The 47756-nt window shown below is 29.4% G+C and carries 113 protein-coding genes and 1 pseudogene (1 of these 114 running past the window's edge); all 114 read left to right on the top strand.

Features of this window, described 5'->3' with window-relative positions; all coding sequences use genetic code 11:
- Window positions 1-562, top strand: the 3' portion of a protein-coding gene (locus ACRDDY_RS03820; protein ID WP_438563644.1) for a hypothetical protein. 536 nt of this gene lie to the left of the window's left edge; only the last 562 of its 1098 coding nucleotides appear in the window; its start codon lies off the left edge, out of view; the stop codon is at window positions 560-562.
- A gap of 100 nt (window positions 563-662) precedes the next feature.
- Complete coding sequence (locus ACRDDY_RS03815; RefSeq protein ID WP_438563643.1) at window positions 663-1352, top strand: hypothetical protein; 690 nt, start codon at window positions 663-665, stop codon at window positions 1350-1352.
- Window positions 1352-1624: a hypothetical protein gene (locus ACRDDY_RS03810; RefSeq protein ID WP_438563642.1), complete on the top strand. Its 273-nt coding sequence runs from the start codon at window positions 1352-1354 to the stop codon at window positions 1622-1624. The genes ACRDDY_RS03815 and ACRDDY_RS03810 overlap by 1 nt, the downstream gene beginning before the upstream one ends.
- 63 nt (window positions 1625-1687) lie before the next feature.
- Window positions 1688-2050, top strand: a complete 363-nt coding sequence (locus ACRDDY_RS03805; protein ID WP_438563641.1) for a hypothetical protein — start codon at window positions 1688-1690, stop codon at window positions 2048-2050.
- Entirely contained in the window at window positions 2050-2916 is an 867-nt protein-coding gene (locus ACRDDY_RS03800) for a hypothetical protein (protein WP_438563640.1), read from the top strand. Before ACRDDY_RS03805 ends, ACRDDY_RS03800 begins: the two co-directional genes overlap by 1 nt.
- A 12-nt stretch (window positions 2917-2928) precedes the next feature.
- On the top strand, window positions 2929-3333 hold the full coding sequence (locus ACRDDY_RS03795) for a hypothetical protein (RefSeq protein ID WP_438563639.1): 405 nt from the start codon (window positions 2929-2931) through the stop codon (window positions 3331-3333).
- A gap of 331 nt (window positions 3334-3664) precedes the next feature.
- Window positions 3665-4213, top strand: coding sequence for a hypothetical protein (locus ACRDDY_RS03790; protein ID WP_438563638.1), 549 nt, complete (start codon window positions 3665-3667; stop codon window positions 4211-4213).
- Window positions 4191-4427 carry a hypothetical protein gene (locus ACRDDY_RS03785; protein ID WP_438563637.1) on the top strand — a complete coding sequence of 79 codons (237 nt, stop codon included), beginning with the start codon at window positions 4191-4193 and terminating at the stop codon, window positions 4425-4427. The genes ACRDDY_RS03790 and ACRDDY_RS03785 overlap by 23 nt, the downstream gene beginning before the upstream one ends.
- Window positions 4414-4761, top strand: coding sequence for a hypothetical protein (locus ACRDDY_RS03780; protein ID WP_438563636.1), 348 nt, complete (start codon window positions 4414-4416; stop codon window positions 4759-4761). The genes ACRDDY_RS03785 and ACRDDY_RS03780 overlap by 14 nt, the downstream gene beginning before the upstream one ends.
- Before the next feature lie 113 nt (window positions 4762-4874).
- A complete protein-coding gene (locus ACRDDY_RS03775; RefSeq protein ID WP_438563635.1) occupies window positions 4875-5270 on the top strand; it encodes a hypothetical protein in 396 nt (131 codons plus the stop codon).
- 9 nt (window positions 5271-5279) lie between these two features.
- On the top strand, window positions 5280-5837 hold the full coding sequence (locus ACRDDY_RS03770; protein WP_438563634.1) for a hypothetical protein: 558 nt from the start codon (window positions 5280-5282) through the stop codon (window positions 5835-5837).
- A complete protein-coding gene (locus tag ACRDDY_RS03765; protein WP_438563633.1) occupies window positions 5838-6686 on the top strand; it encodes a hypothetical protein in 849 nt (282 codons plus the stop codon).
- Between the two features lie 26 nt (window positions 6687-6712).
- Window positions 6713-7240: a dUTP diphosphatase gene (locus ACRDDY_RS03760; RefSeq protein WP_438563632.1), complete on the top strand. Its 528-nt coding sequence runs from the start codon at window positions 6713-6715 to the stop codon at window positions 7238-7240.
- On the top strand, window positions 7221-7442 hold the full coding sequence (locus ACRDDY_RS03755; protein WP_438563740.1) for a hypothetical protein: 222 nt from the start codon (window positions 7221-7223) through the stop codon (window positions 7440-7442). Before ACRDDY_RS03760 ends, ACRDDY_RS03755 begins: the two co-directional genes overlap by 20 nt.
- An 89-nt stretch (window positions 7443-7531) precedes the next feature.
- On the top strand, window positions 7532-7855 hold the full coding sequence (locus ACRDDY_RS03750) for a hypothetical protein (RefSeq protein ID WP_438563631.1): 324 nt from the start codon (window positions 7532-7534) through the stop codon (window positions 7853-7855).
- Window positions 7855-9204 (top strand): CCA tRNA nucleotidyltransferase, encoded by a 1350-nt coding sequence (locus ACRDDY_RS03745; protein ID WP_438563630.1) that lies wholly within the window; start codon window positions 7855-7857, stop codon window positions 9202-9204. Before ACRDDY_RS03750 ends, ACRDDY_RS03745 begins: the two co-directional genes overlap by 1 nt.
- A gap of 13 nt (window positions 9205-9217) precedes the next feature.
- Window positions 9218-9685 (top strand): hypothetical protein, encoded by a 468-nt coding sequence (locus tag ACRDDY_RS03740; RefSeq protein ID WP_438563629.1) that lies wholly within the window; start codon window positions 9218-9220, stop codon window positions 9683-9685.
- Window positions 9657-10130 (top strand): hypothetical protein, encoded by a 474-nt coding sequence (locus ACRDDY_RS03735; protein ID WP_438563628.1) that lies wholly within the window; start codon window positions 9657-9659, stop codon window positions 10128-10130. The genes ACRDDY_RS03740 and ACRDDY_RS03735 overlap by 29 nt, the downstream gene beginning before the upstream one ends.
- 40 nt (window positions 10131-10170) lie before the next feature.
- Complete coding sequence (locus tag ACRDDY_RS03730) at window positions 10171-10350, top strand: hypothetical protein (protein ID WP_438563627.1); 180 nt, start codon at window positions 10171-10173, stop codon at window positions 10348-10350.
- A 63-nt stretch (window positions 10351-10413) separates the two neighbouring features.
- Window positions 10414-10665 carry a hypothetical protein gene (locus ACRDDY_RS03725; protein WP_438563626.1) on the top strand — a complete coding sequence of 84 codons (252 nt, stop codon included), beginning with the start codon at window positions 10414-10416 and terminating at the stop codon, window positions 10663-10665.
- 208 nt (window positions 10666-10873) lie between these two features.
- The gene (locus tag ACRDDY_RS03720; protein WP_438563625.1) at window positions 10874-11110 is read left to right on the top strand and encodes a hypothetical protein; all 237 of its coding nucleotides are present in this window, start codon (window positions 10874-10876) and stop codon (window positions 11108-11110) included.
- A gap of 61 nt (window positions 11111-11171) precedes the next feature.
- Window positions 11172-11567, top strand: a complete 396-nt coding sequence (locus ACRDDY_RS03715) for a hypothetical protein (RefSeq protein WP_438563624.1) — start codon at window positions 11172-11174, stop codon at window positions 11565-11567.
- A gap of 9 nt (window positions 11568-11576) precedes the next feature.
- Window positions 11577-11831, top strand: coding sequence for a hypothetical protein (locus ACRDDY_RS03710; RefSeq protein WP_438563623.1), 255 nt, complete (start codon window positions 11577-11579; stop codon window positions 11829-11831).
- Window positions 11832-11930: 99 nt separating this feature from the next.
- Window positions 11931-12188, top strand: coding sequence for a hypothetical protein (locus ACRDDY_RS03705; protein ID WP_438563622.1), 258 nt, complete (start codon window positions 11931-11933; stop codon window positions 12186-12188).
- Window positions 12189-12198: 10 nt separating this feature from the next.
- Entirely contained in the window at window positions 12199-12543 is a 345-nt protein-coding gene (locus ACRDDY_RS03700; protein WP_438563621.1) for a hypothetical protein, read from the top strand.
- A 9-nt stretch (window positions 12544-12552) separates the two neighbouring features.
- Window positions 12553-12780 (top strand): hypothetical protein, encoded by a 228-nt coding sequence (locus tag ACRDDY_RS03695; protein ID WP_438563620.1) that lies wholly within the window; start codon window positions 12553-12555, stop codon window positions 12778-12780.
- A gap of 29 nt (window positions 12781-12809) precedes the next feature.
- Window positions 12810-13313 (top strand): NUDIX domain-containing protein, encoded by a 504-nt coding sequence (locus tag ACRDDY_RS03690; RefSeq protein ID WP_438563619.1) that lies wholly within the window; start codon window positions 12810-12812, stop codon window positions 13311-13313.
- An 11-nt stretch (window positions 13314-13324) separates the two neighbouring features.
- Window positions 13325-13594, top strand: a complete 270-nt coding sequence (locus ACRDDY_RS03685) for a hypothetical protein (RefSeq protein ID WP_438563618.1) — start codon at window positions 13325-13327, stop codon at window positions 13592-13594.
- A gap of 21 nt (window positions 13595-13615) precedes the next feature.
- On the top strand, window positions 13616-14350 hold the full coding sequence (locus tag ACRDDY_RS03680; protein WP_438563617.1) for a DUF262 domain-containing protein: 735 nt from the start codon (window positions 13616-13618) through the stop codon (window positions 14348-14350).
- Between the two features lie 20 nt (window positions 14351-14370).
- Window positions 14371-14877 (top strand): hypothetical protein, encoded by a 507-nt coding sequence (locus tag ACRDDY_RS03675; RefSeq protein WP_438563616.1) that lies wholly within the window; start codon window positions 14371-14373, stop codon window positions 14875-14877.
- A gap of 12 nt (window positions 14878-14889) precedes the next feature.
- Window positions 14890-15141, top strand: a complete 252-nt coding sequence (locus ACRDDY_RS03670) for a hypothetical protein (RefSeq protein WP_438563615.1) — start codon at window positions 14890-14892, stop codon at window positions 15139-15141.
- Window positions 15142-15143: 2 nt separating this feature from the next.
- The gene (locus ACRDDY_RS03665; RefSeq protein ID WP_438563614.1) at window positions 15144-15470 is read left to right on the top strand and encodes a hypothetical protein; all 327 of its coding nucleotides are present in this window, start codon (window positions 15144-15146) and stop codon (window positions 15468-15470) included.
- A gap of 174 nt (window positions 15471-15644) precedes the next feature.
- Window positions 15645-16175: a hypothetical protein gene (locus ACRDDY_RS03660; protein ID WP_438563613.1), complete on the top strand. Its 531-nt coding sequence runs from the start codon at window positions 15645-15647 to the stop codon at window positions 16173-16175.
- A complete protein-coding gene (locus ACRDDY_RS03655) occupies window positions 16168-16587 on the top strand; it encodes a hypothetical protein (RefSeq protein ID WP_438563612.1) in 420 nt (139 codons plus the stop codon). The genes ACRDDY_RS03660 and ACRDDY_RS03655 overlap by 8 nt, the downstream gene beginning before the upstream one ends.
- A gap of 101 nt (window positions 16588-16688) precedes the next feature.
- Window positions 16689-16859, top strand: coding sequence for a hypothetical protein (locus tag ACRDDY_RS03650; RefSeq protein ID WP_438563611.1), 171 nt, complete (start codon window positions 16689-16691; stop codon window positions 16857-16859).
- A gap of 28 nt (window positions 16860-16887) precedes the next feature.
- Window positions 16888-17124 (top strand): hypothetical protein, encoded by a 237-nt coding sequence (locus tag ACRDDY_RS03645; RefSeq protein WP_438563610.1) that lies wholly within the window; start codon window positions 16888-16890, stop codon window positions 17122-17124.
- A 12-nt stretch (window positions 17125-17136) separates the two neighbouring features.
- Complete coding sequence (locus tag ACRDDY_RS03640) at window positions 17137-17475, top strand: hypothetical protein (protein ID WP_438563609.1); 339 nt, start codon at window positions 17137-17139, stop codon at window positions 17473-17475.
- Between the two features lie 10 nt (window positions 17476-17485).
- A complete protein-coding gene (locus ACRDDY_RS03635) occupies window positions 17486-17653 on the top strand; it encodes a hypothetical protein (protein WP_438563608.1) in 168 nt (55 codons plus the stop codon).
- A 15-nt stretch (window positions 17654-17668) separates the two neighbouring features.
- Window positions 17669-17914: a hypothetical protein gene (locus tag ACRDDY_RS03630; protein ID WP_438563607.1), complete on the top strand. Its 246-nt coding sequence runs from the start codon at window positions 17669-17671 to the stop codon at window positions 17912-17914.
- 29 nt (window positions 17915-17943) lie between these two features.
- Window positions 17944-18096 (top strand): hypothetical protein, encoded by a 153-nt coding sequence (locus ACRDDY_RS03625; protein ID WP_438563606.1) that lies wholly within the window; start codon window positions 17944-17946, stop codon window positions 18094-18096.
- Window positions 18097-18105: 9 nt separating this feature from the next.
- Window positions 18106-18339 carry a hypothetical protein gene (locus tag ACRDDY_RS03620; protein WP_438563605.1) on the top strand — a complete coding sequence of 78 codons (234 nt, stop codon included), beginning with the start codon at window positions 18106-18108 and terminating at the stop codon, window positions 18337-18339.
- Window positions 18340-18371: 32 nt separating this feature from the next.
- Window positions 18372-18551, top strand: a complete 180-nt coding sequence (locus ACRDDY_RS03615; RefSeq protein WP_438563604.1) for a hypothetical protein — start codon at window positions 18372-18374, stop codon at window positions 18549-18551.
- Window positions 18552-18580: 29 nt separating this feature from the next.
- Window positions 18581-18991: a hypothetical protein gene (locus ACRDDY_RS03610; RefSeq protein ID WP_438563603.1), complete on the top strand. Its 411-nt coding sequence runs from the start codon at window positions 18581-18583 to the stop codon at window positions 18989-18991.
- Complete coding sequence (locus ACRDDY_RS03605) at window positions 18966-19295, top strand: hypothetical protein (protein WP_438563602.1); 330 nt, start codon at window positions 18966-18968, stop codon at window positions 19293-19295. The genes ACRDDY_RS03610 and ACRDDY_RS03605 overlap by 26 nt, the downstream gene beginning before the upstream one ends.
- Before the next feature lie 13 nt (window positions 19296-19308).
- Window positions 19309-19464, top strand: a complete 156-nt coding sequence (locus ACRDDY_RS03600; protein WP_438563601.1) for a hypothetical protein — start codon at window positions 19309-19311, stop codon at window positions 19462-19464.
- 1 nt (window position 19465) lies between these two features.
- Window positions 19466-19873, top strand: coding sequence for a hypothetical protein (locus ACRDDY_RS03595; RefSeq protein WP_438563600.1), 408 nt, complete (start codon window positions 19466-19468; stop codon window positions 19871-19873).
- 27 nt (window positions 19874-19900) lie between these two features.
- Window positions 19901-20110 carry a hypothetical protein gene (locus ACRDDY_RS03590; protein WP_438563599.1) on the top strand — a complete coding sequence of 70 codons (210 nt, stop codon included), beginning with the start codon at window positions 19901-19903 and terminating at the stop codon, window positions 20108-20110.
- A gap of 26 nt (window positions 20111-20136) precedes the next feature.
- Window positions 20137-20382, top strand: a complete 246-nt coding sequence (locus ACRDDY_RS03585; RefSeq protein ID WP_438563598.1) for a hypothetical protein — start codon at window positions 20137-20139, stop codon at window positions 20380-20382.
- A gap of 43 nt (window positions 20383-20425) precedes the next feature.
- Window positions 20426-20695 carry a DNA adenine methylase gene (locus tag ACRDDY_RS03580; protein WP_438563597.1) on the top strand — a complete coding sequence of 90 codons (270 nt, stop codon included), beginning with the start codon at window positions 20426-20428 and terminating at the stop codon, window positions 20693-20695.
- Window positions 20696-20711: 16 nt separating this feature from the next.
- A pseudogene (locus ACRDDY_RS03575) lies at window positions 20712-21281 on the top strand (DNA adenine methylase); the annotation flags it as partial.
- A 130-nt stretch (window positions 21282-21411) separates the two neighbouring features.
- A complete protein-coding gene (locus ACRDDY_RS03570) occupies window positions 21412-21636 on the top strand; it encodes a hypothetical protein (RefSeq protein WP_438563596.1) in 225 nt (74 codons plus the stop codon).
- An 18-nt stretch (window positions 21637-21654) separates the two neighbouring features.
- Window positions 21655-22197, top strand: a complete 543-nt coding sequence (locus ACRDDY_RS03565) for a hypothetical protein (RefSeq protein WP_438563595.1) — start codon at window positions 21655-21657, stop codon at window positions 22195-22197.
- A 41-nt stretch (window positions 22198-22238) separates the two neighbouring features.
- A complete protein-coding gene (locus tag ACRDDY_RS03560; protein ID WP_438563594.1) occupies window positions 22239-22553 on the top strand; it encodes a hypothetical protein in 315 nt (104 codons plus the stop codon).
- Between the two features lie 11 nt (window positions 22554-22564).
- Window positions 22565-22840 carry a hypothetical protein gene (locus ACRDDY_RS03555; RefSeq protein WP_438563593.1) on the top strand — a complete coding sequence of 92 codons (276 nt, stop codon included), beginning with the start codon at window positions 22565-22567 and terminating at the stop codon, window positions 22838-22840.
- Between the two features lie 117 nt (window positions 22841-22957).
- Window positions 22958-23377 (top strand): hypothetical protein, encoded by a 420-nt coding sequence (locus ACRDDY_RS03550; RefSeq protein ID WP_438563592.1) that lies wholly within the window; start codon window positions 22958-22960, stop codon window positions 23375-23377.
- A gap of 25 nt (window positions 23378-23402) precedes the next feature.
- Complete coding sequence (locus tag ACRDDY_RS03545) at window positions 23403-23615, top strand: hypothetical protein (RefSeq protein WP_438563591.1); 213 nt, start codon at window positions 23403-23405, stop codon at window positions 23613-23615.
- 12 nt (window positions 23616-23627) lie between these two features.
- A complete protein-coding gene (locus tag ACRDDY_RS03540) occupies window positions 23628-24056 on the top strand; it encodes a hypothetical protein (RefSeq protein WP_438563590.1) in 429 nt (142 codons plus the stop codon).
- Window positions 24056-24418 (top strand): hypothetical protein, encoded by a 363-nt coding sequence (locus ACRDDY_RS03535; protein ID WP_438563589.1) that lies wholly within the window; start codon window positions 24056-24058, stop codon window positions 24416-24418. Before ACRDDY_RS03540 ends, ACRDDY_RS03535 begins: the two co-directional genes overlap by 1 nt.
- 411 nt (window positions 24419-24829) lie before the next feature.
- Window positions 24830-24994 carry a DUF5659 domain-containing protein gene (locus ACRDDY_RS03530; RefSeq protein WP_438563588.1) on the top strand — a complete coding sequence of 55 codons (165 nt, stop codon included), beginning with the start codon at window positions 24830-24832 and terminating at the stop codon, window positions 24992-24994.
- 45 nt (window positions 24995-25039) lie between these two features.
- Complete coding sequence (locus tag ACRDDY_RS03525; RefSeq protein ID WP_438563587.1) at window positions 25040-25648, top strand: hypothetical protein; 609 nt, start codon at window positions 25040-25042, stop codon at window positions 25646-25648.
- Window positions 25649-25707: 59 nt separating this feature from the next.
- Entirely contained in the window at window positions 25708-26118 is a 411-nt protein-coding gene (locus ACRDDY_RS03520; protein ID WP_438563586.1) for a hypothetical protein, read from the top strand.
- A complete protein-coding gene (locus ACRDDY_RS03515) occupies window positions 26119-26388 on the top strand; it encodes a hypothetical protein (protein ID WP_438563585.1) in 270 nt (89 codons plus the stop codon).
- Between the two features lie 30 nt (window positions 26389-26418).
- Complete coding sequence (locus ACRDDY_RS03510; protein ID WP_438563584.1) at window positions 26419-26607, top strand: hypothetical protein; 189 nt, start codon at window positions 26419-26421, stop codon at window positions 26605-26607.
- Between the two features lie 9 nt (window positions 26608-26616).
- On the top strand, window positions 26617-27177 hold the full coding sequence (locus ACRDDY_RS03505; RefSeq protein WP_438563583.1) for a hypothetical protein: 561 nt from the start codon (window positions 26617-26619) through the stop codon (window positions 27175-27177).
- Between the two features lie 9 nt (window positions 27178-27186).
- Window positions 27187-27366: a hypothetical protein gene (locus tag ACRDDY_RS03500; protein ID WP_438563582.1), complete on the top strand. Its 180-nt coding sequence runs from the start codon at window positions 27187-27189 to the stop codon at window positions 27364-27366.
- Window positions 27367-27370: 4 nt separating this feature from the next.
- Window positions 27371-27607, top strand: coding sequence for a hypothetical protein (locus ACRDDY_RS03495; protein WP_438563581.1), 237 nt, complete (start codon window positions 27371-27373; stop codon window positions 27605-27607).
- Between the two features lie 2 nt (window positions 27608-27609).
- Window positions 27610-27828 carry a hypothetical protein gene (locus ACRDDY_RS03490; protein WP_438563580.1) on the top strand — a complete coding sequence of 73 codons (219 nt, stop codon included), beginning with the start codon at window positions 27610-27612 and terminating at the stop codon, window positions 27826-27828.
- Entirely contained in the window at window positions 27825-28520 is a 696-nt protein-coding gene (locus ACRDDY_RS03485) for an MBL fold metallo-hydrolase (protein WP_438563579.1), read from the top strand. The genes ACRDDY_RS03490 and ACRDDY_RS03485 overlap by 4 nt, the downstream gene beginning before the upstream one ends.
- 114 nt (window positions 28521-28634) lie before the next feature.
- Window positions 28635-29237, top strand: a complete 603-nt coding sequence (locus ACRDDY_RS03480) for a hypothetical protein (protein ID WP_438563578.1) — start codon at window positions 28635-28637, stop codon at window positions 29235-29237.
- Between the two features lie 118 nt (window positions 29238-29355).
- On the top strand, window positions 29356-29490 hold the full coding sequence (locus ACRDDY_RS03475) for a hypothetical protein (protein ID WP_438563577.1): 135 nt from the start codon (window positions 29356-29358) through the stop codon (window positions 29488-29490).
- Complete coding sequence (locus ACRDDY_RS03470) at window positions 29483-29695, top strand: hypothetical protein (RefSeq protein ID WP_438563576.1); 213 nt, start codon at window positions 29483-29485, stop codon at window positions 29693-29695. The genes ACRDDY_RS03475 and ACRDDY_RS03470 overlap by 8 nt, the downstream gene beginning before the upstream one ends.
- Complete coding sequence (locus ACRDDY_RS03465) at window positions 29688-30290, top strand: hypothetical protein (RefSeq protein WP_438563575.1); 603 nt, start codon at window positions 29688-29690, stop codon at window positions 30288-30290. Before ACRDDY_RS03470 ends, ACRDDY_RS03465 begins: the two co-directional genes overlap by 8 nt.
- 10 nt (window positions 30291-30300) lie before the next feature.
- Window positions 30301-30543, top strand: coding sequence for a hypothetical protein (locus ACRDDY_RS03460; protein WP_438563574.1), 243 nt, complete (start codon window positions 30301-30303; stop codon window positions 30541-30543).
- A gap of 143 nt (window positions 30544-30686) precedes the next feature.
- A complete protein-coding gene (locus ACRDDY_RS03455; RefSeq protein ID WP_438563573.1) occupies window positions 30687-30944 on the top strand; it encodes a hypothetical protein in 258 nt (85 codons plus the stop codon).
- A gap of 11 nt (window positions 30945-30955) precedes the next feature.
- The gene (locus ACRDDY_RS03450) at window positions 30956-31378 is read left to right on the top strand and encodes a hypothetical protein (protein ID WP_438563572.1); all 423 of its coding nucleotides are present in this window, start codon (window positions 30956-30958) and stop codon (window positions 31376-31378) included.
- Window positions 31379-31386: 8 nt separating this feature from the next.
- The gene (locus tag ACRDDY_RS03445) at window positions 31387-31629 is read left to right on the top strand and encodes a hypothetical protein (protein WP_438563571.1); all 243 of its coding nucleotides are present in this window, start codon (window positions 31387-31389) and stop codon (window positions 31627-31629) included.
- A gap of 154 nt (window positions 31630-31783) precedes the next feature.
- On the top strand, window positions 31784-31927 hold the full coding sequence (locus ACRDDY_RS03440) for a hypothetical protein (protein WP_438563570.1): 144 nt from the start codon (window positions 31784-31786) through the stop codon (window positions 31925-31927).
- A 41-nt stretch (window positions 31928-31968) separates the two neighbouring features.
- Complete coding sequence (locus ACRDDY_RS03435) at window positions 31969-32550, top strand: hypothetical protein (protein ID WP_438563569.1); 582 nt, start codon at window positions 31969-31971, stop codon at window positions 32548-32550.
- Window positions 32551-32623: 73 nt separating this feature from the next.
- Window positions 32624-32797 carry a hypothetical protein gene (locus ACRDDY_RS03430; protein ID WP_438563568.1) on the top strand — a complete coding sequence of 58 codons (174 nt, stop codon included), beginning with the start codon at window positions 32624-32626 and terminating at the stop codon, window positions 32795-32797.
- Window positions 32784-33011, top strand: coding sequence for a hypothetical protein (locus ACRDDY_RS03425; protein WP_438563567.1), 228 nt, complete (start codon window positions 32784-32786; stop codon window positions 33009-33011). Before ACRDDY_RS03430 ends, ACRDDY_RS03425 begins: the two co-directional genes overlap by 14 nt.
- Before the next feature lie 43 nt (window positions 33012-33054).
- Window positions 33055-33231, top strand: a complete 177-nt coding sequence (locus ACRDDY_RS03420) for a hypothetical protein (RefSeq protein ID WP_438563566.1) — start codon at window positions 33055-33057, stop codon at window positions 33229-33231.
- Window positions 33232-33274: 43 nt separating this feature from the next.
- Window positions 33275-33526 (top strand): hypothetical protein, encoded by a 252-nt coding sequence (locus tag ACRDDY_RS03415; RefSeq protein ID WP_438563565.1) that lies wholly within the window; start codon window positions 33275-33277, stop codon window positions 33524-33526.
- Window positions 33523-33693 carry a hypothetical protein gene (locus ACRDDY_RS03410; protein WP_438563564.1) on the top strand — a complete coding sequence of 57 codons (171 nt, stop codon included), beginning with the start codon at window positions 33523-33525 and terminating at the stop codon, window positions 33691-33693. Before ACRDDY_RS03415 ends, ACRDDY_RS03410 begins: the two co-directional genes overlap by 4 nt.
- A 3-nt stretch (window positions 33694-33696) precedes the next feature.
- Complete coding sequence (locus tag ACRDDY_RS03405; RefSeq protein WP_438563563.1) at window positions 33697-34059, top strand: hypothetical protein; 363 nt, start codon at window positions 33697-33699, stop codon at window positions 34057-34059.
- A gap of 15 nt (window positions 34060-34074) precedes the next feature.
- A complete protein-coding gene (locus ACRDDY_RS03400) occupies window positions 34075-34305 on the top strand; it encodes a hypothetical protein (RefSeq protein WP_438563562.1) in 231 nt (76 codons plus the stop codon).
- An 11-nt stretch (window positions 34306-34316) separates the two neighbouring features.
- Window positions 34317-34772, top strand: coding sequence for a hypothetical protein (locus ACRDDY_RS03395; RefSeq protein ID WP_438563561.1), 456 nt, complete (start codon window positions 34317-34319; stop codon window positions 34770-34772).
- Between the two features lie 2 nt (window positions 34773-34774).
- The gene (locus tag ACRDDY_RS03390; RefSeq protein WP_438563560.1) at window positions 34775-35029 is read left to right on the top strand and encodes a hypothetical protein; all 255 of its coding nucleotides are present in this window, start codon (window positions 34775-34777) and stop codon (window positions 35027-35029) included.
- Window positions 35030-35066: 37 nt separating this feature from the next.
- Window positions 35067-35603: a hypothetical protein gene (locus ACRDDY_RS03385; protein WP_438563559.1), complete on the top strand. Its 537-nt coding sequence runs from the start codon at window positions 35067-35069 to the stop codon at window positions 35601-35603.
- A gap of 103 nt (window positions 35604-35706) precedes the next feature.
- On the top strand, window positions 35707-36063 hold the full coding sequence (locus ACRDDY_RS03380) for a hypothetical protein (RefSeq protein ID WP_438563558.1): 357 nt from the start codon (window positions 35707-35709) through the stop codon (window positions 36061-36063).
- A gap of 13 nt (window positions 36064-36076) precedes the next feature.
- Window positions 36077-36373: a hypothetical protein gene (locus tag ACRDDY_RS03375; protein WP_438563557.1), complete on the top strand. Its 297-nt coding sequence runs from the start codon at window positions 36077-36079 to the stop codon at window positions 36371-36373.
- A 10-nt stretch (window positions 36374-36383) separates the two neighbouring features.
- Complete coding sequence (locus ACRDDY_RS03370) at window positions 36384-36812, top strand: hypothetical protein (protein ID WP_438563556.1); 429 nt, start codon at window positions 36384-36386, stop codon at window positions 36810-36812.
- A gap of 17 nt (window positions 36813-36829) precedes the next feature.
- On the top strand, window positions 36830-37039 hold the full coding sequence (locus ACRDDY_RS03365; protein WP_438563555.1) for a hypothetical protein: 210 nt from the start codon (window positions 36830-36832) through the stop codon (window positions 37037-37039).
- 12 nt (window positions 37040-37051) lie between these two features.
- A complete protein-coding gene (locus tag ACRDDY_RS03360; protein WP_438563554.1) occupies window positions 37052-37186 on the top strand; it encodes a hypothetical protein in 135 nt (44 codons plus the stop codon).
- On the top strand, window positions 37186-37410 hold the full coding sequence (locus tag ACRDDY_RS03355; protein WP_438563553.1) for a hypothetical protein: 225 nt from the start codon (window positions 37186-37188) through the stop codon (window positions 37408-37410). The genes ACRDDY_RS03360 and ACRDDY_RS03355 overlap by 1 nt, the downstream gene beginning before the upstream one ends.
- Complete coding sequence (locus tag ACRDDY_RS03350; RefSeq protein WP_438563552.1) at window positions 37379-37636, top strand: hypothetical protein; 258 nt, start codon at window positions 37379-37381, stop codon at window positions 37634-37636. The genes ACRDDY_RS03355 and ACRDDY_RS03350 overlap by 32 nt, the downstream gene beginning before the upstream one ends.
- A 19-nt stretch (window positions 37637-37655) precedes the next feature.
- Entirely contained in the window at window positions 37656-38879 is a 1224-nt protein-coding gene (locus ACRDDY_RS03345; protein WP_438563551.1) for an RNA-guided endonuclease InsQ/TnpB family protein, read from the top strand.
- A 115-nt stretch (window positions 38880-38994) separates the two neighbouring features.
- Window positions 38995-39543, top strand: coding sequence for a hypothetical protein (locus ACRDDY_RS03340; RefSeq protein ID WP_438563550.1), 549 nt, complete (start codon window positions 38995-38997; stop codon window positions 39541-39543).
- A 102-nt stretch (window positions 39544-39645) separates the two neighbouring features.
- A complete protein-coding gene (locus tag ACRDDY_RS03335) occupies window positions 39646-40185 on the top strand; it encodes a hypothetical protein (protein WP_438563549.1) in 540 nt (179 codons plus the stop codon).
- A 44-nt stretch (window positions 40186-40229) separates the two neighbouring features.
- Window positions 40230-40406 carry a hypothetical protein gene (locus ACRDDY_RS03330; RefSeq protein WP_438563548.1) on the top strand — a complete coding sequence of 59 codons (177 nt, stop codon included), beginning with the start codon at window positions 40230-40232 and terminating at the stop codon, window positions 40404-40406.
- A 35-nt stretch (window positions 40407-40441) separates the two neighbouring features.
- Window positions 40442-40843 carry a hypothetical protein gene (locus ACRDDY_RS03325; protein WP_438563547.1) on the top strand — a complete coding sequence of 134 codons (402 nt, stop codon included), beginning with the start codon at window positions 40442-40444 and terminating at the stop codon, window positions 40841-40843.
- 129 nt (window positions 40844-40972) lie between these two features.
- Complete coding sequence (locus tag ACRDDY_RS03320; RefSeq protein WP_438563546.1) at window positions 40973-41479, top strand: hypothetical protein; 507 nt, start codon at window positions 40973-40975, stop codon at window positions 41477-41479.
- On the top strand, window positions 41476-41856 hold the full coding sequence (locus ACRDDY_RS03315) for a hypothetical protein (RefSeq protein ID WP_438563545.1): 381 nt from the start codon (window positions 41476-41478) through the stop codon (window positions 41854-41856). Before ACRDDY_RS03320 ends, ACRDDY_RS03315 begins: the two co-directional genes overlap by 4 nt.
- A gap of 9 nt (window positions 41857-41865) precedes the next feature.
- The gene (locus tag ACRDDY_RS03310) at window positions 41866-42039 is read left to right on the top strand and encodes a hypothetical protein (protein WP_438563544.1); all 174 of its coding nucleotides are present in this window, start codon (window positions 41866-41868) and stop codon (window positions 42037-42039) included.
- A gap of 118 nt (window positions 42040-42157) precedes the next feature.
- Entirely contained in the window at window positions 42158-42523 is a 366-nt protein-coding gene (locus tag ACRDDY_RS03305; protein ID WP_438563543.1) for a hypothetical protein, read from the top strand.
- Between the two features lie 10 nt (window positions 42524-42533).
- A complete protein-coding gene (locus tag ACRDDY_RS03300; RefSeq protein ID WP_438563542.1) occupies window positions 42534-42698 on the top strand; it encodes a hypothetical protein in 165 nt (54 codons plus the stop codon).
- Window positions 42699-42701: 3 nt separating this feature from the next.
- Window positions 42702-42947 (top strand): hypothetical protein, encoded by a 246-nt coding sequence (locus ACRDDY_RS03295; RefSeq protein WP_438563541.1) that lies wholly within the window; start codon window positions 42702-42704, stop codon window positions 42945-42947.
- 69 nt (window positions 42948-43016) lie between these two features.
- Entirely contained in the window at window positions 43017-43259 is a 243-nt protein-coding gene (locus ACRDDY_RS03290; RefSeq protein WP_438563540.1) for a hypothetical protein, read from the top strand.
- A 14-nt stretch (window positions 43260-43273) separates the two neighbouring features.
- A complete protein-coding gene (locus tag ACRDDY_RS03285; RefSeq protein ID WP_438563539.1) occupies window positions 43274-43588 on the top strand; it encodes a hypothetical protein in 315 nt (104 codons plus the stop codon).
- An 18-nt stretch (window positions 43589-43606) separates the two neighbouring features.
- A complete protein-coding gene (locus ACRDDY_RS03280; protein WP_438563538.1) occupies window positions 43607-44881 on the top strand; it encodes a hypothetical protein in 1275 nt (424 codons plus the stop codon).
- Window positions 44871-45641, top strand: a complete 771-nt coding sequence (locus tag ACRDDY_RS03275) for a sigma-70 family RNA polymerase sigma factor (protein WP_438563537.1) — start codon at window positions 44871-44873, stop codon at window positions 45639-45641. The genes ACRDDY_RS03280 and ACRDDY_RS03275 overlap by 11 nt, the downstream gene beginning before the upstream one ends.
- Window positions 45642-45767: 126 nt before the next feature.
- On the top strand, window positions 45768-46256 hold the full coding sequence (locus ACRDDY_RS03270; RefSeq protein ID WP_438563536.1) for a hypothetical protein: 489 nt from the start codon (window positions 45768-45770) through the stop codon (window positions 46254-46256).
- A gap of 109 nt (window positions 46257-46365) precedes the next feature.
- Window positions 46366-46539 (top strand): hypothetical protein, encoded by a 174-nt coding sequence (locus ACRDDY_RS03265; RefSeq protein ID WP_438563535.1) that lies wholly within the window; start codon window positions 46366-46368, stop codon window positions 46537-46539.
- Window positions 46540-46572: 33 nt separating this feature from the next.
- Window positions 46573-46908 (top strand): hypothetical protein, encoded by a 336-nt coding sequence (locus ACRDDY_RS03260; RefSeq protein WP_438563534.1) that lies wholly within the window; start codon window positions 46573-46575, stop codon window positions 46906-46908.
- Window positions 46909-47005: 97 nt separating this feature from the next.
- On the top strand, window positions 47006-47756 hold a 751-nt coding region (locus ACRDDY_RS03255; RefSeq protein ID WP_438563533.1), incomplete at its 3' end, for a hypothetical protein.

Below are 47756 nucleotides of genomic sequence, written 5' to 3'. Positions count from 1 at the left end.
ATATAAAATAGCGTTTCAAGATTTAGATTCACAGAAGATAATTGGAAATGGATGGACTAATAAAAGTGAATCTGCTACTGTTGGAACTACCATGGAACTTGGAAATAGAAGTGGATATTTAGGCGTAGATGGAAATCAAATAAGTTTATTCGGAATAGAAGACTTCTATGGAAATATATGGAGTTTTGCTGACGGATTCTTTGTTAAGGATGATGGGTATTATATCACAAACAAGCCTAATAAAATGGGAATTTTATCAGAGCATACTCACTACCCTGCGACACCTTTAATGGGAGCTAATTCGAATGAGCTTGTGGAAGGTTATTTTAAAACGATTGAAAAAGGTGCAAGTGTTTACAATATACCTAATTTGCTTGGAAGCTCGGGAACTAAAAATTATACAGATTATTTTTGGTCACACAGACGTAGTCAGACAAACATTTGCCGTTTCGGTGCGCTTTGGCATCATGCTTCTCGTGCGGGTGCTTTCTGCTTGAATCTGGATTTTGTCGCTTCGAATTCTGGCTCGTCTATCGGTGCTAGAGTGTGTTTTTTGCCTTAATATTTTTTTTAATAAAAAACATTGACTAATCACACTATTTGTAATATAATTTAATTAACAAATAGTGTGATATAAATAAAATAAATGGAGGAAATGTGTTATGTATGAGGTCGGAGAGGTCTTCAGTATATCTGAAGGTTCAAGTATAGTTGTATTAGAGAAATTAGGGAGACATAGGGTTGTGAAATTTATAAACACTGGAAATATAAAAAGGGTAAATAGCTCTTCGATAAAAAACAAATGTATCAAAGATGAACTAGCTAAGTCTATACTTAACATGGGTTTTATAGGAGTAGGTAATTACACCCACAAAAAAGACAAATTTGCATATTTGAAATGGTATGGTATGTTAAAGCGGTGTTATTCATCTAGATATCATGAGAAAAATCCATCTTATATAAACACAACAGTGTGTGAGGAGTGGTTAAATTTTCAGAATTTTGCAGTGTGGTATTACGCCAATGTAATTGAAGGTTATGATTTAGATAAAGATATTCTACAATATAAGGTTAAGAACAAGGTATATTCTCCTTCAACTTGTGTATTTATACACCCAAAAGTAAATAATTTTATAGCCAACTTAGTGTTGAATGTATCCCCAAAATTAAATAAAAATGGGTATAGACTATGGGCTTTTGGAGGTTATTATGGTGTGTATAAAGATATTGAGACACTATTAAGGATTAGACGTACTATAATAGTTGATAAAATAAACTGTTTTACAAAAAACACTCCGATGTCAGAAATCGAATTAAAATATTTTGAAAATATAATAAAAGAGGTGATTTAATGGATTTTTATATAGATGAGAAAAATAGAAGAGTTGTAATTGGAAATGTTAAATCTAGGTCAGCAATTGTGATAAATGAGTTTGACAAACTAGAAAAGAACTTTTTAGCTACGACTAAAGATAAATACGAATGTGAGTTAGTTTTATTAGAAGTAGAAGTGAGAGATGAAAATGATGAAATAACAGGAGCTGAGACAAAAGCTTTTGCAAGAAGAGTAGGTTGTGAACAATGGTTAATGGAGTTTGACACAGAAAATTATCGTAAAAAATAATAGATATCACCCTCTAGAGATAGAGGGTTTTGTGCTATTTTAAAATAAAAATAGAGGTGAATAATGAAAGAATATAAAATAAATGAAGATTGGGTTGAGATAACAAACGCTCCTTCAAAACTAACTCTTTGTCCAATTATAAAACCAACAGCTAAGGCTATGATTTTTATAGGAACAGACGACTTAATACAAAAAGTTTTAATTGGAATAAAGGTTGTAAGGGATGAAACAACAGATACAACTAATATTGCATACGAAGAGCTAACTAAGAACGCAGAGAATCAAAGTTTTATGAATAGGATTTATGTATCACCTTTTAATAAGGAATCTTTCGAATTAAAGAGTGGAGAAAGATTGTTTGTTAGATGCACAAGCGAAAGTGGTTCTTTAATAATTTCAAATACTATAATACAGGGGTGTAAATAATGGCTATAACTACGGAAAATATAAATAAGATATGGAAGGAAATACCAATGCCAACTGGAGATAATATTACAATATTTTCAGTGTGTAAGAATGGAGAATATGCAGAAGTATTCTTTGGAGATACAATTTTAGACTCAGATAGAGGTATGCCTATTACGGCGTTTGAGAATATAAAGTTTAAAAAGCCGACTACAAAAGTTTTTGCTAGAAATGTATACGGGGATTCAGTTTTAATAGTAACAGATTCAGTATTAGGGTCAACTACAGAAGGTGGAGGTGCTGGAGCTGATGTAGTAGCTATAAAAGAAGAGGTTGATTTAATGAGACCTATGTTTACGGATTTATGGTTAATTCAAAACTTTATAAGCGGATTAGAAAAAAGAGAGGGTAATCTTTATAAAAATGAAAAAGGAACATGGTATTGCGACCTAGGAAATTCAGACACAGAAATAGACCCTGCCTCTCCAAACTGGATAGATTTCAGTATAATGAATGGGTATGACTTACTACAAAAGAGAGCACAGTACATCTTTAAAATGGATAAAATAGTTCCAACTGATGCGTTTTTCACAGTAGACAATTTCTTGCCAATTGACGGATTTCATGAGATTCTAGGCTCTCATGTGCTAGATAATATGGTTTTTCACATAATGTATACTGGAGAAAATATGGACATTGGTGCTGGGAGTCCTATGTACATTCAATTCATAGACAAATCTGGCTCTAAAATAGGTACAAATCCGTTGTTATTAAAGCATGTTGAAGGGAATATGGGTGGATATGTTAACTTTGAAGGTAGAATGTTAACAGGAACTATAATTACTATTGTAAAACCTGCTGGAAAAGAGTATTTTGTAAAAATATAAGGAAGTGAAATTATGAAAGTTAAATTAGGAAACAGAAGTAAGAAAAATTTATCAAGTGGGGTGGACTATAGATTAGTTCATATAATATGTGAAACTATAAGAAGATATGAGTTTAATCATGACTGGGGAGTGTTTGAGGCAAAACGTACTATAGAAAAGCAAAAGGAATATGTGGCAAAAGGCACATCTAAAACTATGAACTCAAAACACCTACCAGATTCAAATGGAATAGTGAGAGCTGTAGATATTGTACCATATGTAAATGGACAGTATGATTGGTCAGAGAAATATTTTGGCGATATAATCTCTAAAATAAAAACTGTGGCAAACGAATTATATCCAAACGATATAGAATTTGGATTTGATTGGGGTTGGGACAAACCACATATTGAAATCAAAAAAGGTAGAGAGATTTAATTTAAAGAGAGTTTCGGCTCTCTTTTTTAATTTATTTAAAATAATTGTTGACACACTTTTGAATATGTGGTATACTTATTTTGTAAACGACAAGTAGTTCTTTTTCACTATATAATTAAAGAATCTTACGATAACACAAATATCACAGTCGGATACAAACGAGCCTTGACAAAGATAAGAGTACGATTATTTAGACCTACATATAATAACAATATGTAGAGGAATTAAAATACATAAATAATAAGAAATTATCTTTTAAAAGCTCAACTTAATTTTCAGAAAAGACTCTTTGTTCGCTCCTTAGAGTCTTTTCATAATAAAGAGGTGGTTTATGAAACAAATATTGTTCTGTTTAATTGTGTTAAGCAATTTAGTATGTGCGAGTCAAGATATAGACAACAGCCTAGATAAATTGTTTGACATAGTCCCACAGCAACATGAAATACAATATAAAGGGAAGATTTATGAGATTGACATGAAAGCATTATTAGAGCATACAGCGAGTATAGAATCTAATTACGGTTTAGATAATTACAAAAAGAATAAACATGCCATAAGTCAATTTCAATACGAAAAACAAACTGTTGTTTGGGCTATGAAAGTTTCAAAAGAATTAGTTGAATACTTCGAAGACCAACTTGGGTGTAAAATAGATTATAAAAGTGGCAAACATAGTGCGTATGTAACGTATATTATATACATGTCAAAAATAAGATATCATAGTAATTGGCTCACCAAAGTTAAGGTCGAAGGAGATTTAGATTGGAAGATTTATAAAATATTTTGGAACTCTACAAAAGGAGCTTCAACTTATAAAAAATGGAAGCAAAGAAAAGTGGAAATGGAGGTAAGGAGAATTGAAAAACTTAGTAATAAATAAGAGATTTGATGATGGAAAAATGTACTCGTTAAAAAAGTTTTCTGTTGATGGAGAAGGTGTGAAGTGCACATGGAACGAAGATAAAAATGAATCGTTGGTTTTCACAGAAGATAGAGTTGCAAAAGTAATATTAGAATTAATTAATGTTGAAAATGCTAACATATTTGTTAGAGAAAATATAAATACACAAGGAGAAAGTAATGAGAAAATCTAAAAATTTAAGAAAGTCGCAAATGAAAGAGAAGAAATTAGAGGAGTTGTATATAAGAGAGCATAGTCAGCATATGATAACAGCAATCTTGTCACAACTAAATAAGTCGAAATTAATTGATGACAAAGCAACTTTGTTAGCAAGTAAAGAAGATTTAGTTGAGTACCTATCTAAGCTGTACGAAGATGTTAGTAAAAATGTGCAAAGTGGAAATGGAAAACAAGAGTTTGTGTCAGCGATGTTGCAAGTAGCAAACCATTATGGTGTGATTGATATGGTAGCAGAGCTGTGCAGAGAAGAAATAGAACAAGAGAATGAAGTTGAAATAGTAGAGTAAATTTGAGAGAAGATTAATTTCTTCTCTTTTTTATTTATTTTTACAAATAATGCTTGACATAGTTTAAAATGTGTGATATACTTTTAATGTAAAACAGACAAAGGAGGCGTGGAATGTTAGATATAAAAATGGAAATTGGTGAGTCTATCGAAATAAAAGGACTTTTGATAACGAGAATCAGCAGATTAAAATATAATATAGATGGAGAAGAATTTTCTGAAAATATATCTAAGAAAGAAATGCTTTCTTTTGTTAATAGTTATGAAAAAAAGATTGTTGTAATGGAGAAAAGTATAACCATTGCAGATATGAGAGAAAAGACTTATAAGCAAGTTGCAAAGATTTTACATCCAGATTCAGAATTTGGAGATGAAAAGTCGTTTAAAGTGCTACAAGAAATAAAAGAGTTTTTCTGGGACTATAAAGGAAACCCTAGAGAAAAGGTTAAACAGCACTATTGGAGTATAGAAAAAGATACTGCAAATGGAGTAGACCCGTTTGATTTTTAAGGAGGAGAAATGAAGGAGTCGTTAAACACAATATCTAAAATAATAGAAGCAGAAGTTTTGTTAGCTGAAAACAAAGTTAGAGAATATTTTCAAAGAAAAATTGAAATTTTAGAAAATGAGAATCTGACAATAAAAAACAAATTAAAAGATGCTAATAATATAAGAAGAATAGATGAACAATTTTTAAATTTGAGTGATTTTTGCAGAGTTCAAAAAGAATTTTTGTACCTAGACAAATCTGGTATGAAGCAATTTTTGTTTCAAAGAGGAGTTTTGAAAAAGGTTAATAATAAATATGTACCACACGAGGATAAAAAGTTTGTAAAAGAACACGAAGGAGAGCTGTATGTATCGTATAATTATCTGAGAAGTGTATTGGCTATGCGTTCTTTGGTTATGATTGGAAACGAGGAAGATATATTTAAGTTTGTTAGAAAATATACGGATAATAAAAACGTTATAGACGAACAGTTGTCGAACATGGTGGTCATAGATTACAAACAAACATCTCATGAGTTTAGGAATTGCAAAGGCAATTTTTATCTAGATAACATAGGAGGAGAATAAATGCCAGTATTAGATATGAAACCATATCACGCTAAAAGAAAGCAGAAAATAGCTGATAGAATAAAGAAAATTCAGATTGAAAAAGGTATAAAAGAAGTTGTATTAAGGATAATAACTGACGACCAATTCCCAGAGTGTCAAAGTTATTTAAAGTCAAAAGTTACACATGGAACTGATTGTGGAATTAAAGTTGAGGTTATAAAAGTTGCCACAATTGAACAATTAAAATTTTGGATTACAGACTCAATAGCTAATAATATTCCTATGATATTTCAATTGCCTTCAAGAAAAGAGTTTGAAGAATATTATATGAAAATCATGAAGCATCACAAAGAGTTAGACATGGATGGATTTTTCAATTTATCAGAAGTGTGTGATGGAGATTATACTTTTGCACCATGTACTCCAAAAGGAATATTGAATTATATTAAATCCGAAGATGGCTTAAATTTAGACTTGAGGGGTAAAAACATAGTTGTAGTTGGCTCAAGAGGTAAGTTGGTTGGAAAACCATTTATAATTATGGCTACAAATGAAGGTGCAACTGTAACAGGTTTAAATTCTGTAAGCGATAAAACTATGAAGTTTTCAGCGTTAAAACAAGCTGACATAGTAATATTAGCAAGTGGAGTTAAAGGAACTGTGTGTGAATATGATTTATCAAACAATAAGATAGTATATGTTTTGAATGTGGGAATTGTATTTGATGAAAATGGAAAGTTAGATACAGAATTAGAAGTTAATGGTACGACAAATGTGTTCTACTCTAATAAAATTGGAGCAATCGGAATTTCCACAGTAGTAAATTTATTAGACAATGTATGTAATTATTACGAATTAATAAGATAAAAAAAATATATAGGAGATGATTATTAGTGAAATTAAAAGTTAAATTAACAAATGGTGGAGTATTCAAAACAAATAAGGAATTTGATTCGTGTTATGACGTGTGTGCAGTAGGATATTCAAGGGTGGTTTATAATTATGATGAGCACAAACATGAAGTTGAAGCAGGTGCAAGTTTAGAAGAAGGAGAAAAATTTATTATAAAACCACAAGAAACTGTGATGATTCATACTGGTGTATATTTAGAATTACCAAAACCAATTGATTGTGGAAGTTATTATAAGGTTTTAGAAGCACAAGCAAGAGGAAGAAGTGGTATGTCTTTAAAAGAAAATTCAAATGTTAAGCTAGGCACTATCGACAATGAATATATTGGGGAATGTAATATCATTATGGTAAATGATGGAGTTGATGCAGTGGTAATTAAAAGAGGAGATAGAATTGGTCAAATAGCTTTTAATGAAGTTGTTAAATTTAAACCAGAGTCAATAGAGTTTGTTGATAAGTTATCTGAGTCAAACAGAGGTACTGAAGGATTTGGAGCTTCTGGTAAGTAAGATGGATAAAGTAAAGACGATTTCTAGTAGAAAAATGGCTAAATTCATTAAAGAATACATAAAAAACGATGATAAAATCAGCCTTTTATCTGTGCTTAAAAATTATGATATAAAAGATAATTCAATAGGAGATTTTCTAGACAAACATATTTCAGATGAAGAAAGGTCGTACTTATGCGACTTAATTGAAGAAGAGAGATAATCTCTTCTTTTTTATTTTTAAAAAGAAATTCTTGACAGTATTTAAAATATGTGTTATACTTATTTTAGAAACTTAAAAGGAGGAGAAATATGGTTATAAAAGAAGGTTTAGAGGTAGTGGTAATATCTAATTTAAATAGAATTAAAAGAGATGGAGTTGTAACAAAGTTAAAAAGAAGATATTTTGAAGTTCAATGTGGAACGGCTATATATGAGTTTGAAATAGATGGGTTTGAAAGAAGTGGCGATGTTGGAGATAAAAATGGTAACGTAAGATGTTATTCTTATGAAAAATTAAAAGAACAAGAAGAAAGAGAATTTTGTCACTCAACAGCTTTAAAACTTTGGAACAATCATAGAAAAGTAAAATATGATACTATGTTAAGAATAAGTGAATTATTAAAGGAGGAATAATGAAAGAGGTAGTTGAGAGAAAATATAAAATAGACTTGCCAAAAGATGTAGAGTTTGTATTAAAAACATTACAACAATACGGACAAGGATTTGTAGTTGGTGGAGCAATACGAAATCATTTTCTAGGAATAGAGCCAAAGGACTATGATTTCACTACTGACATAGAATATGACAAATTATTAGAAATATTTAAAGATTATTCTCCTAAAGAAATAGGAAAATCTTTTGGTATTATTCAGATAAAAATAGATGGTATCCACTATGAAATCGCGAAGTTTAGAAGAGATATTGGCGTGTCTCAAGATAGACGTGAGCAAGAAGTAGAATTTACATCTAAATTATCTGACGACCTAACTAGAAGGGATTTTACCTTCAATGCAGTAGCTTATGATGGTGAGAATTTAATAACAGTTTGTGAAGAGTGGATTTCGGACTTATTAACAAACTCAATTAGATTTGTTGGAGAAGCTAGTGAGAGAATAAAAGAAGACCCATTAAGAGCATTTAGATATGTTAGGTTTTTATCTCAAAAAGGCATTACACCTTCAACTAGAGAATATTATGAAGTTAAGAATTTTGTAACTGAAAATAAGGAATTAATTTCAAATCTATCCAAAGAAAGAATTAGAGACGAATTTATAAAAATATTATTATCTGATAAAGTTATGATAGGTTTAGACTCTTTGACTGAACTAGGGTTAATGGAATTTATTATACCTAACATAAAAGAGTATAAAATTAACCAACTAAATAAACATCACAACAGAGATTTGATTGGACATATGTTCTATTCTGTGCAATGTTGCCAACCTATTTTGGAGTTAAGATTATCAGCTTTATTTCATGATATAGGAAAGCCACAGTGTTTTACAATAGATGAAAAGCACGAGGGTCATTTTTATAACCATGATAAAGTTGGTACTGAAATTACAGAGCAACTTCTTAGAGAGTTGAAATTTGACAACAAGACTATTGATATAGTATGTAAATTAGTTGCAAATCATATGAATAAATCTCATAGACAAACTCCAAAGGCTATGAGAAAATTAGTGAATAATGTTGGAATTGATAATATGCAATTATTATTTTCTTTAATGGAGGCAGATATTATAGCATCTATGCCACCTTATAATTTCAAGCCATTAGATAATATGAAAATAATTTTCCATGAAATAACAAAAGAAGAGCCTTGTTTGAAAATAACTGACTTAAAAATAAATGGAAATGATTTGATGGCAAAAGGTTATGTCGGAAAAGAAATAGGTGATAAATTAAAAGAGTTGCATGAATTGGTATTGGAAAATGGTGCTGAGTTTAATAAAAGAGAAATCTTAGAAAAATATATATAAGGAGAGTGGTTTAATGAAATTATTCCAAAGAAGAATTGACATGTTAGGATATGCAAAGCTTACACATGGAGATGACATTAGGGTTTATACAAACTATAATTTGATTACTGATGAATACAAGGGTTACGTAATCTATGTAGACGGTAAAAATGAAGAAGATAGAATTAAAGAAGTTTGTGCAGTAAGACATCATGAAATATCTAGAGAAGGAGCTAAAAAAGTAATCAATTTACATAAAGATACAATTGGAATGGTTGAGTCTATTTTAGAGTCAGATAATAATGGTGGAGTAGATTTAGTGTGGCAAGAAATGTATGGGACTGGAATTTGGGATATGACAAATCGTGATGTTGTAAAATGGATAAAAGGTGCGCTTAGAGATAAAGATAATAATAAATTTTATCTAAATGAATATGGCATTACAGTTATTAATCTCAAAGGAAAGTTTGTGTATGATATTATATTTAAATTTGAATTATAAAGAGTTGGTTAAAATTAAAAAATTATTACTACTTGGAGCGTTACTATCTGTAACAACATTAGCAAATGTGGAAGAAACGATGAATGTTAGAGCGAGAGTTTTAGACACATTAACTGTTAGAATTGATGAGCATGTAAACTTTGGAAATATAGCCAAAGGAAGTTCGTACGACAGAAAAGGTAAATATTCTATAAAGGGAAATGTAGGAGAAACTGTTGCAATAGGATTTATGGGAATAGGTGAAAATGGTGAACTAGAAATGAAAGGTGTTGATGGTGTCAGCTCAATCACTGCTGTGGTCGAAAATTACCAAACACATACTATGAGATTAGACTCAGATGATTTTGTTTCAGCAGAACCAATTAAAATATCCTTAGATGTACCTTCAGATACAAAATCTCAAGAGTATATTGGAAATATATTAATAAAAGCAAGATATCAATAGGAGTGTGAAAATGAATTTATTATTTAAATTAGGTGTTATAATGTCGTTAGTTTTACTGATTATTGTGGTTGTTAGTTTACCAGCTATGGCATTAAGTTGGGTGTCGCTATTTGTATTCCCAACTATTCCATTAAATTTTTGGCAACTAACAGTTGCGTATGTAATCTTGTTTGCAATATTTGGGTCAAAATCAAATACTATTTATAAAATTAAAAAATAAATCTTGACAAATTAGCACTCTTGGTGTATCATTGTGTTATAAAGGAATCGGGAGATGATATATATGACATATAGAGATATATTAAGAGTGCAACAATTTTTAGAGTCAAAAGAGTTAAAGATGTTAGTTAAAAAGTATGTGGTAGAAGAAATGAATCCTAAGAACGAGGAATTTGAGTATTCAATAAAAGATATTAAAATTACGACTGTTGGTTTTTATATTGAAGTTTCATTAAGAGAATATCAGCACAAAGAAGTATTTGGAAAGGTTTTAGTTTCTATGGAACAAATAGAGAAAATATTAGGAGCGTGGTAGGTATGGAATTTAGGTTTGAAGATTTGACAGAAGAGGAATTGTTAAAGGGATTAGAAAATTTATTTGCACACAAAGAAGACGAGGAGTAAAATCCTCGTTTTTTATTTATTATATTTCTTTTTGTAAATAAATAAAATAAATCTTGACACACATTACAAAGTGTGATAAGATGTATTTATGTAAAATAAACAAACAGGGAGTGATAAAAATGGCAATTAAATACGTTGTTTTAACAAAAGACTTAATAAACTGGGAGCATTTTGGAAAGTTGAGCTTGAGTTCGAAGTGGGTTTTTGGAGAGTTTGTGAGGAACACAAAGAGGTTTCAAGTTATTAAGACTTTGTTATCTGAAGATAAAGAGGAGATTTTTGTGTTACACGATGGTTTAAAAATGCCTAAGAGGTTCACCAGAGATTGGTCTGATAATAAATTAGTAAAAATTTAGCTTGACAAATTGACAAAAGTGGTTTATACTTAGTTTATAAAATAAGTTTAGGAGGAAATAGATGGCTAAAATTACAAGAGATAAGTTTTTGGAAGAAGCTGGAAATATAAAAGGAGTAAAACATATAGAGTTTAGTGGTGGTAGTTATAAAATAGAGCTTGAAGATGGTTGGTGGTTTATAAAACCATTTGATGGGAAATATAGTAATTATGAATGGTGCTATATCAAAACGATGGAGTCTTGCAAACTACAATTGGAGACAATGCACTATGTTGGAGATAAAGATATAAAAGAGTATGCAGATTTAATAAAAATTCAATATGAAATAAACAAATCAAAGTGGACTTGTAATTATGAAATTAAACGAGCTGAAGAATCTATAAAGTCAAACAAAAAGCGTTTAGAAGAATTAGATATAGAGCTTAACGATATAGAAAATAAGTTAAAAAGTTTATAGGAGGTGTATATGTTAACTAAATTATATGACATGAGGTTTAATGTAGAAAATAGGCTAATAATACTTAGGGACATGACCTTTTTTCAAATAAAAGAAGAATTTGAATCTACAGATGAATATTATGAAGAATTAGGATATCTTAGAGGAAAGATTAACATTCTAAATATAGTTATTAATATGTTGGAAAATGATTTAGATGATAAATATACTAAGCAAATGGAGTTTCAAGGAAAGTTGTTAAATTCTATTATAGGTAAGTTATGATGAAATATGTAGATTATGGAAATGGGATTTATTGGATATTAATAATTATAGCTTTGTTATATTTATTAGCTAAAATTGTAGAAAAGTTAGGAGGTTACCATGGATAAGAGATATTTGCTAGAGGTTTACGATAATATATCTACATTTATTTATTTTCTAAATGGAGGTTCAGTTGGTTTTATGCTTACATTTGGAGTTGCTTACGTGTTTGAAAGACAAAAACATGATATTTCAACCCAAAAGAAACTTAAGATAATGACAATAATATCTATAATAACATTAATTGTAACAAGCCTATTTTTATTATTTGCACCAAGTGTAGTATTAATGGCGAAATTGTTAGGAATAAAGTATTAAGGAGGAAGGTATGTTGTATGAAATAAATTTATGTGAATATGAAAATAGGTATAGTTTGATTGTAGAGTCAGATGAAGTTATAACAGAAGAAATGGTTATCAATGAGTTGAAAAGTATACATAAGAATAATAGAGAAGAAATATGTTACCTAAAATTTTCAAAAGATGTCAAAGGCGATGAAGAGTTAATAAAGGAGTTTAAAAGAGAGACAAAGTCATTTCACGATTGGGTGTCTACTATAAGCTTAGGAAGTTTCATAGACATGTATCATGAAGAGATAATAGAATATCTACATATAAGGTTTAAAAAGTTAGAGAATATAGAAAGAGTAAATGTAGACATAACAGAGTTATAGGGAGAATATATGGCTTTACTTATTAAAAAAGACGGAAGAATATTGTGTGCTAAGTTTTATGAAAAAGAAAAAGGAGATATTTACGTAGATGATGCTGTACATGAATGGTTGGCGAATTGCTTAGGAAAAGAATATGGAGAGCCAATCATAGGGAACTATAGCTCAGATACGCACCAATGGTTTAAGTTAAATGATGAAGATAGAAAACGTGATTTTGATTGGATATATGGGGTCTGAACAAAATAATAGTTGATAAAGGAGGAAAAATGGGATTCTTAGATAGTAAAATCAAGACATTAGAAAATGGGTTTCAAGTATTGGAGATGCCAGATAGTGTAAACTTTGCACTAGTAACCAAAGATAAATATGCAATATTTGCAAGTCAATATAGAGCATCTGTGAACAGCGAACATATAAATTTGTTTGGTGGATATGTAGATAACGGAGAGAATACCTTGATGTCACTGAAAAGAGAAATGCTAGAAGAAACTAATATAGATTACAATATATGCCTACATAAAATGGAAGTGGTGTATGTAAATAAATTAGTTTCTTCTGGAACATCTACTGAAAGAAATTCTTTATTCTTAATAGAGTTAAATGAGACTTTAGAAGAAATAGAGAAAACCCTAAAGTGTAACGATGAAAAAGAAGGGATAGCATTTAAAGCTATAAAAATAGATGAAAATTTCGAACATAAAACTTATCATCTACTCCATGGTATTAGGTCTTATGTGGCCGTAATGGCAATTATTAGGAAGTATTCATAAAGGAGGGTTAAATGAAGAAGATAATTTTAGGAATACTTCTACTATCTAATATAATATTTGCAAAAGAATTTATAGGTAAGGTTATAGGAATAACTGATACAGGTGGGGGGTATAGCACAAGATTAATTTGTGTAAATTCTAAAGGCGAGTTTATTAGCCTATATATTGGTACATGTATATTTAAAGATGATATAATGTTGGCAGATATAACAAAGATGTACGTCTACAAATCGAAAGATGATAAGTATAAATACGAAGTACATAGTAAATTAATAAAATAATAGTTTTAACAGGAGGATGTTGTGAATAAGTTTAAAATAGGTCAAAAGGTTTATAGTGCTAGAAACTATTTTAGAAATTTAGAAGTGTTGGGATATAGAGAGAAAGAAAATGAGGTAATATGTAAAGGAGAACAATGGCACGAGAACAGCAGGGATTATGCTAAAGGTTGGCACAAAGACGACTATATTACATTTTATACATGGGAGTTAAAAGACACACCTTTTGACGACAATATAAAAGAGTTAAGACAAGAGTCTAAATGGGATAAAATTATAAAAAGAACACCAACTATGTCAACTAGTTTGTCGTATATGTATGAAGACTACCTAGCAGGAGAGTTGATATTAGATGTGCCCTATCAAAGAGGCTTTGTATGGAGTTTGAAGCAAAAGCAAGAGTATATAAAAGCGTTATTTGAAGATAAAGCTAGTATATCGCCAACGATAATATTAAACTGGTCTGCAATAGATAGAGTTGGTAGATATGAATGCGTAGATGGAAAACAACGCTTGTCTACGGTTTTTGACTTTATGACTAATAAATTCCCACTTGAAAATGGAATGTACATGAAAGACTTAAATCCAAAAGATTTTAATTTCATAGTTGGACATAAAGTTAATTATACTAGAATAGAAAAATGGAATCAAACCGATTTGACATTACAAGAGAAAATAGAGTTGTTTTTAGAAATAAACGCACTTGGTACTAAAATGTCAGATGAACATATTGAGAAAGTGAAGGAGATGATAAAGTGAAATTAGGTGGCCTTATTAGAATGTTGAGACTAATTGAAAAAAGACGTAGTAAGCAATATAAAAAAGATTTTGACCCAAGATGTTATAGAACAGATTATGAATGCGACTACCCACTAAGTGCTGAAATAAACTCAATTATAGAATTTGAAAGTGGTAAGATATTTTTAAGTGAAGAAGGACTAGAAAAAGAGTATGAATTTTCTAGAAATATTAAATTGCATGATAATTGTTTTAGTATAAAAGAAGATAAAGTAGTGTCAAAAATAGGTGTAACTTGGCTGTTGGTACAAGGAGAAGATACTTATTTAATGGAAATTGGAGAGTTTGTAAAAGACAAAGGGTTTAGAACTAGGTCTGCAATGGGAGATATAACAAGAGCTATGTGGATTAAACACAAGTCAGTAGCAGAATTATATAAAAATAGGATAAATGAGTGGATAAAAGAGGACAAGAATAAGTTTGAAATATGTGCAGTTCTAGTTGAGATAGATTATGAAAATAAAACTCAAGATATAATAGACTTTTAAGGAGGCGTTTTAATGAAAATTACAGGAACTTTAATATTTACAGATGAAGGTATGTTTTCTATAGTAGCTCCACCTTGTTCAAATGGTGCTATGTGGACTGCTGAAAATTGTTACAAATATATTAATAACGAAAAAGGTTGGGAAGAACATCAAGCAGACAAATTAAAGTGGTTAGGTAAATTGGTTGACGAAAGTGTAAAGAGAGATAAAGAATGGTATTTGGATAAAAATAACTTTTTAAATACGTTTGAAGTGGAGGTATGATAATGAAAAAAGACTTTATGGTTGTAAAAGTAAATTTTGATGACGATATAAAATTCCCATATAAAAGAAAAATAGTAGATATAACAGGAAAAGAATGGGATGAAGTAAATATAATTATAGATAAAATAGTAAAAGAGTTAAACGAATCCAAAGAGTACCACAAAGAAGATGAGTGGAGAGGTAGGTTTTTAGATAAATGTATAGGTGGTATAAATTATTTATGTAGAGAATGCAATGACCTATCAATTATGAGTGGAAATTGGGACTTAGAACTATTGTTTGAGCTAGAAGTAGAGGTTGAAGAAGGTTGTGTTTATATAAATAGATAAAGTGTTCATTTTATTACCAATTGTCAAAACGAAAACCACCAAATAGAGAGGGTTTTGAAAATTAAAATAATAAACCTAAGACCCAATTTGGGTCTTTTTTATTTCCCTAATTGATTTTTTATAAAAAATGTGGTATTATTACCATAGATTAATAAAAAGGGAGATGAATTAGAGTTGAGGATAAAAGATATATTAAACGTAGCTTATTCGCCAAAAAGCAATGGAGATATGAGCAAATACGCTTTAAATTTAGCAACAAAAAATAACTTAAATATAGAACAGGAGATAAACTCTAAGGATTCGAGCTTGGATATATTAATCTTGTTGCCTAAAAAAAGGCAGATAATAGTGTTAGAATATATAAGAAAGGAATTTGAAGAAAAACCACAAATACGAGAAGACAAAAAGGAGGAGTTTCGGCTGTCTTATTTAAAAACTAAATCGTATAAACAAGTGGCTAAAATGCTACATCCAGATAATAAAGACGTTGGGAATGAAGAGGATTTTAAATTCTTACAAGAAATAAAGTCTAAATTTTGGGGAGAAGCAGAGTTTTCAACCATAGATATTTATAAAAAAGATTTTGAATCCAAAGAACTCCAAGAGTATAAGCGAATTTATTCTATGATGAAGAAAAAATATCCACATTTAAACAAACGAGATTTAGAAATAAAAGCACTGTCCGAATATTTGAAATATGCTTAATGAAATTGATGAGGTTATAAAGGGATTAGTAAAATTAAAAAAGGATAGAGAAGATGAGGTTTTAAAACCATTTTACTTAAAAATAAATGGTAGGAATTACACTAATTTTGAAAAATGGATAAGTTTTTTGGTAGATGAGAATATAAAAGTTTCTAAGAGTAAGATAATAGAAGCCTTGGCTATAACTAAACATGTGAAAATTGAGTCAGATTCGATTATTGTCGATGGCAGGAGAAGTTGTAATTACAATGGTTCAATATATTTATCATCAGATATATGTGCAACAATAGATATAGTTGTAAATAACCTACGTAGAGCTAATGGAATTAAATCTAGTTTTATAACCCAAGCGATTATGAACAATATACAAGATTTAACTAAAATTATGAGTGAACAAAAAGAACTAGAATAGACCTATGTGGTCTTTTTTATTTTTGTTAAAAATAATTTAAAAAAAGATTGACAAAATATTGTATGCGTGTTAATATGTATTTATAAAAAGGAGGTGGTTTTGTGATAGTTCCAAACCCAAAGGATTTTGAAGATATTGATGGAGATATTGAATGGTATGAGTTTTGGCAATATGTTTGCAAAAACAGGTGTGACAAAGGCAAGGATAGGTGTGACCAGTCTAAAACTTGTAACGAATGCAAAACAATCGTAGAAAAAGAATATTACGAATAAAAGATATATTTTAACACGGGAGGCAGGAATGAAATTAAAAATACACCATAAAAAGACAGTTGACGATGGCTTTGGAATATCATTTTATATGAACACAGAAGAATATCAAATTATAAAATCTTGGAATGGATATGCTTTCTCAATAAGAGAGTATAGTGATTTTACTGGACATAGTTGGTTTGAAGAAATGTGTACTTTTGAAGAGTGGGATAAACTAGCGTTGAAAATAAAAGAGATGGCAGAGAAAGGTATGTTAAGAATATAAGGAGGTAGTAAAATGATAACTGTATATTGTTGTGACGACTTAAACCAAATAAAGAAAATAAATGGAATAGAATTTATAGGTAGTGAAAAGAGAATGCAGGAAAATTTAACAAAACTTATAAAATCAAATAATAATGATATTAGAATTAAAACAGAGCAAGACACTATAATTAATATGTTAGGTATTTTAGTATATGAAAAGATATTAAAACCTTCTGAAGTTAAATGGGTTTTGTTTGATGGAGATGGTCATAGAGATGGCTCTTTTAGTGAAGAAGGTTTTGCAGACGAGCAATGGGGATTCTTTCCTTTAAGTTGGGATAGTGATAAGTTAGTTAAAGATTTAAAATAAAGGAGGAAAGATGATAGTACATTTTTATGACCAAGATGGAAATGAATGGAATTATGATACAATCAAGGACACCACAGATTGTGAGCTAGATTGTTCTTATCACGTTGTTGAAAATGGAATAATATATTTTTGTGAAGAAGATGGTGGAGTTATAGATTATTTTGATTTAATATTTTAAGGAGGGTGGAAAATAATGGAAAAGCCAAAGTTGTCAAGTGGAATGCAAATTGTAAAAGAGTCGTGGGGTATAGGAGATATTTTAAAACCTAAGTTAATATTATTGTGTATAAACGACAAAGGTGTGTTTAATATAAAACAAGGAAAAACTTATGAGTCTAATGGTGAAATAATACATAATGAAAAAATAAGAAATATATGTATTGTTAACGATATGGAAGAAGTTGGATATTACAATTTAGATAGATTTAAAATAGTATAGATAAAAATTAAACCTTAGAAGGAGGTTGTATGACAGTAAAAGAATTTAAAAAAATGTTAAATAAATATGATGAAAACCTACCAATCGAATTTATGGATAGGATGAAATACATAGATTGTGTGTATGATTTCAAGGAAGTGATAGAAGAGGAAGGTGTTATGTTAGTAATATTTAATAATTAGGAGGCGAAAGTGAAAGGATTATATGATTTAAAAGATATATTAGATAAATATAAAGAAATACACATTGGAAGATATACATTAGGGAAAACAAAAGAAGATAATGACTCAGTATATTTCTTAGATATAGATATTTATAACTACAACGGTGGTAAAACAACTAGGAGTACAATAGATTTTGACTCTGATTTTGATAAATTTGTTAAGAAAGTCGAAAAGGAAAAGGATTTCAAAGGATGTGTGTAAAATAAAACAGAGGTTTTAATAAGGAGGTTAATATGACAGTTTTAGAACTTATTGAAAAATTGGAAAAGGTTGAAAACAAACACCTTGAAGTTGAATTTATGTGTCCTAATCTTGAAGGAGAGGAAGTAGTTAGTTTAGTAGCTGAATTTAGAGATTGTATATTGTTATGTACTAATGACATGTGTGATGAGGATATAGATTTTGTGGATTAAAACGAAGATTTTATGAGGAGAGGTAGGAAATGATAAAAAAGCCTAAAATAACTAAAGAACAAAAGGAGTTAGATAATAAATTCAAAGAGTTGAATGGGAATATTGTTTATCAAATTTTGGTTTCAGACAAAGGTTTTGATAAATCTAGCAGTGAATTGGAAGAAGTGGTAAAAGAATCTCGTGGGAATGGGTTTTTGTACAAGACTAAAGATGAAGAAGTGTTTATGTATGTAGAAGGTAGATTGGATGAACTTGACAAAAATAAGGTGTATTTTTACACAGAAAACGACATTCTTGTCATAACATCAATGTCGGAAGAGAATTTAATGAAAAAAGTAAAATCTATACATAATTTTTTTGGAGAGTTGATTCAAGAGAAAGTTGAAGTGGACGAGAAAAGTGAGGAGGAAATTAATGAACAAAATGATAAAAGAAACTAAAACTTATGATAAATTACCGATAGAAATTCATTATGAGAGAGTATTAAAAGATGTAAGTCCACATCAAGAATTATATGCCGTAATTATTACGCATATAGATGACAGAATACCTTATTTATTAAAAGATGAAGAGTTAAATTTCCATCACTACAAGATGTTTGATTTTAAATTTGGAGGAGATGGTGCTTTTAATGGTAGAAAATTATATGTTACTTGTGGCACAAATAATTACATAATAGTATGCGATTGGATTCTTAATATGATGATAGATAGAATAAATTTAATTAATGAAAAATATAAATAAGAGGAGAAAGTATATGACTGTACAAGAATTAATAGATAGACTTAAAAACATAGATGATAAAAGTAAGATAATTCAGATTCCACGAATGTATGACTATTATGGATATACACAAGTTATAGATGAGATAAAAGAAGATGATGACTATTTTTATATAGGGAATATAGATTGATATGTATAAGTGGTATAATATAAATGAAAAAGGGTTAGAATTTTTACGTTCGTCAAAAGTTAACATATGTAGTGGAACGTTGGTTACATTAGGAGAAGAGTCAGTATTGTTATTAGGGCGTCTTGTCGACGATTTTGTGGTTTTAAAGTTTGCTGGTAATGGTTTAAGTGTGACTTTGAAATCAGAATATTTAGATGAAGTAAAAATAGAACAAAAGTTAGAATGTGGCAGTTTTTACATTAGAGGATATAGTATTTACAAGATTGAAAAGTCAGATTTTCCAAAAGAGTGTGACAAGTGTCACCTTCAATCTTGCTTGGTAAACAGAGTGTGCAAGGGTAAGAATCACATACTTAAACAAATACCTACAAGTCTACATTATGGAGAATTTATAGGATGTAAGAAATAATAAAATGAATTTTATAAGGAGGTTGTGGTGATAGTTATAATTAGTTTATTTATTTTTTACATGTTATATTTTTTATCTGCTTATATTGAATGTAAAAATACGAAAAAATTTATAGTAGATGAAGAGGCGTATATAAAAATAATAGAAGATAGAAAAAAGGGGTTAGATAAATTCCAAGATACAACAGATATAGTAGAACATGATGATTGGGAAATGGAATATTATTTGCAAAGATAAAAGGAATATTTTAAAAGGAGGTTGTTATGAAAAACCCTAGAAAGATAGGAAGAAAAAGATTTCTGTACTTATGTAGCGTTGTTGCACTTCTAGATAGTATAGTACATGGAGGGTTTGAGAATGAAGAGTTTAGTAGTTTTCCATATATTTATGACGATGAAGATTTAACTAAAAATGTATGTGAACTTATAGAGTATGCTAGAGCATTTGAAAGAAAGACTGGTTTGAAATTAGAGGTAAATATAGACTATATTGACAAAGATGATGAATAATTAAAAGAAAGATTTTATTAATAAAAAATAAAAGGAGAATATAATGAAAGTAATTAAATCGCCAATAAATTATAATGGTAACAAAACAAAAATAATAGAGAAATTAATAGATTTGTTTCCAAGTAAAATATCGGTACTTGTAGACCTATTTGGAGGAAGTGGAGTAGTTTCTTTAAATGCCAACGCAGAACATCACATATATAATGAGATAATACCTTATATCTCTCAAATATTAGAAGGTATTAAATCAGAAGAAGATATAGATGTGCTTGTCGATAAACTAAAAAAAAGAAGTAACAGAGAACAATCTTAATAAGGTTGACAAAACAGCATTTGAGAAATATAGAGACAAGTATAATACAGGAGAAAGAAAAAATTGGATTCATCTTTACATCTTAATGGCTTTTTCTTTTAACAACCAGTTTAGATTTAATTCTAACCATGAATACAACTCTAGTTTTGGACACCATAAAAGTTGCTTTGGATATACAACTGAAAGCAAACTTAGGTTAGCAAAAGATAGATTAGACAAAATGGATATAGTGTTTACAAATAAATCATTTGAAGATTTTGACTTTTCAGATTTTGACAAAAATGATTTTGTATATCTAGACCCACCTTATTATGGCTCTATCGGGAATTACAACGATGGGAAAAGGGGATTTAAGGGTTGGAATTTCCAATTAGAAGAAAAGATGAGAGAATTGTGTGAAAATTTAGACAAACAAGGTGTTAGATTTGCATTATCCAATAACTTGGCTGTAAATACAACTTTAGAAGATTGGGCTATAAAAAATGGGTTCTCAATAACGTACATGGACTTAGACTATAATAACTCAAACTATCAAAAGAAAAATAAAGTAAAAGACATAGAGGTTGTAATAAGAAATTATAAATAAAAGTTGAGTTTCATCACGAGAGTGCTAAATAGCACTCTTTTTTATTTATTAAAATTTTTTAAAATAAATATTGACAAACTTTTACATAAATGTTATACTTGTGTTATAACAAATCAAGGAGGATGTAGATATGAAATTGAAATCACACCATAGAAAAACAGTCGAAGATGGAATGGAGATAATATTTAAAATTAAAGCTTTTAAATATAATATAATTGTAACTAAGATTATGGATAAAAATAGATATGACATAGGAAGAGAAGAAAGCGATATGGGAGGTAACACTTGGTTTGAGAATATAAAAGAATTTTACTCGTGGAATAATGTTGTAAAGTTTTTTGAAGAATTAAATTAAATAGGAGGATGAAATGTAATGAAATACGGCCATAAAGAGAGTGGATTTGAAAAATATACATTTAAAGAAAAAGAAGTAAGAGTAAGTTTAGAAGAAGAAATAAGTAGAATGGAGTCATATTTACATAGAGAGTATAGATATCCAAGAGATGTGATTGAAAATCACTGTTCTGGCAATACTTTGATTGAAAATGCTCATAGCTATTTGTATTGTTCAATACATAAAGAAATAGAAAGTTTGTGGAATGTTTATGAAGGTGGAATTTATGATGATTACGATTTTTATTCAAACAGACTAGCTTATGCATACTGTAGAGCACGTTTACACATATTGTCATACCTTACTTTATATAGAGACGAGTTAAGCGACAAATGTATTGTTGACTATGTTGAAACAGAAGATGAGGTTATTGCAACGGTAAGGCCTACCAAAAAAGCTATCGGTCATGCAGAAGACTTAATAAGAAGACTAACAGACAAAGTGCAGTTTTCTAAAGATATATTTAAAAAAATACCTACAAAAATAAGAATGCAGAAGACAATAAAAAAGATGGAGCGATAAAGCGAATAAAATCAAAGTTTTAACACAATGAGGAGGAAATAATGAAGAAAATTTTATTAGGTTTGTTTATGTTTGGACAATTAGCTTTAGCTAAAGGTATTTTTGTTGGAAGAATAGTTGGCATTGGTTCTAGTGGGTACTCTGGAAGCTCTCATTCTGAATTTGTAATAATGGATTCAGATGGATTGTTTAAAACAATAAGCATTAGCGAAGTTAAATACGAAGACTCTTTTTTATATAAACAAAATGCAACCATTATAGGGTGTAAGGTTTTCAAGGTAGATGAAGAAGTAAAGGTAATAGTTGATGGGAAAAATATAAGAAATATAAAATATATAATATCAGATGGTAAATAAAAGGAGTTGATATGAAAAGAGAAACTATAAAATCTATTCCAAAATACGGTGTTCATGTATGTAAAATAGACCCAAGTTATGAGCATTACGACAAAGTTCAGTACTTAATAATATCTGAAAAGTATCTACAACTAGGTAAAATAATGGAAATTTGTAAAGAAGTGGATGATGAATATGGATATATGGTATACAATCAAGAAGAAAGTAAATTTCAAAACTGTTATTATAGAATGGAAGGCAGAGGACTTCTGTTTATAGAAAAAGAGTGGGAGGATAGATATGTCTAGAAGATTCAATAAAAAGAAAAAGCCTAAGCATAAAATTAGTGGTAAATACAAACAGCGTGGAGATATAATAGCAGGAAATATTAAAATTTAAGTTTTATTGATAAAAGTAGGTGACAAATGTTTGAAATAGCTAACAATAAATACGAAGAGTTTATGAAAGAAAGTCGAAAAGGTGGACTCAAAGAAGCTTTAAAAAGAATTGAAGATAGAAAAAATAAAATAGGAGGAAAGATAAAGATGAGTATACAAGATTGGGAATCGCATGTTTTAAATAGAATAGACAAAGGTGAGGAATTAACTAGAGAACAAAGAGCCGAATTAACTTGGAATTATGAGGTAAGTAGAGAGGAAATCGAAGAGCATAGATGGGGAGATATGGTAGAGTCTATTATAGAAATACAAGGTAGATTATTTTCTATGGTGTGGTTCAAAGGTGCTACTGAGAATCAAGATAATGAATATGACAACGACCCTGTAGAAGTAGAAGAATATGAAGAAGTAATAGTTGTTAAGAAATATAGAGTTAAGTCTAAATAGAATATGAGTTTTAAAAGGAGAGCGTATGAGTATAAAAGAATTGTTAGACAAGGGCTATGGTATATCCAAAGGAAGATATAAAATATTAAAATACGATTACCAACGAAGATACAATAAAGGAGAATATTCACTTCATAGAATGGGTATGGGTGGTTGGAACGAAGTTGGATGTAAAAAGGCGTGGGAAGAGTTTGTGGAATATGTTGAGTTTGTAATTGGCGAGAAATTCATAAAATAGAGGAGGAATAAAATGAAAGAATTAGCTTATTCGATGTGTGGTGAGTATTATAGTTCTGTAAAAAACACGGATGACATTAGTAAAATAATCAAAGATTTAATAGACAATATGGAGCTTGACTATTATTTTGAAGAAGATGGTTACGCAGTAGTACATATAGGAGAAATAAATAATTATAAAGATAAAGGCTCGGATGCTTATTCAGACGTGATTGATGGAATGTTTGAAAGAGCTTTGGATGAAGGTGGAGAGTTTGCAGAGTTTTATCTAGATAGTATAGATGAGAAGTCGAAAGAGTTTTTAAAAAATGAATTAGATATTCTTTGGGAAAAGTTTTTAGATATGAGTGGACACAGAAATCCATTCTTTCATGTATATAACGCAAAGAAATATAAAGTTTTACCTAGTGGAGAATATGAAGAGATTAACGAGGAGGAATGATGAGAAAATTAGACTTTACAAATTTAAAGTTTGAACAAAAAATATTAGACAAAATACAAGAGTTAATATCTTATTTTGACATAGGAGGTGGATTTCTTGCAACATATTTCTATTATAAAATAGACGGAATAACACTAGAAGATAACGATTTAATACTATCAGAGTTAGTTTCACAAGGCATTTTAGAAAAGAAGTACATATTTTGGTGCGTAAAATGCAATGAATACGATGATGAAATGTATAATAAAGAAGAATATGAAAAATTAGATTATGTCATTTGTCCTAATTGCGAAAAAGAATATGAAGGTGATGATATAAAAGAGAGAAGAATTTTTAGAGAAAGATATGTTTTTATAGAATAGTAATTTTATTAGCGAGTGTGATGTGCACTCGTTTTTTATTTGCAAAAAATAAATATTGACAAAGACTTTGAAGTGTGATATATTGTTAATGAGGAGGTGGTGTTTATGGTGGACGAAATATATAGTCCACGAAATGAGAAGTGAGGCGTATGCCGAGCCTCTCATGAGTGTTCTTTGGTATTTTCTTTATGGTACTTTTAAATACCTTAAATACTTTTAATACCTTTATGATTTAAAGGTATAGCACACGATGTCAATGTTGTCAAGGGGTTGTTGGTAAAAATTCAAAAATGTAGCTCTAAAAAGTAGGCGTTTACGCTCTAAAAAGTAGGCACAAAAACTTCAAAAAGTAGGCGTGTTTACTTCAAAAAGTAGGCGTCATAAAAATGGTTTAAAATAGGAGGTTTTAAAATGAAGAGGATTTTTAAAATGTGGTTGGCGAATGAACTTATAAATAGGGGGTTTGAAATTGTAAAACATGAGGTGTATATAAAAAATCCTAGATTAAAAGTTTTTTTATTTGAGGATACAGAGGAATTGAATATGGCAATTATGGATATCATGAATAGTAGGTGATATCTATTTTTACTTACCAAACGAATATCAGACAAGAGGTGAAAAATGTTAAAATTAGATTTGACGAGTGAAAATTATTATTTGAGCAAAGAGGTTTTTAATCATGATTTAACTATATTAGAGATTAGAATATTATTATTGTTATCTACAAATATAGGGTTGACAGTTAGGACTATGAGCAGATGCACTAAAATATGGTGCTACAGAAAGAAACAATATACGAACAAAATGTTTTTAGATGCTGAAGAAAAAATGATTCGACTAGGATTGATTTCACAAAATGGGACTGGACTACAATTGAAAAAAGATTTTTTAATATTCAAAGACATCCAACTATTTTATTCGTGTAAAACAAGAAAACAAGTGTTTGTATTGAGTTTGAGGTGTTGGAACAAGAAGTATTCAGCACTCATAATATCTCCAGTTGTATTTTATGGAATATTTGACAATAGAACAGTGTTTAAGAGAGTATGTGAATCAATGGGATTTAAATATACCTACCAAGAGAAGTTGAATAAAATATATATACATGAAGATGTCATAAAAAATAATATACAGGATTTAAACTTAAAAACAACTAGATTTGTGCTCCCAAAGGTTGAGACATCTCATTATGGACGAATAGCACCACCAATAGAATATTTTGATTTATAACTTGACAACACTTCAAAAGTGTGATATTATTGTTGTATAAACTTAAAAAGGAGGAAATAATGACATCAAAACAATACCTAGACAACATTATCGAAGAAATCGAGTGTGAGATAAAAAAGAATCACACAAAGGCAAATTTTGGAAAGAAGGGATGTTTAAGAAGATTAGAAGAATTAAAAAGCATAATTGAAAAAGAAGAATTTAAAGCATCAATACTTTCTATATATGTTTTAAGAAACAAAGATACTGGAAAATGGTTTTATGAAGAATACACAGAAGAGTTTCATGGTGGGTCATATGATAAGTGTGAAACAGATGACTTAAACTTGCTTTTACGTTGTAGTACAAGAAGCTATGGAACTTATATAGATTTAGCAGAATCTTGGTGTAAACAACATAGTGAAAGGTATGGACTTAATCTAGAAGTAGTAGAGATACAAAGGGTTGTACAATACAAGGAGGTAAAATAATTGAAATTAGGTGACAAATTTACGACAGCATTAAACCCAACAGGAGATATGTATGAGGCTGTAGCAATAGATAACAACGTAGTTATCGCTACAAGAAAAGTTGGAAGTGAAATAAAAATGATATTTTTAAATTTAAAAACTAGAAAAAGAAGTGAGGTTGAAGATAAGTTTGACTACACAAATTCAATCAACTCAGAAGTATTTAATGAAATATTGGAAAACAAATTTAGAACTACCAAGTTTGTTGATTTAGAGAGCTGGATATCATAGTTGAAATCATCATTTTATTAAGGAGGTATTGTGACTAAAAGACAAAAATTAAATAAAAGTAGGTTAAAACTTAGGTTTTTCAAAGTATTAACTGGTGGAAGTTGGAATAATGACACACAAGCAGGACTACTTGGAGAGCTAAAAAGAATTGATGAATACTTTGGAAGTAAAACTAAAGATGAAATAAGAGAAATAGTAGCTAGAAATAGTGTAAAATAAGGAGGTAATATGGAAAGATTTTTAACTAAAAAATGTGCAGAATCAACAAAAATAAAGGCACTAGATACACTAAAATGGATTGAGAAAATATCAAAAAAAGGAATAGACGACAATGTACACTTCTTTCCACACATCAAATGTAGTGGGTGTGGACTTGGTGGGATAAATGAGAGGGTTTTAAAATACTTACATGAGTCTGTGGACACCAAAGAATTTTCTAAATATTTAATTGAGCAAGGTGGGAGAGAGCTTGAAATAGAGTTTGTAGTTTATGCAAATAGGAAAACTGTTAGAATCGTAGATATAGTTCAAAGCAAAATAAATGATATTCATCATAAATGGGCGAAGCAAAATAAAAATCTTATCGATAAATACAATCACTTGCATGTAAGTACTGTTGTGAATATTTTGAACGCTATGGGATACGAAGACATGGATTCAATGATGTCCAACTGGAATTTTATACCAGAATGGTCGACGTCAACTCAAAGCCCAGAATGTATTAGAAATTTAATATTGGATTTTGCATCTTGGAATGGAGATTTATTAAGAGCAAATGGATATAATTAAGGAGGAAATATGAAGGTAAAAGAGTTAATTGAGAAATTACTGTTAGAAAACCAAGAGCAAGAGGTTTTTGCTTGTAGTGAGAATGGAGAGTGGACTCCAATCAAATATGTACACAAATGTGATTCTGATGAGTATTGTTGCGATGAGGATTGTGTAGTCTTATCAGAATACTCATATGTTGGAGCGTGATTATATGGAATTTAATGAATTCGTAAATACATACAGAGATGCCATTAAAGAAATTGCTATTAAAAATGAATTAGAAATGGAATATGAGATTAGCTATGGTAAAGATTGGAAACAAAGTTTTCTAAAAAGAGATATGTTTGAGATGGAGTATAATGAAAAGTTGAGAAGATTATATGAAGTTAAAAATGAAGATTTAGATATATCATCTGAATTTATTAAAAAGCATAACATAGAGGTGTAATTATGGCCAAAAAAGTCAAAGAAGAATGTAATTTTTTCTTAGCAAATTTAAAGAAAAAGAAAGTCAAAAACTCGCCTTTTGTGTATGTGTTAAAAGATAAGAGTGGTAAAAAGTATGCAAAGATATATGAATTAACTAAAACTATAGAGTATGAGGAATGTGAAAGCTATTATTTGGACATAATTAGAGAACTGTTCTTTGACTACGAGGAGGTACAATGAAAATAAGATTTTTAGGATATGGTGGAGCATTCGACGACACCACAAACTCTTGTGCGTACTTTGAGTATGCTGAGGAATTATACTTAATAGATTGTGGTGAAAACACCTTTTCTGCAATAAAGAAATTACTAGACGAGAAGGTTTATAAAAGAGTTAATGTTTTAATAACTCACACTCATGCAGACCATGTAAATGGATTGTCAACGCTATCTCACTATTTATATTACATTAAAAAGATACCTTTGGATATAAAAGTACATGAAGATTTAGTATATAGCATAGAAAGACTTATGGAAATAAATGGAAATGACAAATGTCAATACAATTTATGGAAACTTAATTCTCAGAATATAATTTCTAATGACTATGGTAATTTCTTCTTTGGATATGTGAGAACAAAGCATGTTTCAAACCTAGATTGTTTTGGAATATTGTTTAGACATGAAAATGATGTTATATATTTTAGTGGAGACTCTTTTGATGTTCCAGATGAAATAAAAATGAGGATGACAGATTCGTATATAGCAAAATTAACTCATTATTATCAAGATATATCTTTAGCTCATTATGAAGGAAATGTGCATATGTCAAAGCAAGTATTTGATGAAAAACTAATACCTGTGTTGGCTACAACTAATATAAAGGTTTATTTCTACCATAATAATAAATATAAAGGATATAGAGTTTATTAATAAAATTCCAATTTTATATAAATAATGCTTGACAAAAACAATAATATGTAGTATACTCAATATACAAGGTGCTAGACATCCACATTAAAAGGTCTAGGTTTTTAGGAGGAAGTAATGAATAGATTTAAAAATTTAGAAAAATTTTTTGGATATACAAAAGCTCTAGACGTATTTAAAGAGTTGCTTGAGTTAGAAACTAAATTAGAAAGATTAGAATATGCGTTTATGAACAATAATAATGTATCGAAAGAGAATGGTGTTATATCAATTCCAACAAAAAGTGATTTAGTTATTGCCAAATTAAATCTTTTAGAATCGAAACAAAAGTATTGTACAATAGAAGGAATAGATGAAAAAATACAAGAGTTAAGAAGTTATATCGAAGAAAATAGAATTACAACATGTGGCGTAACTTCTGATTCTGCAACACCAATAAAACACCCTCAGCTACTTAATATAATACATACAAAATACAGAGACATTGGAAAAGATGAGTTTCGTGCAAAATTCGTATTAGAAAATAACACAGAATTACTTGGCAAAATAAATGAAATTGCGAAAATTAAAGACATTCCAGAACTTTTAAGCTTGAGTTTTACTGATTATGAAAAGAATGCAGAAGTAATAACAGTAGTTGTAACTGACTCAGAAATAAGAGATGTTGAGGTTGGGTTTATGACAAACCATGAATACAATGCTAAAAATATGATTAAATAAACTTAGAGCCATTCGTGGCTCTTTTTATTTTTATTAAACTTTTATAAAATAAATCTTGACAAAAACCAAAATGTGCGATATACTTATCTTGTAACAAACGCACAAGGAGAACACAAGAGTGAGTAGGTATAAAAACAAATGTAAAAATTGTGTCTATTATGATAATTTAAGAAGATTTTGTATAAGACACTTAATAACAATCCACAATAGAATTAGTGGGTGTGATAAAAAGAAGGAGGAAGAGGATGAATAATTACCACAAATTTATAGGATTTTACAAAGTAAATGGTGAAACAAAAGCTGTTTGCTTTGAAAAACTTACACGTATGTACAAAACTTTGATTACTAAAAAAGGTGTATTGAAAGATAAGAAAACAGGAGAAAAGATTGAAACTTTTAATGGAATGATATGGCAGTATGTAAATGAAGATGAATTGGAGGTAATTTTTAATGACTAAAGAGGTTTTAATGTATCTAATTGCAAAAGGCATAGCGTACGCTCATGTAAGAGAAAAAGAAAGTGGTAGGTTGTTCAACGTTAAAATATCCAAAACAGTATATGACATAGATTTTAAGGTTAAAGCTAATATAGTTATGAATCAGACTAGAGAGTTGTCTGAGAAAACATTAGAACACTGGAATGACGACATTTGGTATTTTGACGACTTATTATCAATAGCAAAAGATAATACATTTTGGGATGTAAAGTTTTCACACGAGCCAACTTACGAAGAAGCATATATTTTAGTTTGTCCTAAGCATACAAAATTAGATAATGGTAAATGGTTGTTATGGGGAGAAGATGAAGGTGGATATACATTTAGAGTAGATGAATGTGGGTTGTATTATGAAGACTGGATAAAAAGACAAAGTCGTTATGAAATAATAGATGAATCCAATTGCGCAGATGTTAGAACAGAATTAAATAAAACATTATTCTACGATGGTAGAAGAAAAGATAATGGTAGGTACGAAGGAACGAGCTTTGCTATAAAATATAAAGATATGGAAAGATTATTGCACTATCCAATGTGTAAATCATTTTCATTCTAAAGGAGGAAGTATGGTAATTTGGACTAAAAGATTTGTGGAATCTAAAAATCCACATTGTGAGTGGTTGCATGAATATAAGTACAATAAAATGATTTTAAAAATTATGAAGCTAAAGAAGATTGAGAAGTACTGTTATTGGCTAGAAATTGAAATGCCAAATGGTCAAGTAATGTATAATTCTGTAAACAAAATATTCTTTGATGACAAAAAGTATATTGACGAGATTAAAAGATTCTATGAGGTGAATGTATGAGTTTGTTGAGAGTAAAATCAAAACAGAGTGAATCTTCATATTATGGTATAAGAATGTATCATATATTCAAAAACTTGGATACACATACCAAATTAAGAGAATTAAACATAAGCATACGTAGTTTTGCTAAACGTGGATATGCTATGGCATCTTTGGTGGACAGTCATAAATTAGAATCTGTACAAGAAAAAGTATTGTTTAATTCAATATTTTGTAAAACGACGCATAAAGAAATTTATTTATTGTATAAAAGTTATTTGGACAGAGGTTTTAATAAGAAAGAGGCATACGACAAAATGGTGTACGAATCTCTAATAATGGCAGTTAATAAGGCTAAAAAAGAATTTGCAGAACAATGCGAAAGGTATGAAATTGATATTGACATAGTATTTGGAAAATAAGGAGGAATTAAATGGCGTTTGCGTATTCTTATAATGATGAAGAGTATAATGAAGGAGGTTTTAAAACTATAGAAGAGACATTAGAACAAGCTTTGGAAGATAGTGATACAGAAGATTTAGTTAGAGATGGTTATATATTTGTTTACGTTGGGAAAGAGCAACCCTATACAGATAACGGCTCTGATATATATTGGAGAATGATAGAGCATTTTCAAGAAATGGCACATAGTGAAAGCGAATATTGCAATAAAGACTATTTGGAAAATATAAAAGATGACGACAGAGAATGGCTAGAAGAGAGATTAGATAATCTGTGGGATGAATTTAAAAATAGAATTAAGGAGAGTTCACCGTTTTACAATGTCATTGGTGTGAATAAGTATAAAATATGTATAGATGGAACTTATGAAGAAGTAGAATATGAACAAGAATAGGAGGAGTTATGGGTTTAAAATCAGCAAAAGAATCTAGAGAGATGGTAGTCAAAGTCTATGATGAACATAGGCACAAAATGGTGATTTATCATCCAAATTTACACGTAATGATTGACGAAGCATCTGCAAAAGGTGGAAGACATATAGTATATTTTAACAAAGGTTTATCCACGTTAGATATGGATGTTTTAAGATGGTTGGATTATAACGTGGAAGATATGAAAAATGGAGCTTTTAGAATAAGTTGGTAGTAAATAAATTTACATTTAAAAATCAAATCGTGATTTTATCATCAAATTAGAGCAGATATTCTGCTCTTTTTATTTTAAAATAAAGTAATAAAAAACTTGACAAATATTGGTTTATGAATTATAATAATATCATAAAGTAAATGGAGGTATGATTATGGTAGTAGATATGTACGATTCAAGTGGAATAGGTGGAAGATTCAAGGGTTTTGCAGGTGCAAGACCAGAGCCTAAAAATATAGATATAAAAACAAAGCCATTTTATGTTTATAAAAAAAAAGAAAAATGGGAAAATATATAAAGTTTTAATTCAACCAAAAAAATAAAATAGGAGGATAGTTTATGAAAAAAGTAATATTTGAATATTTGCCATTAAAGGAAGCAGAGGAAATCTCGAAAGATATTGAAATTTTAGATACAGAAAACGGGTATTGCAGAATATTAGACTTGTTTGACGGTGAATCATATTGGCTAAAAGGCGTTGATATAGAAGCTAAGAACGATAAAAAGTATAAAAGAGGACTTGACGTAATGGTTAAAGTTTCATTCAAAGATGGTAAAACTTATATCGACAATGAACTCATAACCAATATGAGGAGTAATTTTGAAGATGGAGTTGAGGCTTTAGATAAAGTTTTGTGGAGAAAATATTTATGCCTTGTTATGTTAAATATAAAAATAGCTCAAGACAAAGAATTTATTGTATCTGAAAAAGAATTAAAAGTGTCTATTAAACCTAGTAAATATAAATACAACCCTAATAAACCTACGATAATATCAAATATATCTTATGTCAAAAAGGAATCTCAAGGCAGACATTATGAAAAACAGGCTGATAATTGGCTAGTTAGAAGTCATTATAGAGTTAGAAATGGAGTTAAATATTTAGTAAAAGGTTATGAAAAGATGTTCTTAAATAAATAATAAAATAATTCTTGACAGTTTTTCAAATTAATGTTATCATTAAGTATAGACAAAACAAAGGAGGAAATTAAAAATGGTATGTAGAATTTGCCAAAATATAAGACAAAATAAATATGGCTCTATCTATTGTAAATTAAGTAATAAGTACGTTGGAATTAATCAAGAGTGCAATATACATGGGTTTGAAATGGACCCCTTTGTTAAGTCTATATTAAAAGAGATGGAGGAAGAAAATGGTAATAGTTGACAAGTTGTATGTACTAAACGTTTCATATGAAACTATTGATAAAGAGGAAGAGTATACTCATATAACTGAAGTTAGTTTTGACAAAGAAATACTAAAAGGTAGAATTGAAAATCTAAAGGATAAGTTCTATGGTGTTAAAGCTAAAATAGAAGAATATCCAATAAATAGTTTAATAGAAAATAGCATTATTTTGCAGAAAATTCAAGAAAAATAAATATAAGAGTGGGTTTGTCCCACTCTTTACAAGGAGGCATATTATGAAAAAGTTTTTAATTATGTTGTTTAGAAGGTTTGTATATTGTGACCATGAAATAAAACATCTAGGAAACGTCTATGGTGATAACATAACATATTTCAATTGTAGAAGTCATTTTCAGTGTGAAAAGTGTGGTAAAATATTTAGGTCTGAATATTTATATGAAATAAAAAAGTAGGTATTAAAATATAGATTTTATCGACAAAAAGGAGTTGAAGATAATGAAAAATACTTCTTACGAAGAGGCAACAAATATTATAGGCAAGACATTGGAAAATTTGTCAAACAATGACAGATTAAAATTAGCAACTGCAATAATTCAATGTGCGTCTGAATTAGAGGATAGTGAATATTTTTGCATGAAACAACAAGATGGAGAGGTGGAGGCTGTTATGCTAACTGGAGAGTCAGCAAAACATATCGCTAAATATGTAGAAAATAATAAGCTTGTAAAAACTGGTGCATTGAAATGAGGAAACTAAAATGTATAGACAATAAAGATGTAGAACATTTCTTAACACTAGGTAAAATATATGAAGAGCAAATCTACTCATATGACTACTTTCTAACAGAACGGTTATTTAGGGTTTGTGGTGGGTGGTTTTTAAAGAGTAGATTTGAGATAATAGAGGAGGATTAGCAGATGAGTGGAAAATATAGAAACAATGTTGTATATATGTTTACAAAACCACAACCTATATTTGTGAATGGAACAGATTTAATAAAAGGCGTTGTGGTTGCTAGAAGAGACTTTTGTAACAATAAAAAAGTTAGTGCAAAAGATGCTTTAATTGAGCTAAAAGAAAATGCTTTAAATTTAAAGAAAGAATTTGGTGTTCCAGCTAGTGTTGTGTATAAAGAGCCAAGAAAAGATTTTGTTTGGCAAGAGCGACGTTGGGATTACGAAGAATTTTGCTTGTCAACTCTTTTAAAAGATGAAGATAATATTTACACACAAAGAGTTTGGTTTTTTGAATTAGAAGAATATGTAGAAGTGTTAGATTAAAATGGAGGTTTTATCGTGAAAGAAGTAAGAAGTTTTAAAGATTTTGAAGGTTTAGAAACAAATGAGCACTATATAGAGTTAAAAACATTACATGGAGACTGTATTATATCAGCAAATGTACGTAAAAAGTCAAACAAGTCTAGAATACTATACTTATCTACTCATACGTTTTACTTAGGAACAAGTGAATATTACGAGAAAACTCTTAACGAGCTAGGGTTTGATGTTAAAATAATAGGATTTTAGGAGGGGTAATTATGATGTTAAAAGATTCAACTAAAGAACAAATATATGAATATATAAACAAATTGCATGACGAACACAGAGCGTTGAGACACAATGTGTTTGACTTGTTGCCAAATTATAAAGATTTAGATGAATATATCTGCAAAACTATTTACATTAACGAGTTTGTGAGAGATGAAGTAAAACAAAAACATGTGTGGGAATCTAGGGCTATCGGCTTTATTGCATACTATATGTCTGATTCAGAATTGCTAATTAAAAGAATATATGTAGAGCCAAATTATAGAAAAAAGAACCATGCCAAAGATGCAATTTGTAATTTAATAGAAGAATCTGATAATTATTTAGAGAATTTATACTTTCACGCTAAAACATATACATTTTATGGTTTTAAATTATTTGAAAGCTTTGGGTTGAAAGTTGATAGTATTGACAAAAATGGTGCTATCTATATGGAGAGGTGTTAATTATGAAAAATATTAAATGCTTATTAGGTTTTCATAAAAACTTAGAGTATATAGGAATAGGTAAAAGACAAAGTAGTTATTCAATTTGGATGTCAGATATTTATATAATGTATTTGTGTCCTAGATGTGAGAAAATTATATATCAACTTGAATCAAAAGATGTATATAAATCTACTATTCCTAGTACAAGCGAAGTGTTGCAAGATTGGTATATAAAGAAATATGGAAGAAAAAATAAATTAGAGATGATGGAATAATAAAATAAACATTTCATCAATTTAAAAGGAGTAAAATATGAATACACAAGAGATAGAATATGCACTTACAGAACACTTTTTCTTGAAAGAAAAGATAGTCGCCACTGGAATAACTAAAAGCAGTGGCATAGTTTCTCATGAATGTGATTTGTTGACAGTAAACAAAAATATGTTTATCACAGAATACGAGATTAAAATTAGCCTATCTGATGTTAAAGCAGATTTAAAAAAGAAGCACGGCCATAGCTGTAATAATATATGTAGAACATTCTTTGTATTACCATCGGATTTAGTCGAAAAGGCTATGTCATTTATTCCAGATAAATTTGGAGTTATAAGTGTGAGAAGAAGTGAGATTGTGATTGACAGAGAGAAGAATGTATACACATATGAGCATGGATATAGATTAGACTACATTAGACAGCCTAAAAGAAACAAAGAGGCGAGACCTATAACAATAGATGATTTATTAACTTTGTATAGACTCGAAAATATGAGAAAACGTAGGTACATGAAAAATCTACTTCAAAAAGAAGGTAAAATTTACCAATATATCAAAAAATATGATTATTAAAAACAGAGATATTAATTTATTTCTGTTTTTTTATTAAAAAAAATCTTGACAAATAAACTGTTTGAGTGTATACTATGTGTATAACGATTACAGGAGGAATTAAATGTTTAAAGTAGGAGATAGAGTTATTATTAAATCTATGACAGACGAAGAGTTTGACAAATTTGACCTAGAATTTGGTTGGAGAGATGAAATGGATTTCTACTACCACAATAGTTGCGTTGGTAAGATTATAAAAATAATAAAAACTGGAGATGAATTTAATATTCGTATTAGATTTGTTGATGGTGTGGCTTACTGGTTTTCAGACTACGCCATAGAAAAGTTTGAATACGATAAAAATTTACTACATACAACAAAAACATGTCCAACTTGTAAGTTTTATAAAGATGGAGATTGCATTAAAACTGGCTTTAGAGTTTTGCAAAACACTGTGTGTAAGTATAATACTATAAATTAAAAGGAGGATTTTATTGTCAAAATATTACATACGACTCAAAACTAAGTCAAACGAATTTGTATTAGGTTATAAATTTAGTAAAACAAAACGCTCTTTTATAAAAATATCTAGGTACGGAGAAGGTGTATTTACATATAAAACCGAAGAAGCTTATCTTGAAGAGTGGAGATTAAAAAGAAAAATATTTGATTTCACAAACGATTTTGATCGGAGTCTTAAAAACACAAAGTTAAAAGAATTTATAGTTAGTATGCTAAAACCATTTGCTAAAAAGCATGGATTAAAATTAAAAATAAGTAAATTGAAATAAAGGAGGAATGGTGAAAAAGAAAATTAATGACAAAAAAGATATTATGCAAAAAACATTAGAATTAAATGATAAAATAGCATTAGGATGGAAAGACCTAAGAATGTTATTAGACACTAGTAATGAAGATGAAATTAAGGAAATGGAAAAGTATTTAAATTCTGTTTCAGACGAACTTAATAGAGTTTCAAGAGAGTTAAAACGCTATTGTGAAAAAGATAGAAATGTAAAAAAGGAAAATAAAAACCTAGCATTGTTTGAAATAGGTGATAGGGTGTATAGTGAAGAATATGGATATGGAGTTGTTATTAATAAAAATGGATATCACACCAATCCTATGTGTGTTGACTTTGGACACGATGTATGTTCTTATACAGAAGACGGAAGATATTTCCACTTCGATTTTAGTCCATGTGTTTATAATATATGTAAAGTAAAGTAGTGAATAAAGGAGGAATTATGTTTAAATATTTTAAATTTTCAATAGGATTAGCAGTGTTTATATGCTTGATATGCTCTGTAATTATTGGTGTTATAGACGTATGGAATAAAAATTATACAGTATGTGGATTTATAGCAGTTTCGCTTACAACTACCACAATACTTATGTTTAGTGCTTATTGTTTATTTTACACATTAGATTGTATGACTAAATTTATTAAAAAATAAAGGAGGATTAAAATGTTAACATTATTACTAGCGTTTATCAACGCTAAATATAAAGCAGATTTCGCTTTTCTATTCTTATTTACATTTATACTTGATGCAGAGATTATAAGTGTGGTGTCTCAATTATTAATCAAAGGAGGAAAGTAATGTCCACAAAAGATGTATTGGCCATAATAGATTTTATGAATGAGAATGAGATTTGGTATCTAGAAACAGAGTATTTAATATTTGACTTTAATGATTACGAACACTTAAGATTATATAAATATTACAGACACGATAGATGTGTGACTAAAGAGTTGTATATTGATGTTGGAAATATAGAAGATTTTAAAAGAGATGCAGAAGTATTTATGGAAAATATTTATTAAAGGAGGAGGTATGAGAAAAGAAATAGTAATTGGATTTATCGTAATGATAGTTCTGATGATTGGAGTTTTGTTTGGTAGTATAGATATAATTAATGGCAAGGAAACCATGTTGGCTGGACTTTGTTATGGAGCACTTATTGGAATTGGAGTTGTGACTGGTATATCAATATTATTTTACTTGATTCATAGTTTGTTTTTATTTGTAGACTTTATTACAAAATTATAAAAACTAAGGAGGGGTTGTTGTGGGTATTTTAGTTCATAGAGCAGAGCGACAGCAAATAAACAAAGGACATCCAATGTTTAATACAATAAGAGATTATTGTATTAAATCTAATAATATGTATAATTACGCATTATATGTTGTTAGACAAGAGTTTATAAATAATGGTAAATATTTAAATTACCATGATACACAAAAGCTACTAAAAACATCACAACCATACAAAGACTTAATGTCACAAGCTAGTCAATGTGTATTGCAAGTATTAGACAGAAGTTGGAAGTCTTATTTTGTGGCTATAAAAGATTGGCAGAAAAATCCAAGCAAGTATTTGGGAATGCCTAAGTTACCAAAATACAGAGATAAAGGCAAACCTTTTACTTGGTTTATAAAGAATAATCAAGCGTTTATAGAAGATGGAGTTTTAAAATTTAAATTAAAATGCTTAGGAGGGATGAATGGAAAAGGTATAAAGACGAAAGTAGAAGGAAGGTTGATTTCGATAAGATTTGTACCACAAAATGATTATTTTACGTTGGAGATTATTTACGAAAAACATATAAATAATGAGATTTTTGAAAATAATAGGGTGTGTTCTATTGATTTAGGAGTTAATAACTTTGCAACTTTGTCAAACAATGTTGGTTTAAAACCTTTGATTGTTAATGGCAAAGGAGTTAAATCTATAAATCAGTATTACAACAAACAGTTGAGTAAAATAAAAAGTGAAGTAATGAAAAGAAATAATAAACATTGGTGTAATAAAGCAAATGTATTGAATAAAAAGAGATATAACAGAATACATAACTTCACTCACAATGCAAGTAGATTTGTGATTAATTATTGCATAGAAAATAACATAAATACACTAGTTGTTGGACTAAATGAAAAATGGAAACAAAAATGTAATATAGGAGATAAAAATAATCAAAATTTCATATTTATTCCATATAACAAATTTATACAACAATTAGAATATAAATGTCAAGATGTAGGAATAAGGTTTATAACTACAAATGAAAGTTATACAAGTGGAACATCATTTTTAGACAACGAAGAACCTGTAAAAGAAAATTATAATAAAAATAGAAGAGTTTTCAGAGGGTTATTTAAATCTGAAAATGGATTAATAAATTCAGATGTAAATGGAAGTTTGCAAATAATGAAAAAGGTATTCCCAAATGCTTTTAGCTATGGGATAGTGGGTAATCTAACCCCATTGGTTATAAATGTCTGTAAGACATGATTTACCAAAAATCTCAATGAGAATAGATTTGCCATTTTATTAGCTAAAAATCAAAGAATTATGCTCAAACAACAGTAAAAACTAAGCATAGTTCGTAAAAACGGGAGGTATTTCAGTGTTAAACGTAATTTTATTTATACTTATAGGGTTGGTAATAGCCAAAACCATTTTAGACGTTTGTAAGCTCATATATGACACCTATATAGTGCCAAAGCTAGAAAAAGTATTAGTTAGCAGAATTAAAAAGTTTGCGATTAAAAATTTTGAAAGAATAGATGGAGATGATATATTAACTCCAACAAAAGGATATCGTAACAACAAGTGTCATTGGAATAGCTATCATAAGATGATTGAACAACCGTTTAGATATAAAATGTATGCAGTATTGTGTATAGATTCTGGAAGCACAGTAGTGCACTTTATAAATAAAGATATTATCACGGGAAAATATTTAGATGAAACACTAGGTGTTATGGGAACTATATATTATAGCTACTACATAATTGGAGAGTGTGAATTTACAACTGCAAAATATGGAATATATTCTACAAACATGGATAACAAATTGTGCGAGTTAAAAGAATGGTTTATTAGGAAAATGTTTAAGCATAAGTTTGTAGCAGACAGATATATAGGATTGCAAAATCAGCATGGGTTTATTTAAAACCTGTGCTTTTTTTATTTTAAATTATTTTAATAAAAAGATTGACATATTTTACAACTTATGATACTATGAATTATAGAAATAACAAAGGAGGAAATATATATGATTAAAATATTCGACTTACACCCACATTACAACTTCTTGTGGGATATAAAACAAATGAGGGGTGGAAAAGAGCCAGTAGACTTAGACAAAATATTTAATGGTGTTCACTCTATAATAGACTCATATGACAACGAAGTTGAAGAGTTAGAGAATAAGACTTTTGAATATGATTCTCTAGATGATATGATGATAGAGTTGTATGAAAAAATTATGTTCAGATTAAAACACGCCAAAGAACTTGACATTGGATTTGAAATTTACAAAGAAAAATTTAACCCAAATTTCATTCAAGGACTATTAATCAGTGAAGATGGAGTGGAAGTATTAGATAATGATGAATGCGTATATAATATTCCTAGTGTTGTGTTCTCAGAAAATTGGAAAGAAGAATTTTCAAAATTAAAAGATAAAAAAGATGAGTTGGTTAAAATTGAAAAAGAAAGAGAAGCTGAACGCAATCGTATATTAAATAGTGATGAATATAAAGAATATATAAAATTAAAAGAAAAGATTGACAAAGCTTTAGAATCGTGTTAATATGTGTGATTTAATTAAAGATAAATTTAAGGAGGACAAATAATATGAAAATAAGTGAGTTAGAATTTGCTTTAAAATTATTTAGAGAAAAGAATGGAGATTTAGATGTGTGTATCGAAAAGAAAAAGAATGAATTTAACGACATTCAAGAGCTATTCACATGTAAATTTGAAGATTCTGATAGCGAAACATTCATAGTTTTAAGCGATATCAAGCTTTAAAATAGGTATTTCATTAATAAAAAAGGAGTGACGAAATGAACAATTGGAAATATTGCTTTGAAAATAACGAACAAGTATCTTTATTCGAGGAGGCTTTTGATAACAAATTGTTATCAGATTCAATAAAATTTGACATAGTTTGTACTTTTATAAGCATGAAAATGGAGATTAGAAAAGATGTGATTCTGTACTTCGTAAATAAGATGTTAGAAAACAAACATATTAAATGTTGCGATGGTGTACTTCCTAGTTTAAAATATTTTATACCAGCTCTTGGAGTTCAATATGAACAACTTTCGAATGGAGCAAAAATAGATATGTTGTTGAAGCATATAAGTTTTTTATGCACCTTACAAAAAGAAACTGGGAGGTCGTATGATTATTGTGCATGTAAAATAAAAAGAATGATAGTAGAAGAATTTGATAATAAATTTTAGTTAGAGGACTTTTTAGTCCTCTTTTTATTTCCTAAAAATAAAGTTATAAAAATTTATATAAAAAGCTTGACAAAATTTATATTTGGGTGTATTATACCTATATAAAATAAAAAGCAAATCGGAGGATATATGACAAATTTAGAAATCGAATTAAGAAATAGATTAATACAACTTGGAGAGAACGCAAGTTATTCTGAAACAGCAGAAATAGTTAAGCATTTAGAATTAGAAATTAAAAATAGAACTTCAATATTAGATTCCACTTATTCCACAATCACAATTAGAGTATTTGACAACGATAACTATTCTTCTCACAAATTAGAATTGATTAAGAAGCTAGGGTTTGATGACATCGAATATCATTCAGCGTTAAAGTGTCATATTTGCATTAGAAGACATGGTGTCGGAGTGGTTAATGAGTGTTCACACATTGTTAAAAAGTTAATCGAAAAAGAAGTTGGTAGAATAGATGTGTCTACTTGGAACACTATTCATAATGGACACGCAGATATTATATTCCACAATGATAAGATTAAGCAAGTAAATTGTTCATCGCACATCAATGTAGAGTATATGAATGAAATTGGGAAAGCTTTTGGAGTTGATTTATTAAAAATAAAGGAGGCATTACAATGAGACCGTATTTCAGTAATTATAAAGGTAAAGTAACAAAATTCAGAATAGTGGAAGTATATGAAGGAAATGAAGAGTATGATGTTTTACACCTTCAAAACATGGAGAATCTAAGCGTGACAAAATTAGCTAGTAATAACGTTCATTGTGCGAAGGGTGAGATGATGCTTGTGGGTGATACAATTGTAAAACAATATTCAAGAGAAGGCTTTGGAGCGTACTCTAGATATTTTGGAGCGTATACTTCTCAAGGCAACACTGCATATGTAGATGTCAGTAGTTATGATAGATATAATGAAAAGAACCCAGAGAAGAAGTATGTGTCTTGGATAATAATAGCTGTATTTGTTTTTATAGCATATTTGATAGCAAGTCAATAGGAGGTTGTAATGAATTATTCTTTAAAACAAATCAAAAATCATTATTTGGTTAAAAGTGTAGAAGTTAGAAGAGATGTCGCAAAGACTTACAAAATTACTCTAAAATGTGGTGAGGTAATAGAAGAAATGTACCTCAGAGATGTTTCTTTAATCCTAAGGGTTTTAGAAATGGCAGATAAATAACAGTATACCTTATAGTTTAAAAATTTTCAATAAATTATTTTAAATAAATCTTGACAACAAATTGGATGTGTGATAATATAACTATATAAAGATAAAACAAATTCGGGAGGTAGTAAAAATGAAAAAATTAATAATGGTAGCTTTAATAACTTTAGTGGGAACAAATGTAATGGCAGAAGAATATAAATACGAGTGCAAAGGGTCGTATAGAGAATGTAAGAGACAATCGATGTTATATACTGAACTTACAATAGCTGGGTTAAATTCTATAAGTGAAAATATAGATAAAGACAAATTTGTGCCTAAAAACAAAGTTAATGTGTTAATGATGCTTTCTACCATGTCTTCTGGAATTGAGGCTCACATTATAGACAAACATGATGATGATATGAGTCCAATAGAAAGACTTACTCATCTTTCAAATAAAAATTTTGCAGATAGAACTTTAAAACTAAAAGAAGCTCTAGAAAAAGTTTCTAAATAGGAGGTAGAAAATGATAGTAGCAATGTTGGGTTTAATAATTATATTTTACATAGTTGGTTTCATAGGTTTAACGCTACTATCTGTAGTGGGAATGTTAATCGACTGGTGGCCTATTTGGGCTACAATAACAGTTGTGGTTATTGCATTAAGACACATTAACAAAGGGGATAATTAGAATATGAATATATGTGAAGTAGAAAAACAAATGGCAGAGTTAAGAGCAAAGCATAGAGCTAACGGGTCTAGTCATACGCTAGACCCAAACTATCAAGCTTTGGTGATTAAAAGAAATAAGTTAAATAAACTTAATAAAAAGGAAGAAATATTCAAAGCGAAGTTAAGAGACCTAATTTATGCAAATAATTCCAAAACTTCTGGTAAAATGAGCATGAAAGACATGGTTTGTATGGCAAAAATGGTATAAAATAAGCAAAAATACTAGAAAAATGGACAAAAATTGGCAATAAAACACGTATTTTATTAAGGAGGAAAAATGATTAGAAAAATAAGTAAAAATGACATAAAAGAAGTTTTGTATCATAGAGGAAGTTTAACTGTATATTTAAAAGAAAACGACGAATGTATAGTTATAAGTTTTGACAATCAATTTATATACAATAGTAATAAAAGGTTTTATTCAAAACTTATTGTTGATAAATTTGAAATTGAAAAACCAAGTTTTAACAACATAATGGAAGTTGAATTTTTCTTTGAAGAATTTAGAGTGAAATTTTAAAATAGGAGGATGTCGTGAATAAACAAGAATTTTTAGATGCGATGAAAGAAATGGAAAAAGTATATGGATTGCCAGAAATACTTAGATATAAAGGTTGGGAAGTAGACCATTATAGAGGTGTAGCAAGTATTTATGGATTTGAAGTGAATGAAAATAGGTTTGAAATAGTTTTAAATTTTCACAAATCTACTTTACGTATGTCTGAAAGCTATGGAGATATTCTTAGTAGAAAGTACGTAGGTTGCCATTTTGACAGAGAATTAATTAAAGATTACGATAAGTTTTTAGAATTTTTATACGAACAAGTTAAACCACTTTTAAAAAAATAATATAATCGGAGGAAATAAATGAAAAACATTGAGAAAGTAATACAACTAGTAGGTGCAGAATCTTCTACAAATGGTAAAATAGAGATATTAAATATCAATAAAGACAATGAGGTATTACAGGAGGTTTTGTATTACACATATAATCCAGAGATGAAATATAAACTCACAACAGCTCAACTTAGAAAGAAATCAGATGGTAGAACATCTAAGTGGAATGACATATTTAATATGCTAGATGAACTATCTGAGTCAAATATTAATGATGAATTGAGAGCAGAAGTATTGGCATTTTTAGATGAAAGAGATGATTTAAGAGAGTTTTATACAAGAATGATTTGTAAAGATTTTAAAATTGGAGTGAAAGTTAAGACTGTAAATAAGGTGTGGGATAAATTAATACCTACTTTTGAAGTGCAAAAGCCAGAGGCTAATGCTAAATTAAAACTTAAACCCAATGAACTATTTATGCTACAACTAAAAGAGAATGGCTCTCGTGGTATTTACTACAGACATGACATGAAAACTAGACAAAATAAAGAACACTTTTGGATGAATCATATAGTTGACCAAATCGAATCTGTATTTGGAAAGGAATATGTGGTAGATGGTGAGCTTATTTGTAGGCTAGAAGATGGTATGACAGACAATCAACGTCTTAGAAAAACTATATCAATCCTTAATGCTAAAGACTATTCTGACGATAAACTTAAAATAGAGTTCAAAATATTTGACATAATCTCTAGAGAAGAGTTTGAATCAGAGAGTTTTAAAAGTAAATATATATCTGATAGAATGCCATTGTTGAAATCTTTTGAGGATAAAATCAACAATACAACTCACTTATCTATATGTGACATAATGTATGTTGGTACTGACCAATCTGAAATTCAAAAGAATTTAGATATCGTTGACTCTAAAGGTTTAGAAGGGTTATGTTTATACAAAGATGCTTTATATAAAAAAGGTAAAACTACAAATGTTATAAAAGTTAAAACTTTTATGTATGTAGATTTACCAATTAAAGGTTGGTTTTTAGGCGAAGTAGGAAGTAAACTTGAAGGTTGTTTTGGTGGATTTATTGTTGACTACAAAGGATATGATTTAAGAGTTGGTGGAGGATTCACAGACGAAGATAGAGAATTATTTGGAGCTGACCCAGAGCATTACGTAGGAAGAATTATAGAGGTTAAAGCCAAAGGTGAGTCAAAAAACGAGAGAGGAGGTCTTTCTCTTCAATTCCCAGTCTACCAGATACTAAGAGATGAAGATAAAGAGGTAAATTATGAGTCATAATGAGCGACATGATATAAATAAAAGCCTTGTTTTATACAAGCAAGGCGAAATAGATTTAAATACACTTTTAGAGCATTGTACAATTCCATTGAAGGATTCTATCTATCGTAAAATGGGTACTATGAGAGAAGATTGGCTTCAAGAGGCTTATATTGTAACTATGAAGTGTATAGAAGAGTACAACCCTAGGGTTCATAAACATTCATTTGTAACTCACTTGTACAATCGTGTACAATGGAAGATTATGAGATATTCGTGGGAAGATAAACTTATAAGAAAACCTGTGCATTTATTTGAGAAGAACATAGATAGGACTAGCTTTTCTATTTGCACATGGGAACACAAATCTAAGAATAGTTCATCTGGAAGATGGAATGTATTGGATTTAATTAGTAGTGACAACTCTATATTTGATGTTGAAAATAAAGTAGTGGTTGAAAATATGTTTAAAAAATTAAGAGGGAAGCAAATGGAGTTTATAAACCTATATTATTTCTATGGATATTCTTATCAAGAAATAGCAGACAAATATAATTGCTCTTTTCAAAATGTGGCTCTAACTATATCAGCAGGTTTAAAAAGGATGTCTAACGTCAATATAAAGCCTACTTTTAAAAAGATAAGGGTTACTAAAATTCCCGTTGAAATAGTCAATAAAATACTTGAAAGTGGCAAGTCTGCAAAGGAGTTATCTGCTGAATTTGGAATATCTGTTCCAACTATATATTCACTTAAATCTAGCAATGTAATATGTATTTAAAGGGAGGTTAAAACCTCTCTTTTTTTATTTTAAAAAAGTTATAAAAATTTTTAAAAATATCTTGACAGAATTTTACTTACATGTTATTATACTTGTATAAAGATAAATCAAACAAAGGAGGAAGAAATGAAAAAGCCAGTAGAGTTAGCATATGAATACTATATGAAACATGAAAACACCTCTAAATATGATGCTTGTAAGATGTTTGGAATAGATGGTTCTTATCTTACTCAATACATAAAAAGAAAGGGGTTAGAGGACAAAGGAATTAGGTTTTCTGGAAGACCAAAAGGTGAACCTAAACCATATATACCTAAGTCTAAACTTGCATACGACATGCTAGTAGAAGGCAAGAGTCAAGAGGAAATATATCGAAAAACTAAATACACTTTATTTACAATAAAAAAATATGCACAAAAGCACGGACTAGAATTTCCAAGCGTAGAATACGCAACGAGGAATAGAAATACAAACCATGCAGACGTGACAAAACAAGCTTACGAGTGGAGAATTGAAACAGGGGAAACTTACAAAGAGGCTTCTGAAAAGTTCGGTATTTCTGAGGGTTCTATAAAAATGTATAGCAGAAAAATAAAAAAATTAAAAAATAAATAAAAAAAAGCTTGACATTTTTTCTATTATGATATATACTTAATTCATAACAGAAAGGACATACAACCAAATACCTTCGAACTATCGAAGAAGCCAAAGGGGGCAGAGTAATTTGAAAGAAAACAAGAAGAGTTTAGAAGAATCCATTATGGAGGCTTTGAAAAAATGTGGTGTCGATGTAGACACAATTTGTGAATCTGAAAAGAATTTTATATCTAGTGCTCTTAATTATAAAAAAGAAGAGCACATGTCCAAAGAGGAAGAGATAGACTCTCTTAAAAAATAGAGAGTCCTCTTCTAAAAGAGGAGGAAATCTATTATGTTAACAATATTAAAAAGATATGAAGGAGCAAAGCCAGACTTAGATATTACAAAACACTATTCAGAAAGAGAAAAGGACAGAAATGTTAAAGCAAAGAAGAACAAAATACATGATATGTTTATAGTTGAAAAGGATAGTATAATACAACTACACATCATACTTACAGATGCAACAATCGTTATTGCAGATTTAGAGCATGGGACTGTTGTTACTACATTAAACGCTAGAGCACAACAAATTAAAAGATATTACAAAGCCATAAACGATTTTGCACCAAAATTTCTACTTGAATCGGCAGATAAAAATGAAGCTATGAACTTACATTTATTATAAAAAATATGGGGTATGTATATCATACAATAATAGTTTTAAAAGTAGGGCTTCATCCTACTAATTCGATGTAGCAGAGGCTACAACAGGAGGAATGAAAATGAAAAACGTAAAAATGGTAACACCAAAAGGGGAAGCAATAATAAACTTCACAGACGACCTTAAATTCGCCCAAATGGGTGGAATTAGAGAAGGGTTTAAAAAGAGTGTAATTTCAACTTTAGTTAAGAAAACAGAGGAATTTTCCAACATAACACTAAAAGAGAAATACGACAATCTATACTATGTAAACTTGGAACTATTAATCACGAACTTCTTTGCACACCAATCAGAAATTGTACAATCAATGGAAAATGAGGGGCGTGAGCGTGCAATCTCCCAAGTTGTACTACTTGCAAACGAACTAAAGGAGTCAATAGAAAAGGGTTTAACAGTAATGGACTTGGACTCAATCCAACTCACTCTCCCACCCGATGACCACGAATTTGACGAAATCGACAACATGATACAATACCTTACTCGTATAAAATCCAAGCTAACAAACTCAGAGTCAATCATGCAAGACAAACTTTTCAAAGCCATGAAGCTCATAGAGTCAGCAGATGGAAGGTACACAGAACTAGAATCCCAATATCAAGCACAGGCTGTAATATTAAGTAAACAATCAATAGAGCTCGAAAAACTAAAAAAGGAGAATAAGCACCTTGCATCGGAAAACGAAAAGAAATCACAAGCAAATCCGAAGGAAATCTCAGCACTACTTACTCAAATAGAGAAATCAGAGGCTAAATATGAGGAGTTGAAGAATATAAACCTAGATCTTGCAAAAGAGAATAGTAATCTTAAACAAG

Origin of the sequence: Clostridium sp. (assembly GCF_051656525.1) — a bacterium.
Taxonomy (GTDB): Bacteria; Bacillota; Clostridia; order Clostridiales; family Clostridiaceae; genus Clostridium.
The sequence above is the reverse complement of the archived record's forward strand: the minus strand, read 5'-3'. Positions and strand labels throughout refer to the sequence as shown.

What these genes read in the sequence shown, in the direction of transcription:
- ACRDDY_RS03725 (WP_438563626.1), top strand. Translation starts at nt 10,414, where the DNA reads ATGACATATAGAGATATATTAAGAGTGCAACAATTTTTAGAGTCAAAA.
- ACRDDY_RS03790 (WP_438563638.1), top strand. Translation starts at nt 3,665, where the DNA reads ATGAAACAAATATTGTTCTGTTTAATTGTGTTAAGCAATTTAGTATGT.
- ACRDDY_RS03815 (WP_438563643.1), top strand. Translation starts at nt 663, where the DNA reads ATGTATGAGGTCGGAGAGGTCTTCAGTATATCTGAAGGTTCAAGTATA.
- ACRDDY_RS03710 (WP_438563623.1), top strand. Translation starts at nt 11,577, where the DNA reads ATGTTAACTAAATTATATGACATGAGGTTTAATGTAGAAAATAGGCTA.
- ACRDDY_RS03705 (WP_438563622.1), top strand. Translation starts at nt 11,931, where the DNA reads ATGGATAAGAGATATTTGCTAGAGGTTTACGATAATATATCTACATTT.
- ACRDDY_RS03315 (WP_438563545.1), top strand. Translation starts at nt 41,476, where the DNA reads ATGAGACCGTATTTCAGTAATTATAAAGGTAAAGTAACAAAATTCAGA.
- ACRDDY_RS03665 (WP_438563614.1), top strand. Translation starts at nt 15,144, where the DNA reads ATGAAAAAAGACTTTATGGTTGTAAAAGTAAATTTTGATGACGATATA.
- ACRDDY_RS03585 (WP_438563598.1), top strand. Translation starts at nt 20,137, where the DNA reads ATGAAAAACCCTAGAAAGATAGGAAGAAAAAGATTTCTGTACTTATGT.
- ACRDDY_RS03275 (WP_438563537.1), top strand. Translation starts at nt 44,871, where the DNA reads ATGAGTCATAATGAGCGACATGATATAAATAAAAGCCTTGTTTTATAC.
- ACRDDY_RS03595 (WP_438563600.1), top strand. Translation starts at nt 19,466, where the DNA reads ATGTATAAGTGGTATAATATAAATGAAAAAGGGTTAGAATTTTTACGT.
- ACRDDY_RS03420 (WP_438563566.1), top strand. Translation starts at nt 33,055, where the DNA reads ATGAAAAAGTTTTTAATTATGTTGTTTAGAAGGTTTGTATATTGTGAC.
- ACRDDY_RS03350 (WP_438563552.1), top strand. Translation starts at nt 37,379, where the DNA reads ATGCAGAAGTATTTATGGAAAATATTTATTAAAGGAGGAGGTATGAGA.
- ACRDDY_RS03300 (WP_438563542.1), top strand. Translation starts at nt 42,534, where the DNA reads ATGATAGTAGCAATGTTGGGTTTAATAATTATATTTTACATAGTTGGT.
- ACRDDY_RS03545 (WP_438563591.1), top strand. Translation starts at nt 23,403, where the DNA reads ATGAGTATAAAAGAATTGTTAGACAAGGGCTATGGTATATCCAAAGGA.
- ACRDDY_RS03470 (WP_438563576.1), top strand. Translation starts at nt 29,483, where the DNA reads ATGAATAATTACCACAAATTTATAGGATTTTACAAAGTAAATGGTGAA.
- ACRDDY_RS03695 (WP_438563620.1), top strand. Translation starts at nt 12,553, where the DNA reads ATGGCTTTACTTATTAAAAAAGACGGAAGAATATTGTGTGCTAAGTTT.
- ACRDDY_RS03690 (WP_438563619.1), top strand. Translation starts at nt 12,810, where the DNA reads ATGGGATTCTTAGATAGTAAAATCAAGACATTAGAAAATGGGTTTCAA.
- ACRDDY_RS03645 (WP_438563610.1), top strand. Translation starts at nt 16,888, where the DNA reads ATGAAATTAAAAATACACCATAAAAAGACAGTTGACGATGGCTTTGGA.
- ACRDDY_RS03720 (WP_438563625.1), top strand. Translation starts at nt 10,874, where the DNA reads ATGGCAATTAAATACGTTGTTTTAACAAAAGACTTAATAAACTGGGAG.
- ACRDDY_RS03495 (WP_438563581.1), top strand. Translation starts at nt 27,371, where the DNA reads ATGGAATTTAATGAATTCGTAAATACATACAGAGATGCCATTAAAGAA.
- ACRDDY_RS03535 (WP_438563589.1), top strand. Translation starts at nt 24,056, where the DNA reads ATGAGAAAATTAGACTTTACAAATTTAAAGTTTGAACAAAAAATATTA.
- ACRDDY_RS03435 (WP_438563569.1), top strand. Translation starts at nt 31,969, where the DNA reads ATGAAAAAAGTAATATTTGAATATTTGCCATTAAAGGAAGCAGAGGAA.
- ACRDDY_RS03635 (WP_438563608.1), top strand. Translation starts at nt 17,486, where the DNA reads ATGATAGTACATTTTTATGACCAAGATGGAAATGAATGGAATTATGAT.
- ACRDDY_RS03335 (WP_438563549.1), top strand. Translation starts at nt 39,646, where the DNA reads ATGATTAAAATATTCGACTTACACCCACATTACAACTTCTTGTGGGAT.
- ACRDDY_RS03395 (WP_438563561.1), top strand. Translation starts at nt 34,317, where the DNA reads ATGATGTTAAAAGATTCAACTAAAGAACAAATATATGAATATATAAAC.
- ACRDDY_RS03465 (WP_438563575.1), top strand. Translation starts at nt 29,688, where the DNA reads ATGACTAAAGAGGTTTTAATGTATCTAATTGCAAAAGGCATAGCGTAC.
- ACRDDY_RS03555 (WP_438563593.1), top strand. Translation starts at nt 22,565, where the DNA reads ATGAAAAGAGAAACTATAAAATCTATTCCAAAATACGGTGTTCATGTA.
- ACRDDY_RS03550 (WP_438563592.1), top strand. Translation starts at nt 22,958, where the DNA reads ATGTTTGAAATAGCTAACAATAAATACGAAGAGTTTATGAAAGAAAGT.
- ACRDDY_RS03670 (WP_438563615.1), top strand. Translation starts at nt 14,890, where the DNA reads ATGAAAATTACAGGAACTTTAATATTTACAGATGAAGGTATGTTTTCT.
- ACRDDY_RS03520 (WP_438563586.1), top strand. Translation starts at nt 25,708, where the DNA reads ATGACATCAAAACAATACCTAGACAACATTATCGAAGAAATCGAGTGT.
- ACRDDY_RS03625 (WP_438563606.1), top strand. Translation starts at nt 17,944, where the DNA reads ATGACAGTAAAAGAATTTAAAAAAATGTTAAATAAATATGATGAAAAC.
- ACRDDY_RS03805 (WP_438563641.1), top strand. Translation starts at nt 1,688, where the DNA reads ATGAAAGAATATAAAATAAATGAAGATTGGGTTGAGATAACAAACGCT.
- ACRDDY_RS03740 (WP_438563629.1), top strand. Translation starts at nt 9,218, where the DNA reads ATGAAATTATTCCAAAGAAGAATTGACATGTTAGGATATGCAAAGCTT.
- ACRDDY_RS03525 (WP_438563587.1), top strand. Translation starts at nt 25,040, where the DNA reads ATGTTAAAATTAGATTTGACGAGTGAAAATTATTATTTGAGCAAAGAG.
- ACRDDY_RS03385 (WP_438563559.1), top strand. Translation starts at nt 35,067, where the DNA reads ATGAATACACAAGAGATAGAATATGCACTTACAGAACACTTTTTCTTG.
- ACRDDY_RS03320 (WP_438563546.1), top strand. Translation starts at nt 40,973, where the DNA reads ATGACAAATTTAGAAATCGAATTAAGAAATAGATTAATACAACTTGGA.
- ACRDDY_RS03270 (WP_438563536.1), top strand. Translation starts at nt 45,768, where the DNA reads ATGAAAAAGCCAGTAGAGTTAGCATATGAATACTATATGAAACATGAA.
- ACRDDY_RS03450 (WP_438563572.1), top strand. Translation starts at nt 30,956, where the DNA reads ATGGCGTTTGCGTATTCTTATAATGATGAAGAGTATAATGAAGGAGGT.
- ACRDDY_RS03365 (WP_438563555.1), top strand. Translation starts at nt 36,830, where the DNA reads ATGTTTAAATATTTTAAATTTTCAATAGGATTAGCAGTGTTTATATGC.
- ACRDDY_RS03540 (WP_438563590.1), top strand. Translation starts at nt 23,628, where the DNA reads ATGAAAGAATTAGCTTATTCGATGTGTGGTGAGTATTATAGTTCTGTA.
- ACRDDY_RS03460 (WP_438563574.1), top strand. Translation starts at nt 30,301, where the DNA reads ATGGTAATTTGGACTAAAAGATTTGTGGAATCTAAAAATCCACATTGT.
- ACRDDY_RS03800 (WP_438563640.1), top strand. Translation starts at nt 2,050, where the DNA reads ATGGCTATAACTACGGAAAATATAAATAAGATATGGAAGGAAATACCA.
- ACRDDY_RS03290 (WP_438563540.1), top strand. Translation starts at nt 43,017, where the DNA reads ATGATTAGAAAAATAAGTAAAAATGACATAAAAGAAGTTTTGTATCAT.
- ACRDDY_RS03325 (WP_438563547.1), top strand. Translation starts at nt 40,442, where the DNA reads ATGAACAATTGGAAATATTGCTTTGAAAATAACGAACAAGTATCTTTA.
- ACRDDY_RS03360 (WP_438563554.1), top strand. Translation starts at nt 37,052, where the DNA reads ATGTTAACATTATTACTAGCGTTTATCAACGCTAAATATAAAGCAGAT.
- ACRDDY_RS03260 (WP_438563534.1), top strand. Translation starts at nt 46,573, where the DNA reads ATGTTAACAATATTAAAAAGATATGAAGGAGCAAAGCCAGACTTAGAT.
- ACRDDY_RS03500 (WP_438563582.1), top strand. Translation starts at nt 27,187, where the DNA reads ATGAAGGTAAAAGAGTTAATTGAGAAATTACTGTTAGAAAACCAAGAG.
- ACRDDY_RS03775 (WP_438563635.1), top strand. Translation starts at nt 4,875, where the DNA reads ATGTTAGATATAAAAATGGAAATTGGTGAGTCTATCGAAATAAAAGGA.
- ACRDDY_RS03580 (WP_438563597.1), top strand. Translation starts at nt 20,426, where the DNA reads ATGAAAGTAATTAAATCGCCAATAAATTATAATGGTAACAAAACAAAA.
- ACRDDY_RS03605 (WP_438563602.1), top strand. Translation starts at nt 18,966, where the DNA reads ATGAACAAAATGATAAAAGAAACTAAAACTTATGATAAATTACCGATA.
- ACRDDY_RS03675 (WP_438563616.1), top strand. Translation starts at nt 14,371, where the DNA reads ATGTTGAGACTAATTGAAAAAAGACGTAGTAAGCAATATAAAAAAGAT.
- ACRDDY_RS03685 (WP_438563618.1), top strand. Translation starts at nt 13,325, where the DNA reads ATGAAGAAGATAATTTTAGGAATACTTCTACTATCTAATATAATATTT.
- ACRDDY_RS03445 (WP_438563571.1), top strand. Translation starts at nt 31,387, where the DNA reads ATGGGTTTAAAATCAGCAAAAGAATCTAGAGAGATGGTAGTCAAAGTC.
- ACRDDY_RS03630 (WP_438563607.1), top strand. Translation starts at nt 17,669, where the DNA reads ATGGAAAAGCCAAAGTTGTCAAGTGGAATGCAAATTGTAAAAGAGTCG.
- ACRDDY_RS03610 (WP_438563603.1), top strand. Translation starts at nt 18,581, where the DNA reads ATGATAAAAAAGCCTAAAATAACTAAAGAACAAAAGGAGTTAGATAAT.
- ACRDDY_RS03310 (WP_438563544.1), top strand. Translation starts at nt 41,866, where the DNA reads ATGAATTATTCTTTAAAACAAATCAAAAATCATTATTTGGTTAAAAGT.
- ACRDDY_RS03440 (WP_438563570.1), top strand. Translation starts at nt 31,784, where the DNA reads ATGGTAGTAGATATGTACGATTCAAGTGGAATAGGTGGAAGATTCAAG.
- ACRDDY_RS03425 (WP_438563567.1), top strand. Translation starts at nt 32,784, where the DNA reads ATGGTAATAGTTGACAAGTTGTATGTACTAAACGTTTCATATGAAACT.
- ACRDDY_RS03655 (WP_438563612.1), top strand. Translation starts at nt 16,168, where the DNA reads ATGCTTAATGAAATTGATGAGGTTATAAAGGGATTAGTAAAATTAAAA.
- ACRDDY_RS03810 (WP_438563642.1), top strand. Translation starts at nt 1,352, where the DNA reads ATGGATTTTTATATAGATGAGAAAAATAGAAGAGTTGTAATTGGAAAT.
- ACRDDY_RS03795 (WP_438563639.1), top strand. Translation starts at nt 2,929, where the DNA reads ATGAAAGTTAAATTAGGAAACAGAAGTAAGAAAAATTTATCAAGTGGG.
- ACRDDY_RS03355 (WP_438563553.1), top strand. Translation starts at nt 37,186, where the DNA reads ATGTCCACAAAAGATGTATTGGCCATAATAGATTTTATGAATGAGAAT.
- ACRDDY_RS03640 (WP_438563609.1), top strand. Translation starts at nt 17,137, where the DNA reads ATGATAACTGTATATTGTTGTGACGACTTAAACCAAATAAAGAAAATA.
- ACRDDY_RS03745 (WP_438563630.1), top strand. Translation starts at nt 7,855, where the DNA reads ATGAAAGAGGTAGTTGAGAGAAAATATAAAATAGACTTGCCAAAAGAT.
- ACRDDY_RS03430 (WP_438563568.1), top strand. Translation starts at nt 32,624, where the DNA reads ATGGTATGTAGAATTTGCCAAAATATAAGACAAAATAAATATGGCTCT.
- ACRDDY_RS03505 (WP_438563583.1), top strand. Translation starts at nt 26,617, where the DNA reads ATGGAAAGATTTTTAACTAAAAAATGTGCAGAATCAACAAAAATAAAG.
- ACRDDY_RS03330 (WP_438563548.1), top strand. Translation starts at nt 40,230, where the DNA reads ATGAAAATAAGTGAGTTAGAATTTGCTTTAAAATTATTTAGAGAAAAG.
- ACRDDY_RS03600 (WP_438563601.1), top strand. Translation starts at nt 19,309, where the DNA reads ATGACTGTACAAGAATTAATAGATAGACTTAAAAACATAGATGATAAA.
- ACRDDY_RS03380 (WP_438563558.1), top strand. Translation starts at nt 35,707, where the DNA reads ATGTTTAAAGTAGGAGATAGAGTTATTATTAAATCTATGACAGACGAA.
- ACRDDY_RS03390 (WP_438563560.1), top strand. Translation starts at nt 34,775, where the DNA reads ATGAAAAATATTAAATGCTTATTAGGTTTTCATAAAAACTTAGAGTAT.
- ACRDDY_RS03560 (WP_438563594.1), top strand. Translation starts at nt 22,239, where the DNA reads ATGAAGAAAATTTTATTAGGTTTGTTTATGTTTGGACAATTAGCTTTA.
- ACRDDY_RS03765 (WP_438563633.1), top strand. Translation starts at nt 5,838, where the DNA reads ATGCCAGTATTAGATATGAAACCATATCACGCTAAAAGAAAGCAGAAA.
- ACRDDY_RS03305 (WP_438563543.1), top strand. Translation starts at nt 42,158, where the DNA reads ATGAAAAAATTAATAATGGTAGCTTTAATAACTTTAGTGGGAACAAAT.
- ACRDDY_RS03485 (WP_438563579.1), top strand. Translation starts at nt 27,825, where the DNA reads ATGAAAATAAGATTTTTAGGATATGGTGGAGCATTCGACGACACCACA.
- ACRDDY_RS03565 (WP_438563595.1), top strand. Translation starts at nt 21,655, where the DNA reads ATGAAATACGGCCATAAAGAGAGTGGATTTGAAAAATATACATTTAAA.
- ACRDDY_RS03735 (WP_438563628.1), top strand. Translation starts at nt 9,657, where the DNA reads ATGATATTATATTTAAATTTGAATTATAAAGAGTTGGTTAAAATTAAA.
- ACRDDY_RS03415 (WP_438563565.1), top strand. Translation starts at nt 33,275, where the DNA reads ATGAAAAATACTTCTTACGAAGAGGCAACAAATATTATAGGCAAGACA.
- ACRDDY_RS03410 (WP_438563564.1), top strand. Translation starts at nt 33,523, where the DNA reads ATGAGGAAACTAAAATGTATAGACAATAAAGATGTAGAACATTTCTTA.
- ACRDDY_RS03615 (WP_438563604.1), top strand. Translation starts at nt 18,372, where the DNA reads ATGACAGTTTTAGAACTTATTGAAAAATTGGAAAAGGTTGAAAACAAA.
- ACRDDY_RS03715 (WP_438563624.1), top strand. Translation starts at nt 11,172, where the DNA reads ATGGCTAAAATTACAAGAGATAAGTTTTTGGAAGAAGCTGGAAATATA.
- ACRDDY_RS03490 (WP_438563580.1), top strand. Translation starts at nt 27,610, where the DNA reads ATGGCCAAAAAAGTCAAAGAAGAATGTAATTTTTTCTTAGCAAATTTA.
- ACRDDY_RS03530 (WP_438563588.1), top strand. Translation starts at nt 24,830, where the DNA reads ATGAAGAGGATTTTTAAAATGTGGTTGGCGAATGAACTTATAAATAGG.
- ACRDDY_RS03730 (WP_438563627.1), top strand. Translation starts at nt 10,171, where the DNA reads ATGTCGTTAGTTTTACTGATTATTGTGGTTGTTAGTTTACCAGCTATG.
- ACRDDY_RS03780 (WP_438563636.1), top strand. Translation starts at nt 4,414, where the DNA reads ATGAGAAAATCTAAAAATTTAAGAAAGTCGCAAATGAAAGAGAAGAAA.
- ACRDDY_RS03770 (WP_438563634.1), top strand. Translation starts at nt 5,280, where the DNA reads ATGAAGGAGTCGTTAAACACAATATCTAAAATAATAGAAGCAGAAGTT.
- ACRDDY_RS03750 (WP_438563631.1), top strand. Translation starts at nt 7,532, where the DNA reads ATGGTTATAAAAGAAGGTTTAGAGGTAGTGGTAATATCTAATTTAAAT.
- ACRDDY_RS03570 (WP_438563596.1), top strand. Translation starts at nt 21,412, where the DNA reads ATGAAATTGAAATCACACCATAGAAAAACAGTCGAAGATGGAATGGAG.
- ACRDDY_RS03700 (WP_438563621.1), top strand. Translation starts at nt 12,199, where the DNA reads ATGTTGTATGAAATAAATTTATGTGAATATGAAAATAGGTATAGTTTG.
- ACRDDY_RS03295 (WP_438563541.1), top strand. Translation starts at nt 42,702, where the DNA reads ATGAATATATGTGAAGTAGAAAAACAAATGGCAGAGTTAAGAGCAAAG.
- ACRDDY_RS03455 (WP_438563573.1), top strand. Translation starts at nt 30,687, where the DNA reads ATGGCATCTTTGGTGGACAGTCATAAATTAGAATCTGTACAAGAAAAA.
- ACRDDY_RS03405 (WP_438563563.1), top strand. Translation starts at nt 33,697, where the DNA reads ATGAGTGGAAAATATAGAAACAATGTTGTATATATGTTTACAAAACCA.
- ACRDDY_RS03480 (WP_438563578.1), top strand. Translation starts at nt 28,635, where the DNA reads ATGAATAGATTTAAAAATTTAGAAAAATTTTTTGGATATACAAAAGCT.
- ACRDDY_RS03280 (WP_438563538.1), top strand. Translation starts at nt 43,607, where the DNA reads ATGAAAAACATTGAGAAAGTAATACAACTAGTAGGTGCAGAATCTTCT.